This is a genomic window from Zunongwangia mangrovi (assembly GCF_900112105.1).
Classification (GTDB): domain Bacteria; phylum Bacteroidota; class Bacteroidia; order Flavobacteriales; family Flavobacteriaceae; genus Zunongwangia; species Zunongwangia mangrovi.
In genome coordinates this window covers 230687-286273 of record NZ_FOKV01000001.1, presented here as the reverse complement: position 1 = coordinate 286273, position 55587 = coordinate 230687, and the positions used below count along the sequence as shown (strand labels likewise).

65 protein-coding genes (2 of these 65 only partly in view) are annotated in these 55587 nt (G+C 36.0%); 35 read left to right on the top strand and 30 right to left on the bottom strand.

Going from position 1 to position 55587, the window contains the following annotated elements:
* Positions 1-346, top strand: the 3' portion of a protein-coding gene (locus BM201_RS01255; protein WP_175486954.1) for a DUF4760 domain-containing protein. 296 nt of this gene lie to the left of the window's left edge; the window shows 346 of its 642 coding nt (coding positions 297-642); its start codon lies off the left edge, out of view; its stop codon occupies positions 344-346.
* A gap of 456 nt (positions 347-802) precedes the next feature.
* Here BM201_RS01255 and BM201_RS01250 read toward each other — a convergent pair whose 3' ends face one another.
* The 12 genes from BM201_RS01250 to BM201_RS01200 form a co-directional block, all read right to left on the bottom strand.
* Positions 803-1093 carry a hypothetical protein gene (locus BM201_RS01250; protein ID WP_092539584.1) on the bottom strand — a complete coding sequence of 97 codons (291 nt, stop codon included), beginning with the start codon at positions 1091-1093 and terminating at the stop codon, positions 803-805.
* Positions 1094-1301: 208 nt separating this feature from the next.
* Positions 1302-2363: a M57 family metalloprotease gene (locus tag BM201_RS01245; protein ID WP_092539583.1), complete on the bottom strand. Its 1062-nt coding sequence runs from the start codon at positions 2361-2363 to the stop codon at positions 1302-1304.
* Positions 2364-2503: 140 nt separating this feature from the next.
* Complete coding sequence (locus BM201_RS01240; protein WP_092539582.1) at positions 2504-2752, bottom strand: hypothetical protein; 249 nt, start codon at positions 2750-2752, stop codon at positions 2504-2506.
* A gap of 97 nt (positions 2753-2849) precedes the next feature.
* Positions 2850-3233, bottom strand: coding sequence for a hypothetical protein (locus BM201_RS01235; RefSeq protein WP_092539581.1), 384 nt, complete (start codon positions 3231-3233; stop codon positions 2850-2852).
* An 11-nt stretch (positions 3234-3244) separates the two neighbouring features.
* Entirely contained in the window at positions 3245-3526 is a 282-nt protein-coding gene (locus BM201_RS01230) for a hypothetical protein (protein ID WP_139219101.1), read from the bottom strand.
* Complete coding sequence (locus BM201_RS01225; protein WP_092539579.1) at positions 3516-5315, bottom strand: hypothetical protein; 1800 nt, start codon at positions 5313-5315, stop codon at positions 3516-3518. The genes BM201_RS01230 and BM201_RS01225 overlap by 11 nt, the downstream gene beginning before the upstream one ends.
* A 291-nt stretch (positions 5316-5606) precedes the next feature.
* A complete protein-coding gene (locus tag BM201_RS18065) occupies positions 5607-5747 on the bottom strand; it encodes a hypothetical protein (protein WP_175486953.1) in 141 nt (46 codons plus the stop codon).
* 57 nt (positions 5748-5804) lie between these two features.
* A complete protein-coding gene (locus tag BM201_RS01220; protein WP_092539578.1) occupies positions 5805-6218 on the bottom strand; it encodes a hypothetical protein in 414 nt (137 codons plus the stop codon).
* Between the two features lie 79 nt (positions 6219-6297).
* Entirely contained in the window at positions 6298-6504 is a 207-nt protein-coding gene (locus tag BM201_RS01215) for a hypothetical protein (RefSeq protein WP_092539577.1), read from the bottom strand.
* Between the two features lie 3 nt (positions 6505-6507).
* On the bottom strand, positions 6508-6639 hold the full coding sequence (locus tag BM201_RS18285) for a hypothetical protein (RefSeq protein WP_262508064.1): 132 nt from the start codon (positions 6637-6639) through the stop codon (positions 6508-6510).
* A gap of 277 nt (positions 6640-6916) precedes the next feature.
* Entirely contained in the window at positions 6917-7156 is a 240-nt protein-coding gene (locus BM201_RS01210; protein ID WP_092539576.1) for a hypothetical protein, read from the bottom strand.
* 224 nt (positions 7157-7380) lie between these two features.
* Positions 7381-7680, bottom strand: a complete 300-nt coding sequence (locus tag BM201_RS01200; protein WP_092539574.1) for a hypothetical protein — start codon at positions 7678-7680, stop codon at positions 7381-7383.
* Positions 7681-7827: 147 nt separating this feature from the next.
* Here BM201_RS01200 and BM201_RS01195 point away from each other — a divergent pair, with 147 nt between their 5' ends.
* The 8 genes from BM201_RS01195 (at position 7828) to BM201_RS01160 (ending at position 12809) form a co-directional block, all read left to right on the top strand.
* Positions 7828-8214, top strand: a complete 387-nt coding sequence (locus BM201_RS01195) for a helix-turn-helix domain-containing protein (protein ID WP_092539573.1) — start codon at positions 7828-7830, stop codon at positions 8212-8214.
* A 122-nt stretch (positions 8215-8336) separates the two neighbouring features.
* Entirely contained in the window at positions 8337-9230 is an 894-nt protein-coding gene (locus BM201_RS01190) for a hypothetical protein (protein WP_092539572.1), read from the top strand.
* A 3-nt stretch (positions 9231-9233) separates the two neighbouring features.
* Entirely contained in the window at positions 9234-9770 is a 537-nt protein-coding gene (locus tag BM201_RS01185; RefSeq protein WP_092539571.1) for a hypothetical protein, read from the top strand.
* A 106-nt stretch (positions 9771-9876) separates the two neighbouring features.
* Positions 9877-10194, top strand: a complete 318-nt coding sequence (locus BM201_RS01180; RefSeq protein ID WP_092539570.1) for a DUF3892 domain-containing protein — start codon at positions 9877-9879, stop codon at positions 10192-10194.
* 136 nt (positions 10195-10330) lie between these two features.
* Complete coding sequence (locus tag BM201_RS01175; protein WP_139219099.1) at positions 10331-11209, top strand: hypothetical protein; 879 nt, start codon at positions 10331-10333, stop codon at positions 11207-11209.
* A 67-nt stretch (positions 11210-11276) separates the two neighbouring features.
* Positions 11277-11597, top strand: coding sequence for an STAS-like domain-containing protein (locus tag BM201_RS01170; RefSeq protein WP_175486952.1), 321 nt, complete (start codon positions 11277-11279; stop codon positions 11595-11597).
* A complete protein-coding gene (locus tag BM201_RS01165) occupies positions 11598-12191 on the top strand; it encodes a type II toxin-antitoxin system VapC family toxin (RefSeq protein ID WP_092539567.1) in 594 nt (197 codons plus the stop codon).
* Positions 12192-12209: 18 nt separating this feature from the next.
* Positions 12210-12809 (top strand): sce7726 family protein, encoded by a 600-nt coding sequence (locus BM201_RS01160; RefSeq protein WP_092539566.1) that lies wholly within the window; start codon positions 12210-12212, stop codon positions 12807-12809.
* Here BM201_RS01160 and BM201_RS01155 read toward each other — a convergent pair.
* On the bottom strand, positions 12751-13827 hold the full coding sequence (locus tag BM201_RS01155) for a beta family protein (protein ID WP_092539565.1): 1077 nt from the start codon (positions 13825-13827) through the stop codon (positions 12751-12753). The two genes, BM201_RS01160 and BM201_RS01155, sit on opposite strands and share 59 nt — an antisense overlap.
* A 478-nt stretch (positions 13828-14305) precedes the next feature.
* Between BM201_RS01155 and BM201_RS01150 the strand changes: the two genes are divergently transcribed.
* The 15 genes from BM201_RS01150 to BM201_RS01075 all read left to right on the top strand — a co-directional run bounded on the left by BM201_RS01150 (position 14306) and on the right by BM201_RS01075 (position 28442).
* Positions 14306-14977, top strand: coding sequence for an outer membrane beta-barrel protein (locus BM201_RS01150; protein WP_092539564.1), 672 nt, complete (start codon positions 14306-14308; stop codon positions 14975-14977).
* A 126-nt stretch (positions 14978-15103) separates the two neighbouring features.
* Positions 15104-16045, top strand: coding sequence for a ribose-phosphate pyrophosphokinase (locus tag BM201_RS01145; protein WP_092539563.1), 942 nt, complete (start codon positions 15104-15106; stop codon positions 16043-16045).
* 85 nt (positions 16046-16130) lie between these two features.
* Positions 16131-16772: a 50S ribosomal protein L25/general stress protein Ctc gene (locus BM201_RS01140; protein WP_092539562.1), complete on the top strand. Its 642-nt coding sequence runs from the start codon at positions 16131-16133 to the stop codon at positions 16770-16772.
* A 132-nt stretch (positions 16773-16904) separates the two neighbouring features.
* Positions 16905-17534 carry an aminoacyl-tRNA hydrolase gene (pth, locus tag BM201_RS01135; RefSeq protein ID WP_092539561.1) on the top strand — a complete coding sequence of 210 codons (630 nt, stop codon included), beginning with the start codon at positions 16905-16907 and terminating at the stop codon, positions 17532-17534.
* Positions 17535-17540: 6 nt separating this feature from the next.
* Complete coding sequence (locus tag BM201_RS01130) at positions 17541-18479, top strand: bifunctional riboflavin kinase/FAD synthetase (protein ID WP_092539560.1); 939 nt, start codon at positions 17541-17543, stop codon at positions 18477-18479.
* Entirely contained in the window at positions 18469-19791 is a 1323-nt protein-coding gene (locus tag BM201_RS01125; protein ID WP_092539559.1) for an HTTM domain-containing protein, read from the top strand. The genes BM201_RS01130 and BM201_RS01125 overlap by 11 nt, the downstream gene beginning before the upstream one ends.
* A gap of 68 nt (positions 19792-19859) precedes the next feature.
* Positions 19860-21131, top strand: coding sequence for a serine--tRNA ligase (gene serS / locus BM201_RS01120; protein ID WP_092539558.1), 1272 nt, complete (start codon positions 19860-19862; stop codon positions 21129-21131).
* A gap of 47 nt (positions 21132-21178) precedes the next feature.
* Positions 21179-22963 carry a tetratricopeptide repeat protein gene (locus BM201_RS01115; RefSeq protein ID WP_092539557.1) on the top strand — a complete coding sequence of 595 codons (1785 nt, stop codon included), beginning with the start codon at positions 21179-21181 and terminating at the stop codon, positions 22961-22963.
* Entirely contained in the window at positions 22960-23391 is a 432-nt protein-coding gene (locus BM201_RS01110; protein ID WP_139219097.1) for a hypothetical protein, read from the top strand. Before BM201_RS01115 ends, BM201_RS01110 begins: the two co-directional genes overlap by 4 nt.
* 112 nt (positions 23392-23503) lie before the next feature.
* The gene (locus tag BM201_RS01105) at positions 23504-23812 is read left to right on the top strand and encodes a DUF4286 family protein (protein ID WP_092539555.1); all 309 of its coding nucleotides are present in this window, start codon (positions 23504-23506) and stop codon (positions 23810-23812) included.
* Between the two features lie 21 nt (positions 23813-23833).
* Positions 23834-24673: a 16S rRNA (adenine(1518)-N(6)/adenine(1519)-N(6))-dimethyltransferase RsmA gene (rsmA, locus tag BM201_RS01100; protein WP_092539554.1), complete on the top strand. Its 840-nt coding sequence runs from the start codon at positions 23834-23836 to the stop codon at positions 24671-24673.
* Positions 24657-26012 carry a magnesium transporter gene (mgtE, locus tag BM201_RS01095; RefSeq protein WP_092539553.1) on the top strand — a complete coding sequence of 452 codons (1356 nt, stop codon included), beginning with the start codon at positions 24657-24659 and terminating at the stop codon, positions 26010-26012. The genes rsmA and mgtE overlap by 17 nt, the downstream gene beginning before the upstream one ends.
* A 275-nt stretch (positions 26013-26287) precedes the next feature.
* Positions 26288-27265 (top strand): 2-hydroxyacid dehydrogenase, encoded by a 978-nt coding sequence (locus BM201_RS01085; protein WP_092539551.1) that lies wholly within the window; start codon positions 26288-26290, stop codon positions 27263-27265.
* A 245-nt stretch (positions 27266-27510) separates the two neighbouring features.
* On the top strand, positions 27511-27900 hold the full coding sequence (locus BM201_RS01080) for a VOC family protein (protein WP_092539550.1): 390 nt from the start codon (positions 27511-27513) through the stop codon (positions 27898-27900).
* Positions 27901-28025: 125 nt separating this feature from the next.
* Positions 28026-28442 (top strand): arsenate reductase ArsC, encoded by a 417-nt coding sequence (locus BM201_RS01075; protein WP_092539549.1) that lies wholly within the window; start codon positions 28026-28028, stop codon positions 28440-28442.
* A gap of 53 nt (positions 28443-28495) precedes the next feature.
* On the opposite strand, the gene BM201_RS01070 is transcribed toward BM201_RS01075, so the two are convergent.
* From BM201_RS01070 to BM201_RS01050, 5 genes are all read right to left on the bottom strand, one after another.
* Entirely contained in the window at positions 28496-29146 is a 651-nt protein-coding gene (locus BM201_RS01070) for an SDR family oxidoreductase (RefSeq protein WP_092539548.1), read from the bottom strand.
* Between the two features lie 91 nt (positions 29147-29237).
* The gene (locus BM201_RS01065; protein ID WP_092539547.1) at positions 29238-31040 is read right to left on the bottom strand and encodes a GNAT family N-acyltransferase; all 1803 of its coding nucleotides are present in this window, start codon (positions 31038-31040) and stop codon (positions 29238-29240) included.
* Between the two features lie 48 nt (positions 31041-31088).
* Complete coding sequence (locus tag BM201_RS01060) at positions 31089-32345, bottom strand: aspartate kinase (protein ID WP_092539546.1); 1257 nt, start codon at positions 32343-32345, stop codon at positions 31089-31091.
* Positions 32346-32348: 3 nt separating this feature from the next.
* Positions 32349-32822, bottom strand: a complete 474-nt coding sequence (locus BM201_RS01055) for a GNAT family N-acetyltransferase (protein ID WP_092539545.1) — start codon at positions 32820-32822, stop codon at positions 32349-32351.
* 76 nt (positions 32823-32898) lie between these two features.
* Complete coding sequence (locus BM201_RS01050; RefSeq protein WP_092539544.1) at positions 32899-33381, bottom strand: GNAT family N-acetyltransferase; 483 nt, start codon at positions 33379-33381, stop codon at positions 32899-32901.
* A gap of 107 nt (positions 33382-33488) precedes the next feature.
* Between BM201_RS01050 and fbp the strand changes: the two genes are divergently transcribed.
* Positions 33489-34499 (top strand): class 1 fructose-bisphosphatase, encoded by a 1011-nt coding sequence (fbp, locus tag BM201_RS01045; protein WP_092539543.1) that lies wholly within the window; start codon positions 33489-33491, stop codon positions 34497-34499.
* Here fbp and BM201_RS01040 read toward each other — a convergent pair.
* On the bottom strand, positions 34496-34924 hold the full coding sequence (locus BM201_RS01040; RefSeq protein ID WP_092539542.1) for a tellurite resistance TerB family protein: 429 nt from the start codon (positions 34922-34924) through the stop codon (positions 34496-34498). The genes fbp and BM201_RS01040 overlap by 4 nt on opposite strands.
* A gap of 164 nt (positions 34925-35088) precedes the next feature.
* Here BM201_RS01040 and BM201_RS01035 point away from each other — a divergent pair, with 164 nt between their 5' ends.
* From BM201_RS01035 to BM201_RS01025, 3 genes are read left to right on the top strand one after another with little or no spacing between them, the layout of a single operon-like run.
* Positions 35089-36108, top strand: coding sequence for a ligase-associated DNA damage response exonuclease (locus tag BM201_RS01035; protein WP_092539541.1), 1020 nt, complete (start codon positions 35089-35091; stop codon positions 36106-36108).
* Positions 36105-37697 carry an ATP-dependent DNA ligase gene (locus BM201_RS01030; RefSeq protein ID WP_092539540.1) on the top strand — a complete coding sequence of 531 codons (1593 nt, stop codon included), beginning with the start codon at positions 36105-36107 and terminating at the stop codon, positions 37695-37697. Before BM201_RS01035 ends, BM201_RS01030 begins: the two co-directional genes overlap by 4 nt.
* Positions 37698-37743: 46 nt before the next feature.
* Entirely contained in the window at positions 37744-40212 is a 2469-nt protein-coding gene (locus BM201_RS01025) for a ligase-associated DNA damage response DEXH box helicase (RefSeq protein WP_092539539.1), read from the top strand.
* Positions 40213-40358: 146 nt separating this feature from the next.
* Here the strand turns inward: BM201_RS01025 and BM201_RS01020 are convergent, their stop codons facing one another.
* The 3 genes from BM201_RS01020 to BM201_RS01010 form a co-directional block, all read right to left on the bottom strand.
* A complete protein-coding gene (locus BM201_RS01020; protein WP_092539538.1) occupies positions 40359-40649 on the bottom strand; it encodes a type II toxin-antitoxin system RelE/ParE family toxin in 291 nt (96 codons plus the stop codon).
* Positions 40642-40881: a ribbon-helix-helix domain-containing protein gene (locus BM201_RS01015; RefSeq protein ID WP_092539537.1), complete on the bottom strand. Its 240-nt coding sequence runs from the start codon at positions 40879-40881 to the stop codon at positions 40642-40644. The genes BM201_RS01020 and BM201_RS01015 overlap by 8 nt, the downstream gene beginning before the upstream one ends.
* Before the next feature lie 132 nt (positions 40882-41013).
* The gene (locus BM201_RS01010) at positions 41014-41517 is read right to left on the bottom strand and encodes a DUF1440 domain-containing protein (protein WP_092539536.1); all 504 of its coding nucleotides are present in this window, start codon (positions 41515-41517) and stop codon (positions 41014-41016) included.
* Positions 41518-41617: 100 nt separating this feature from the next.
* Here BM201_RS01010 and BM201_RS01005 point away from each other — a divergent pair, with 100 nt between their 5' ends.
* Positions 41618-42403: an amidohydrolase gene (locus BM201_RS01005; RefSeq protein WP_092539535.1), complete on the top strand. Its 786-nt coding sequence runs from the start codon at positions 41618-41620 to the stop codon at positions 42401-42403.
* Here the strand turns inward: BM201_RS01005 and BM201_RS01000 are convergent.
* The gene (locus tag BM201_RS01000) at positions 42395-44008 is read right to left on the bottom strand and encodes an Ig-like domain-containing domain (RefSeq protein WP_092539534.1); all 1614 of its coding nucleotides are present in this window, start codon (positions 44006-44008) and stop codon (positions 42395-42397) included. The genes BM201_RS01005 and BM201_RS01000 overlap by 9 nt on opposite strands.
* 85 nt (positions 44009-44093) lie before the next feature.
* Complete coding sequence (locus tag BM201_RS00995) at positions 44094-44774, bottom strand: ComF family protein (RefSeq protein WP_092539533.1); 681 nt, start codon at positions 44772-44774, stop codon at positions 44094-44096.
* 61 nt (positions 44775-44835) lie between these two features.
* Between BM201_RS00995 and BM201_RS00990 the strand changes: the two genes are divergently transcribed.
* The 3 genes from BM201_RS00990 to BM201_RS00980 all read left to right on the top strand — a co-directional run bounded on the left by BM201_RS00990 (position 44836) and on the right by BM201_RS00980 (position 48665).
* On the top strand, positions 44836-45720 hold the full coding sequence (locus BM201_RS00990; RefSeq protein WP_092539532.1) for a hypothetical protein: 885 nt from the start codon (positions 44836-44838) through the stop codon (positions 45718-45720).
* A gap of 62 nt (positions 45721-45782) precedes the next feature.
* Complete coding sequence (locus BM201_RS00985) at positions 45783-47324, top strand: glycine--tRNA ligase (RefSeq protein WP_092539531.1); 1542 nt, start codon at positions 45783-45785, stop codon at positions 47322-47324.
* Positions 47325-47427: 103 nt separating this feature from the next.
* A protein-coding gene (locus BM201_RS00980) for an IS3 family transposase (protein ID WP_092539530.1) occupies positions 47428-48665 on the top strand; the annotation gives its coding sequence in 2 pieces (ribosomal slippage) (positions 47428-47785 and positions 47785-48665; 1239 coding nt in all).
* A 52-nt stretch (positions 48666-48717) separates the two neighbouring features.
* Here the strand turns inward: BM201_RS00980 and BM201_RS00975 are convergent.
* From BM201_RS00975 to BM201_RS00960, 4 genes are all read right to left on the bottom strand, one after another.
* Positions 48718-49251 (bottom strand): ferritin, encoded by a 534-nt coding sequence (locus BM201_RS00975; RefSeq protein ID WP_092539529.1) that lies wholly within the window; start codon positions 49249-49251, stop codon positions 48718-48720.
* Between the two features lie 78 nt (positions 49252-49329).
* Complete coding sequence (locus BM201_RS00970) at positions 49330-49635, bottom strand: hypothetical protein (RefSeq protein ID WP_092539528.1); 306 nt, start codon at positions 49633-49635, stop codon at positions 49330-49332.
* A 41-nt stretch (positions 49636-49676) separates the two neighbouring features.
* Positions 49677-50147 carry an Lrp/AsnC ligand binding domain-containing protein gene (locus tag BM201_RS00965; protein WP_092539527.1) on the bottom strand — a complete coding sequence of 157 codons (471 nt, stop codon included), beginning with the start codon at positions 50145-50147 and terminating at the stop codon, positions 49677-49679.
* Positions 50148-50192: 45 nt separating this feature from the next.
* On the bottom strand, positions 50193-51566 hold the full coding sequence (locus BM201_RS00960) for a saccharopine dehydrogenase family protein (protein WP_092539526.1): 1374 nt from the start codon (positions 51564-51566) through the stop codon (positions 50193-50195).
* 49 nt (positions 51567-51615) lie between these two features.
* On the opposite strand from BM201_RS00960, the gene BM201_RS00955 reads away from it, so the two are divergent.
* Together BM201_RS00955 and pckA are read left to right on the top strand one after the other, a co-directional pair.
* Complete coding sequence (locus BM201_RS00955) at positions 51616-51996, top strand: DUF423 domain-containing protein (RefSeq protein WP_092539525.1); 381 nt, start codon at positions 51616-51618, stop codon at positions 51994-51996.
* A 77-nt stretch (positions 51997-52073) separates the two neighbouring features.
* Positions 52074-53684, top strand: a complete 1611-nt coding sequence (pckA, locus tag BM201_RS00950) for a phosphoenolpyruvate carboxykinase (ATP) (RefSeq protein WP_092539524.1) — start codon at positions 52074-52076, stop codon at positions 53682-53684.
* Between the two features lie 84 nt (positions 53685-53768).
* Here the strand turns inward: pckA and BM201_RS00945 are convergent, their stop codons facing one another.
* Complete coding sequence (locus tag BM201_RS00945) at positions 53769-54515, bottom strand: uroporphyrinogen-III synthase (RefSeq protein ID WP_013069999.1); 747 nt, start codon at positions 54513-54515, stop codon at positions 53769-53771.
* 23 nt (positions 54516-54538) lie between these two features.
* Complete coding sequence (locus BM201_RS00940) at positions 54539-55198, bottom strand: DUF4271 domain-containing protein (protein ID WP_092539523.1); 660 nt, start codon at positions 55196-55198, stop codon at positions 54539-54541.
* Between the two features lie 102 nt (positions 55199-55300).
* Between BM201_RS00940 and BM201_RS00935 the strand changes: the two genes are divergently transcribed.
* A protein-coding gene (locus BM201_RS00935; RefSeq protein WP_092539522.1) for a polyprenol monophosphomannose synthase crosses the window boundary here: on the top strand, positions 55301-55587 show its 5' end (the start). It continues 442 nt past the right edge of the window; only the first 287 of its 729 coding nucleotides appear in the window; its start codon is at positions 55301-55303; its stop codon lies off the right edge, out of view.

The window sequence follows — 55587 nt, the reverse complement described above, 5'->3', positions numbered from 1 at the left end:
TAAACCTGAGATGGTAGAATCACTAAGGGCTTATCGCGAATTAAAACGAGAAGTTCCGAATTTAATAAAGAATTCAAATGTAGAACCTTTTAAGGAGCATCTTTCAAAAAACCCAAAGGATCATTCAAGGTTGCATTTACTTTTAAACTCATTCGAAAATATTGCTATTCAAATAAAGAAGGAATTTATTGATGAGGATATTATAAAAGACGCTATGCATTCGATGTTCTACAATATTTATATTACATTACACAGTTACATAAAAGATGCTCAAAGTGAGAAAGGGCACGAAAAATGCTGGGAAGATTTTGTTAAGTTATGTAGGGATTGGGGCGAGCCTAATTAATAATTATTTTTATATTAGCGCAATATTAAAATGACAAGTACGTTGTTAAATAACATGAATTTATAAGATAAAGATAAAAATGTTCTTATCTTTAAATACGAGAATAGATTAAAACTAGACCTATTATGAGCAAAATTGAGAAGAATTTAAGTAGTAAAAAAGATTTAGGAGGTTTTTAAGCCTTTATTAGAATTAAATAAAAGCCCGTATTGTCACGCAATACGGGCTTTTTTTATGAAATCCGTTAGAGATATTGCGTTAGATTTTAAAAAGGTAATTGTAGTGCGATCGAAATGCATTCGTAGGTTCATAGCTGTTTTCTATAAACCATTCAGTTTGATTAATTAGTCGTAATTTAAAGTCCTTATTACCCCCAGAACCATTCACGCCCAAATGAATCGTAGTTAGATTTAGCGAAATAATCTATAATAGTATCCTCTAAGGGTAATGGGTTTTTTACATTCCACTTTTTAATAATTGGAAATCATGTATTTCTTTTTGGTAAAATGAAAGCCATTTGTTTAGATTCGATGTAGGTCCGATTTTTAAAATTTGAACTTCAGATCTGTTTGCAATGTTTGTAATAAGTGTAGCGATGCCATATTTAGTATTAAAAACGTCTTTTTTATTTACTGAAATTAATCTAGAAGTGCCTAAATAGAAAGTATTTTTGTTATCTTTTGATATTTGTGTAGCTATATATTGGCCGTTAGGTGAGTTGATTATATTTTCTTCTGAAAATTTCATAAGCTTAGATTTAATCACCGTTGCAACGGCTAATAAACGATTATGATTATGCTTTTATTCGAATAAATCATTAAGAATTTATCGCGATATTTAAGTTTAAATAATTGAGGAGTTTTAGATAAAAGTCACTTGAGTCCTTTCTCCCAGAGAATTAAGTATATTTAAAATCAGAAAAGCCGTCTTATGACGGCTTTTCTATATCTATTCTTTACATCCCTGGTTTTGGGCCTCCACCGCCAAAATCCATATTAATTGTTTGAAATCTTTTTTTAGCGATATTACCTTCAGAGTCTGTTACCACCAAATATAATCGTAAAACTTCCATTCCTTCAGGAATATAACTGTATACCGATTGGGTAGATCCCCATGTCATTGTGTATGTTTCTCCTTCATCAATGCTTCTATACCAGTGATATGTGTAAGGTGGTTCGCCAAGGTCTCCATAAGCTAAACCAGTCCAAGTATAGTTTTGGTCTGGATAACCATGGCTAGGCCCATTAACAGTTGCCCAGAATATTGGAGGGAAAAGTATTTGTATAGCATCAATATCTCCTGTAGAAAAATCAGATAAAGAACATGCATAACCACCTTGCATGATTGAATTGCTATCACTATATGGAGTATTAGGAATATAGCTTTCAGAGGAATCATTAGTGTGGGCTAATCCGATTGTATGACCTAGTTCATGCTGAACGTTTGCTATTCTTAAGGTTTCTGTGATTCCACCAGAGCATGCATTAAAATCAGGATTTATAAGTATTAAATTACCAGGCATTAAATTAGACGTTGGGGGTAGTGCAGCTCCAAATTCATTAGCATTTAAAGTTTGCCCAGCCGATGAATCATACATAATTTGGATATCAGCCGATGAGTTAGTTATTTCAACAAAATGAAAATTAGTTTCTAAGTTATTCCATCTCGTAATAGCTTGTCTGGATGCGTTGCGCCACGTGGAGGACATGCTAGGGTGCAAATAGACTGAAATAAACGTTCGGTCTGTGATATACGGTGTATGCCTTTGTCTATTTGAGTTTAGAGCATATGATTTTTCTTTTGAAAATAATATGTCTCCTTGCACAAGGTAATAATCTCCGAAATCTTCGATTTCTGACTTTTCATAACCTCTTGCGAGAATTACTTCTAAAGTTGTTACTTGTTGTTCTTCAATGGAGAGATTTTCTTCAGAAGGAACCTCGTCGATACTATCGGTTGTGCAGGAAAAACCTAAGAGTAATAGAGGTAATACAAAAAACTTGTTAAAAATTTTCATGGTTTAATTTATTTTAGGTTAAGTATGTGTTAATGTATGTAAAATTTTCATAAAAATGTATTTAATCGATAAAATAGGGTGTTTTTCCCCTTTACTGTTCTTTTTTCGTGTAGGAAAAATAGTCGTCATTAATATAATTATTACAGGGGTTCCCTGTAACCTTCCGGTGCTCCTAGTTCTTCAAATAATTTTTCTACTTGTTTTGCATTCAGCGAATGCATTCTTTTTGCTTCTTCTTCAGTGATGCCCGGGCAATTGTAGGGAACTTCCTTTTGGATCCAGTGGATGATTTTTCGAAGCTTGGCGGTACTCATCCAACCGTATAATCTGTAAATTTCCTGTTTCTTTAGCTTTTTAGGGATAGCTTGTAAGGTGCTTTGGTGTTGCATATCTTTTGAATTTAGGTTACAAGTTGGCTGATCGTAAAATAAATTCGAAAGGACACACTGTATTACGGTGGTAAACGCCGTTCCTGGTTAAAGTTTTTCATGATACTGCTGCTGCTTTAATTTGTAATGCTGTAGGTAAGGCCTGATCGATCACCGTAACATAGCCGTTGCAACGGCTGCGTTCCCATATTTCAGTGGTTTTTTGACTTACCTGATCTTGCAAGGCTTCTTTTAAAACAATTGCCTTATGCAATGGAAGGTCTATTAAACTATGGTTTGCCGGTTTTTGTTTCTCTGTCCTGCTATGGAAATCATAGTAAAGTTCTACTGCTACGCCTATTCGCATTTTATAATTATCTGCGTTATTGGGCAGCATGTCTATAAGTGCGTGTTGAAAACTTACATAGTTGTTCAACGCCATTTTAAAAAGTATTAGATCTTTTTGAAGCACTTTACTTATTTTTATTTGATATCTACACATGCTCTCTTATTTTAGGTTTCAACAAGCATTCGACCTCTTTCTTTATTCTCGAAAAACATGATCTTTTTTACGTTGATTTCTCCTACTTTTTTTGCAAAACGGTTGGCCATAGCGTGAAAGATCTTGTCCTGATTACTTTTATATTTTTGATCTTCTTTGAAATACGAATACCACACCGTTTTTTGATCATTGTGATCATAAGCGACCATTTTTATACTACTGCATTGTGAGCAATTACCGCCGTTGCCATGTACGCAACGGGTCGATTTGTGGTTAGCTGTTTTAAGCATCATAAGTTCTAAGTTTTAAAGTTTCGTTATTAATAATGTTCTTAAGACCTTCCCGAATGCTTTGATTCAGGTTGTTTTCTACGTAGTAATACAGTTCCTGGCTGGTAATTTTTCCGTGAAGGTATTTTCTAACCGCTTTGGCCGCTTTCTCGTAATCTGTACTGCGATTGGTTCCCGGTTTGATGGATCGATAGCCAAATTTCTCTACGCGATCGGCTTTTATGGCCGATTTTCGCCGTTGCGCCTGTTGTGCTTTCTTGGCACGTTGCGCTTTGCGAGCTGCTTTTTTCTTCTCGTTTTGTTTAAATTGTTTCTCCAGATACCAGAAGCCAACTTCTTTTGCATCGCGGCGCGTGGTGTCCAGGTAATCATTGATGTACAGGAATTGCCAGTTACGCTTTTTCGCCCAACGTTCGGCATGGTCTACCATCCACAACCATTTTTTATATTCAGTCAGCATTTTAGATTTGGTGAAGTAACGGCCTGCAAAATTGATCATCTTTTTATCTTCCAGTTCTTCAAATGCACGGTAAAATGCACCGGCAGCACTTTGATTTTCCGCCTTAAGGCGCGAAATGTACTTCATGAATTGTTGGAAAAGCAAGGTTCTAAATACCGGTTGTGAAAGTGTTCCGTTAGCAGCTTCAAACTCTAGTTGTTTGATGGCGATAGGCATTGCATGCACAAAATTATTGGCTGCAAGCTGTTGGCATAGTTCCCAAGGATCTTGTATAGCTTCGGTTAACTGGCCAGATACGGGATTCGCGCCGCCGCCCGGTGAATTTTGTTCCTGTTTTCTCGCAAGATCTTTAGCCTTTTGGCCCAAAATTTCACCTTTTTTGCTTAGTTTTTTTTCAGGCATTCCTTCGCTTGACGGTGACCCAGTAGTGTTTCCAGTAGCTGCCGTAGGTGCATTAGCACCGTTCCTTTCATCAGGGAGGCCATAGGCATCCCCTTTAATTCTATTCTTATTCTGTAATGATCCTGTACTATGATCACTATAGGTGGTTTTAACCGTTTTAAAAAGGCTAATCGATTGGTTTGGTGTGATTTGTGATTTTTTGGTTTTGGCTTCGTCTACCACCAAAATTTCAGGGTTAAATTGCAGGGAAAAGCCAGCGTTGCGGCCGTGAGATTTGTAATTGATAAGCATGCCGGCAGCAACTAATGTATGTACATGATCTAAGATAGCATCATTCTTAAATCGGCACTGCTTTACCCCGTCGATTTTGTACCTTTTTAAGCTCTCTGAGTTGGTATGAAGCCTTGGAAGTGTTCCGGTAGTATGAATTTTTGTACGTTCTTTCCAGGCGTTTAGATCGCGAATTTGGGCAACGTAAAATTTTAATAAGATTTCGAAGGTTTCAAGTTCGTTTTTAAGGGGCTGGTATAGGCGCATAAGAAATTTAGTGCCGTTGCAACGGTTAAAATCGATCACGTGTTTATTGTACTCCATAGGTTCTACCTTGGCCAGCTTGTTATCAATCTTAAACTCTTGCCACAAAATCTTTTGTTCTGTAGTGTGGGGGTGTTCCCGTTGCGCACGCCTGTATTCGGCATTAATTTCTTTTAGCCCTTTGCTTTTTTCGGCCTGTGCCTGGTTAAAGAGCTGCGCTGCTTTCTTCGCATTTTGGATGCTAAGATTAATGCAGCGTTTAGTGAATGTTGGCTTTCTATAGGATTTTTGCTTTTTAGTGGCGGTTGCTTGGGTTGCAGCATCGGGGAATTGATTAAGCAACAATCCTTTTAAAGAAATGTCTTGGTTTGGGTTGGATCTACCTTGGTTTATCATAATTATTGGTTTTAAGCAAATACAGGCCGGGGTAAGTCTCACTATCCCGGCGGTATTTGCAAGCTAAGGCTATGCCTCGCCGTCAGGTTTTGTTATTATTTTTTCGCCGTTGCAACGGCTCGCCACTGTACCGTTGCAAAGCCGTTGCGATATGTGTTTTTGTGATCTTTTTATCATGTTTTTGGGTTGCATTGTCTTGGTTTATTGTATATTTGTATTGGACTACTTGATTTATCAAAATCATGTTATCGGGGAACTGGGGAGTTCCCCTTTATTTTTTAGTAGTAAAACTCAACATACCCCGTTCTTTATCTTTTCCTGTATTTCTTCGAAAAAAGCAACTTCCTTTAGTGTTTCAGCTTTAAAACAGAAGTAACCAAGTTCTTCCAACTGGTCTTTAAGGTTTTCGGCTTCTATTGAATAAGCACTCATAACTATTTTAATTTAGGTTCAACTTGCTTTTAAATACCGTTGCAACGGTGATGTTTGTTAGCTTTGGGTGTTTTGGGAGGCTTTTATTTCTTCGTGGGACATAGGGAGTACGAAGAAGGTGTTATAGTCGTTTTCATCAAACCACAGCACTTCCATAAGTGGTGTGTTACTTAATACCAGTTCCCAAAACTTGGGACGTTTTTCATAGTACAGCTCTACAGAATATTGCTGTATGTGGTAGTTGTTAATGAGGTTTTGATGCTTAATATTTTGTCTAAAGCGATTGTCTATTCTTTGCTGAAAGTGCATGGCTTGATTAAAGCGTTGTACTAAGTGGGCAAAAAACATACAGACCAAAAAGACACAAAATGCAATAAGGATAATTAAGAATTCTATTCTTAATTGTGAGCCATATTGCAGGTTTTGAGCTACATTTTTTTGAGCAATAAATGCTATTAAAAACTTCATCATTTTAATTTTAAACAGGCGCACCTTTTTAACCAATTAAACCGCTTTATAACTCTACCTATGCCGGTGGTACGCCTGTATGTTATTTTTCTCCCCGTGCCAGTTCTTCAGCAATTAGCATGTGTTCGTTGCCGGGTTTATACTTTTCTTCTATTTCGAATTTTGGCTTTTTGCGCCTCTTTTTAGGTTTGCGCTCTTTTTGTCCAACTAACTGCATAAACACTTCTTTTTGATCTTCAGGTAGGGCCTGAAAAACAGCAAAAGCGTTATATGCGGTTAGTGAACTCATTTGTTAAGCCTGGTTGTTGTGATTTCGGTTATAAAATCTTTTGATCTCTTTAGCGGCCTGTATGCTAAAGTTTAAGGGTAGGTTTTTAAAATGTTGTGGGTTTTGGGTTTGCGGGGGAACTACTTGATTTTTCATGTTTATTTATTTAGAATTATTAGATTTCGTTTTTTGATTGCGTTGCACACGCCAGGCAGTTTCTACAGCATCGCGAAGAAGGAAGCCAGCCATAAAGAGTAAAAATCGTTTCATTTTCTTTTAAATTTTTGTTCGATATAGTGAGATAAGTAAATTAGCCCTAAGCAAAGAAATCCCCATATCCACACGGCTATGATGTATTTTAAAATGGGATCCAGTTTGTTATATATTTCGATCATAGGCTTTACTATTTAGCCGTTGCAACGGCGGTTTTACTTTATTTTATGCGATCTTCAGCACACCACTTATTCGCTCGATTCTTTGAGTAATCTTCCTGATACGTTGAATGTGTCAACTTATAAGCAGCCTGCACCATAAATGATCCTGTGGGAATAAATAAGAAAGCCCACATTTCTAAATAAAAGATGATACGTTGTGCTTTAAGGTTTATCTTGAATTCAGCTGTGCTTTTTTGATGATTTTTAATCCATAAAAGCCATTCTTTAGGTAATTGCATAGCTTAATTTTTAGACATGATTGCTCGATAGGTTAAAATGCTTAAAAGGAAAAAAGAAATAACTACGGCCCACGTAAGGTTTTTAAAATAGCAGCTTTGAATTACGCAGATAAAAACACATCCAAAAAGCTCAAAAATCGATTTTCGCATAGCTTTCCAATACGTTTTTATTTTGAACTTCCAATCTGCTTTAAATAGTTCTTCTTCCTCAATCATCCCCTCTATCAATTAGCCGTTGCAACGGCGGTTTTATCTTTAGAAAGTTTCTCGATTTTGCCCATTACCTGGTTAAGACCTTCTTGTTTCTGAAGACATTCCAGTTTATACTGAAATAGCGCCAATACGATATTGAAGTCTTTAGAGTTACGGTTAAGTACATCGCGTACCATTTTATCGGTATATTTTTTCGCTCTTAACGGCTTTTTACCGGCAGTATTTAAACTATTGGCGACAATAGTTGCGTAGCCTCTGGGGAATATGCCCTTTAATTCTGCGCTTTCCGCTTTCGTAAGGTCATTTTTCATATATTGCGTATGTTTGTGTGCACTAACATATATTAGTGTACGATTAGTCGCTTTTTATATACTTTAATAGTCGTTTACAGATACAAATATATATAAAAGCGACTATAAAGCAAGCGTATTTTATGCACTTTTGTATAATTATTATTTATGTATTTGGATATCAAGGAGTTAAGAAATAAATCTTCGCTTACTTTAGAGGAATTTGCTCAACGTTTGGGCATGAAAAGGTATCAGACGATATCCAAGTATGAAAAGGAACCAGAAAAAATACCAGATTCAATTAAAAAATTGATACGGTATGAATTCGCAGAATTTCTTCCAGAGGAAGAACGATTAGCCGTTGCAACGGCATCTCACCCTACACAATCCCAAGATTCCCCCCTACAGGAGCTAAAAGCTGAGAACGCACAGCTAAAAAAACGTGTTGCAGATCTGGAGCAAGACAAAGAAGATCTAAGGAAAGATAAAGAAATGCTTCAACTGCATATTAAAACGCTAACGGGAACAACCGGAAATAGCGAACAAAGCGCTTAAGAGCGATTTGGGTACATCCTGATTATAGTCGGTAATTTCCTTTGGTAGCAACAGGGGAAAATTACCCTAAGTTTGGTGTGTTAAATTTAGAAAAGTAATAATTCTAATTTTAAATATAAATAATGTTATCACGTAAAATTACTTATCATCTTTATAAGTTTTATGAAGAACGATTACCTGACACTGCGCTTTATCAAAACTTCGATTTTGAAGATTTTATTACATTTCTTCACAATTTAAATCCAAAAGAGAGAAAAAAGGGTTTATCCGATTCCAAATTTTGCTCTTTAGATTTTATTGAAGACATTACCTCAGATTCTTTAAAAAGAAGAGGAAAAACAAGAGTTTATTTTGGAGCAATGAAGTCAGCTATTTATGGGAGTAAGAAAGATTTACTGGATAGTGAAACAAATGAAGAAAGAGAAAATGATAAAAAAGTTAGTGAAGGCGAAAAAGAATTAAATTACTTTATCTTAGCTTTTGATAATAATGCAGAATTTGATATAATTTATCAAACAATTCATAATGGTGTTACTGCATATCAATTTTATAAATATTTAGAAACGTATATTGATAGATACATTATTGCTCAAAATATTCAAAAAAATTTCGTTACTTCCTTTGGTGATGTTATAGTAAATAATCCTAAAGAGTTAATTCATGATTTACATAGGGTGGTTGAATGCAAAATCTATATGGATAAGAAAATTTTGGGTTCAGACTTTCTTAATATCTCCGAGCGTACTTATACAGTCAAGGATTATTTAAAAGTTGATGTTACTGCTGATATTAAAAAAAGTATTGACGGGTTTGCAATAGATTGCATTAATGGACTGAAAAACGACCGAAGAATTGATAAAATTTGGATACGAGGAAAAGATAGCGAAAGTAATGAGAGTAAGTTTTTTATTGAAAAAATCCAGAAATCTAAATTCTTAAAGGTGGAGATTGATCCAATTAAAAGGACACTTAAGAAAAGTGATGTAAAAACTAAAATGATAAGTCTTATAAATTAGTAGATGTTTGGGGAGTTTATTTTTTTTATAGCAGACTATATCGCTATCTCCAAGAGATACCGATGGTTCGATATATTACTTCCTTTAATCATTACAATCATTATTGCTGTATTTGTTCCCAGTTCTATTTTTAAATTAGATAACAGTTTTTTAGGAAATGTTTTAACTTTAGTTGGTGTTTTAGCAGGTTTTAATATAACGGCGTTAACTGTTTTAATTACTGCGGATAATAAAAATTTAGATGAACTTAAAAGTAAAAAAACTTCTTCAGTTTTAAATCGTGAAACTATTTCCCTATATAAAGCACTATATGTATTTATATCCTATTCAGTATTTTTAGCTTTTGCTATTTTATTTATAGAGATCATTGGTTATATAATACCAGTCAAACAAACGTTTGGTATTTTTATATATGGAATATTGTCCTGTTTAAATGTTACTGCAATTATGCATTTAATTTTGCTCAATATTAGAAACATAACTTTTATTTATTTTAGTTTTTTTAATCAAAAAGATAGTGAACGTAAAAAGACTTCTTGAAGATAAAGGACTTTCAACCCGCGTTTGGGATTAACTTCTAAAACAATCAGAGGTTTGCTAGAAGATAAAAATATGTAAAAGACCGTTAACAAAAATTTTTACGATTATGGCACAATATAGAATTTCGGGAGTTTGGAAAAATTCTGAGGGTGTTATTACTCATTATGCTTTTCATGAGAAAAAAAGTAATTCAGTAAGCTTTGCTAATAAAGTTGATAAAAGTTATGCAATTCAATTATTAGAGAATCCTAATAATTCTGCATATACCTGGATTTGGAATTATAATTTGTGTAAATGGAAAATTGGTGAAGAGGTAAAAGTGGTTAATGGTAATTCTGGTAAATATTTGAGATCGAATCCAGATAAGACAGAAACCAATAATTTAGAACACTTAATTGATTATGATTGGCTCAGGTATTTATAGATAGTTTGATAACAGGAAAATAAATGAAATAGGAGTATTATTATGTGGATGCTGACCTTGCTTTTAAGTTTTGTGATTACTGTTTTTTTATAGTCATTGGCGTTAGAAGTTTTTTAAGTTTGAAAATATAATATCTTTGCTTTCAATCTTAAGTTATAACCTTTTGCAAAACAATAGAACAATAACTAAAATCGGTATAGAAGGGAATCTCATTACAGATTCGAATGGGATTAAAAAGTTATTTCAATTTTACAATAAAGCCGTTAGATATAAAAACCAGATCATAGAGATCGATATGTACAAAATGGGGTTCTTCGATGCGAATCTTTCCTGTGTTTTATATGCAATTTTATATAAGTTGAATAAGGATAATGGTTTGAAATTTGAGCTTGATTTCGATTATTTGCAAAAGGAGTACAGTGTGCTTTTTAGAAATGGATTGTTTATTGAAGGGGAGGCCGTAGACGAGAGAGAATCCACAATTCAACTTAAATCGTTTCAGCCAAATGCAGATAATGATGAAGAGTTTGTACATTATATTACTAATGATGTTTTAGGTCATAGAGGGATGCCAGATTTTTCAAGAAAAGTAAAATTAGGCATTGCACAAGAACTTACAGAAATATCAAGTAACATTATGCAACACTCACAAACAGATGAACCATTTTTTGTTTGTGGTCAATATTTTCCAAAGAAAAACTTACTTAATTTTTCTATAGTAGATATAGGGGTAGGATTTTTGCCTGCAATTAGAAAAAAGGAAGCGAAAATAACAGACCACGGTGCAGCGATATTATGGGCTTTGAAAAGTGGAAATACCACGAAAAAAGATGTGCCTGGTGGTCTTGGTTTACATAATTTGCTAAAATACTGTGACGATAACAATAGCTATATGCAAATTGTGAGTGGTGATAAGTTCTGGAACTCCGAGTCTATGCCTGGTTTTACCATGTCTCTGGGATGTGAATTTTCCGGCTCTGTGATTAATTTGCTTTTCTCAGATAAAATACGCTAAATTTGCACGCCTTTTTGCACAGAGTTTGCTTTTAAAAGGTTTTATATTTATATTTAATACTATGAAAATGGAATTAAAAAAAATTTTAGGATCATCTTTGGCTACGAACCCTAAACAGGGCAAAAGCTTTTTTAGTAGCCTAAATAAGGCTGCTAAGGGTTCTAATGAAATAGAAATTTCATTTGAAGGTATAGAGTTGCTTTCTTCTGCCTTTTTAAACGAATCTATAGGTAAATTCGTTATGATGTTCCCTGACAAAGAGTCTAATGTAAAATTTATTTATCCTAGCGATCAGCCAATATTTGAGACAAAGGTAAACGATGTTTTAGATAACGTAAAGATGGGAGATAAATATGACGAATGGTTGGAAAACGCTCAAACTCATTAAATGAGTGATTATAGTATATCCAAGCTTACAGACTATGATCTTACGGATCCTCCGAAAAAAAAATTTCTACTCGATGCAAATATTTGGATTAACGTAATTAGATCCAGTAATAAGCATAGAAAGAAAGCTAATTTATATAGAGAATTCTTTTTTGATATTGTGGACTGCAAGGGGGCTAATATTGTTTTACCTGCCTTGGTGGTTTCTGAAGTAATGAATAGATTATTAAGAGAAGTTTATTTAAAGAAATTTATTGAGAGAATTTGTGCAAAAGAACCATTAGATAGTAGATTCTATAAAGAGCAATTTCGACCTTCTAAAGAGTATCGTTCTGGTTGTATGATAATCGCTGATGAATTTAAGATGTACTTACAGAGTATAGAGCTTAAAAATGATGAGTTTGGTAAGAACGTAAAGTATAAGCATGTTCTTTCTAAATTTGATTTTGGCTTAGATTTTAACGACAGTTTTCTTTTTTACTTAGCAAAAAAGAATAATTACATAATTGTAACAGATGATGGTGATTTTTGCGTTAAAGGAGTTGATGTACTTACTTTAAATCAAGAGCTTTTGGAAAAAAGTTCTAAAATGTAATCTTGATAATATTTAAAAATGAAGGATATAGATATTAGATTAGAGTTACATTCTAACTACCTTTCCAGCTTCTATAAGCATGATCCTGATTCAGTTATAATTGATGAACTAGGTATTTGTCAAGGATCTTCTAAAATAGATATTGCTGTTGTGAATGGTCACTTGTGGGGATGGGAGATTAAAAGTGAAAAAGATAATTTAAAGCGGTTGCCTTCACAAATCCAATATTATAATAAGGTTTTCGATTATGTTACTATAGTAGTTGGGAGAAATCACTTGGAGGAAGTGAAAGAAATGGTTCCTGAGTTTTGGGGTATTATGGAGGCTAAAAATCAGAAGGGAAATAGCTTGTCCATAAAGAGTGTTAGGAACTGTAAGTTAAATCCAAAGATTGAAGCAATATCATTGGCTCAACTATTATGGAAAAATGAGACCTTGGAAATCCTAGAAAGATTAGGGAAAGATAGGGGATACAAAAGTAAACCGAGACGCGCACTATGGCAAAGGTTAACTGAGGTTCTTTCCCTTGAAGAATTAAATTCTGAGGTTAGATCTTATCTTAAGAATCGAAAGGGATGGAGGACAACTGATCAACAACTAGTTCTAAGTGGTGGTTAGTACCAATTTGTCTCCAGGTCGTAGCATTACCAGTACCTCCTATTTGCTGAGATTTCTCTAATATTTCATTATCTCCCCAGCTGAAGTCTTCGCCATAAAATTCTCCGGAATGATTAACTAGTTGATCGCATAGGCCGTAGAATTGATCATATCCAAACCTCTTAGCATCCCTTCCTTTTAAAATTAACCAATCATTAGCTATGGTGTATCTAAGGTTTACACTCATTCTTATCGTTCTAGGATCCATTTCGAACAATTCTGGATTAGCAATGGCATAGTCTCCAAATTCAGGTTTACGTTTTACCTTTGATGAAATTATATTTTTCCAGATTTTAAATTCAGATCTTGGTATTTTTTCAATAGAATCTCCACTTATCCCGGAAAGATTTTCGGGAAATGCTGTTAGAGAAAGTATAATTTTATTATAATCATTCAGAAACGGAAGCGAATTAACCATTAACTTTGAAAATTGACTTAGCATAGATTCTTGTTCGTTACGGAGGAATCCAAAATCTAATACGATATCAATTTGATTTAGATTTATTTCTAAAACTTCGATTATTCTTTCTATTTCTACTTGTAAATCAAAATCTTCAAAGTCATCTTGTGTAAGTCTTACACAAATTCTTTTAGAATTATTTTGAATTTCATTTTTCAATTCAATTAAGTAACCATTATCGAAATGTAGTCTGATAACTGGTATTGGAAATTCTCTTTTTTCTCTCAGACTTTCTAAAAGAGCGAATAGGATGTATTTATCTCCTATTTTTATCTCATCAAGTAATTCAACATCAATATAGCATGGGTATTGCCTTCTTCCGGTGCCAGATATGCCGTTAATAATAGTTTGTAAATGTTTTTCAATTGTTTTTGAAGGTTTGCCATTAACATAATCATAGGTTATGGGTGGAATTTCGAAGAGCGGAGTGAGATTTTCTCTCGTTTCAATCTTAAGCTTTTTTAAAGCTTTAAATTCTCCAGATTTCGCTTTCAAAATTGGAGTGTAGTGACTTTTCATAAATATATATTTTAAAATATTAACACTTCAATTTAGATTATTTTAACAAATAATGTTAGGGGAAAATTCCCCGTTATAGAAAATTTTTATGGATTTATATTGCGGTGCTTAAGCGAATTAGAGGACTAGGTTGTATGTATTTTTGCTTAGCCTTTAGCGGAGCCTATAAAATCAGTTTTGCTGTAAAAACGAAAAAAATAATTTATTTGAAAATCAAAGGGTTAAATCTCTAGATTAGGGTAGGAATAAAATTCAAAATCCAGTTTCTTCGGAAGTGTGGGTTCGATTCCCACCCAAGGTACTTTAGGACCTCTACAGGCTAGCTGTAGAGGTTTTTTTATGTAATAAAGTTTTCTAAAATGTTGAAATTTTAATTGAATTGATACGTTAATACAATTACAATTAGTAAATATTTATTATTTAAAAAATTCCAGAAATTAATAAAATTTATAATTTTCCCACCCCAAATCATATATTTATGAAACGTATCTTATTTATATTAATCTTTCTTAGTGCTCATGGCATAAGTGCACAAGAATCTAAGTTCGGATTGACTTTAGGTGTCAATTATCCATGGCAATCTAAGAATGGGGAGTTGGTTGCTCCTCCGAATCTTAGCTATTTTCCAAATCCGATGCTTGGTGGGCAGGCAGGAGTTTTTTACGAAAGAAACTTCAAAAAGTTTTTGATTCGTCCTCAGTTTTTATTTTATCGGTCAAGAGGAGATTATGATTTTCCGAATTCAAATCCAATATATACACTTGATAAAGTAAATTTAGAGCTTTTATTTGGTTATGAGGTTTTTGAAAAATTTTCAGTTCTTGCAGGACCAGGTTATCAAATTATTGTTAGAAATAATTTTGATGTTAGAGGTGAAGACTTAAGGGATAATATGAGTGCAATAAATATACCTTTTGGAGTCAAATATGTAATCAGTAAAAGATTAGATGTAAGTTTAATGTATAATTATACTTTAGGATCAGATGGTAATCAAAGGCCTCTATTACCTTACGATAGAGGGCTCCAGTCTTTTAATCTAGATGATGCAAAGATTGATGTTATCTCTTTAAATTTTAGCTTTGCCGTATTTATGTCGAAGAATAGAAGAAGTAAAAGAGCAAAAAGCGGTAGTCGCGGTTGTTATTTCTAAAATAGCTTTCAATGCTAATCGTGTTGTTTAAATGCTTCAAATAGAAATGCTGTTTGAAGTTTTTAACAAAGAATTAATTTCTAAATTTGCATCGCAACTATTAATTAATAATTAAACAACACAACAATGAGTACTCCTTTAACCGAAGCTAAGATTTTTAGCTGTACCCAAAGCCGGGATCTTGCAGAGAAAATTGCAGCTTCGTACGGTAGCAAGCTTGGGAATGTAATTACTTCTACGTATAGTGATGGTGAGTATCAGCCTTCTTTCGAAGAATCTGTTCGCGGTGCCAGGTTATTTATCATTGGTTCTACAAATCCAGGAGCCGATAACCTTATGGAAATGCTTCTAATGCTCGACGCTGCCAAACGTGCTTCAGCAAGACATATTACTGCAGTGATGCCTTACTTTGGATGGGCTAGGCAGGATAGAAAGGATAAGCCTCGTGTGCCTATTGCTGCAAAAATGATAGCGAGTATTCTGGAAACTGCTGGTGCCACACGAATCATAACGATGGATCTACACGCAGATCAGATCCAGGGATTTTTTGAAAAACCAGTAGATCACCTTTTTGCTTCAACTGTATTCCTTCCTTATTTAAGAAAGCTAAACTTAGATAACTTAACGATTGCTTCTCCAGATATGGGAGGGTCAAAAAGAGCTTATGCTTATTCTAAAGAATTACAGAGTGATGTGGTTATTTGTTATAAGCAACGAGAAAAGGCCAATGTAATTTCTCATATGGAATTAATTGGAGATGTTACAGGAAAAAATGTTGTGTTGGTCGATGATATGGTGGATACCGCAGGAACACTTACTAAAGCTGCAGATCTTATGATCGAGCGCGGCGCAAAAAGTGTGAGAGCGATTTGTACACATCCTGTTCTTTCAGGTGGAGCATACGATCGTGTAGAGAAATCTAAGTTATCTGAGCTTATTGTAACAGACTCTATTCCGCTTAGAAAAAAATGTGATAAAATAAAGGTGGTTAGTTGTGCCGAACTTTTTGCAGATGTAATGCAACGTGTGCATGGCAACCGTTCTATTAGCTCTAAATTTTTAATGTAAAATTTATCTTCTAAAAAATTTAGAATCAGGCTTTAATATTTCAGCAAAATGTTGCAATTTTGCACTCCTTAAAAATAAATAAGAAATGAAGTCAATTACGATCAAAGGATCTAAAAGAGAAAGCGTAGGTAAAAAAGCTACTAAAGCGCTACGTAATGCTGGCCAGGTTCCTTGTGTATTGTATGGTGGTGATGCAGAGCCATTACACTTTACAACCGAGGAAATTTCATTCCAGCACTTAGTGTACACGCCAGATGTTCACACTGTAGTAATCGAGTTGAAGAGTGGAGAAAAGTACAATGCAATTCTTCAGGATATCCAGTTTCACCCAGTGACTGATGCTATTCTTCATGTTGATTTCTATGAAATATTCGACGACAAAGCGATCTCTATGGAAATTCCAATCCATACTGTTGGTGTTGCTCGTGGTGTTAAGAATGGTGGTGTATTAAGATATAACCTACGTCGTTTAAAAGTACGTGGTTTACCAGGAGCACTTCCAGATTACATCGAAGCAGATGTAACTAAACTTAAAATTGGTCAGAAATTATATGTAACTGCTGTAGAAAGCGAAGATTACAAAATTCAGCACCCAGATAACACGGTAATTTGCCAGGTTAGAACTTCTCGTAACATTGTTGCTCTTGATGATGACGATGAGGATGATGATGATCCACAAGATGTACCATCTACAGAGACAGATGATGTTGCAGCTGTAAAAGAATAAATTCTATTACAAATTGTGATAATATTTATATCCCGTATCAACACGATACGGGATATTTTTTTGTAAGAACTTTAGCATTGCTGTTATTAAAAGCACAGTGAAAATTTTATCTTTACCAAAAGAAACAAGATAATGCTGTCGTTCTTCGGAAGAATTTTAAAAAATAAGAAAGCTAAAGAAGAAGAAATTGATCCCATGAAAAAGTTTTTAATCGCTGGCCTTGGTAATATTGGTCCAAAATATGAAAATACACGCCATAATATTGGTTTTAAGATTCTGGATGAATTAGCGGCGAAGCAAGAAGCAGTGTTCACTACTCAAAAGCTTGGTGATATTGCCCAATTTCGATATAAAGGCAGAACATTTATTTTGCTGAAGCCTAGCACTTATATGAACCTAAGTGGTAAAGCTGTGAATTATTGGCTTCAGAAGGAAAAAATTGCAGTAGAAAACTTATTGGTGGTGACAGATGATCTAAATCTGCCCTTCGGAACATTGCGACTAAAAACCAAAGGAAGCGATGGCGGTCATAATGGTTTAAAGGATATTCAAAGTCAGCTTAATACTACAAAATATAACCGATTCAGATTCGGTATTAGCGATCAGTTTTCTAAAGGTCAGCAAATCGATTATGTATTGGGAGAATGGAGTGATGAGGAAAATAATGAACTTCCGGAGCGCTTAAAAAAGTCGGCCGAGTTGATCGAATCTTTTGGGACAGCAGGTGTTTCTAATACAATGAATTCTTTTAACGGAAAATAATTAGCCTTGAAAATACACAAAGGAGCAAACGCATTTAAAAGTGATAAGCCAACAGTAGTAACTATTGGTACTTTCGACGGAGTGCATGCGGGGCATAAAAAAATAATAAATCGTCTGGTAGATAGTGCGCAGGCAAATAACCTGGAATCGGTTATTCTTACCTTTTTTCCGCATCCAAGAATGGTTTTACAAAAAGAAAGTGGCATTAAATTAATTAATACCATAGAAGAGCGCACCGAGATTTTGGAGCAAACGGGAATAGATCATTTAGTGATTCACCCATTTACCATGCAATTTTCAAGACTTACTGCGAACGAGTTTGTTAAGGAAGTTTTGGTTGAAAAACTTAAAGCTAAAAAGGTAATTATTGGCTACGATCATCGATTTGGTAGAAATCGAACGGCAGATATTGATGATCTTAAAAAGTTTGGAGAGGAACTAGATTTCGAAGTTGAAGAAATCACTCGCCAGGATGTAGAAGAAGTAGCAGTAAGTTCAACAAAAATAAGAGCCGCATTAGAAGAAGGTCGGGTAGAAAAGGCGAATACTTTTTTGCAACATCCATTTTCTTTAGAGGGAGAAGTGGTGAGAGGTAGAGGCCTTGGTAAAGAATTTAGTTACCCAACCGCTAATATTAATATTGCTGAAGATTATAAACTTATTCCTAAAAACGGTGTTTACGTGGTACGTTCTAAAATTGAAGGCAAAACCTATTTTGGGATGATGAGTATCGGCACAAACCCAACTGTTGGAGGCACTTCAAGAACCATCGAGACATTCTTCTTTAAGTTAGACAAAGATCTTTATGGAAAACGTTTAAAGATAGATCTTTTAATACGCATTAGAGACGAGAAAAAATTTAATTCAGTCAATGAGCTTAAGATTGCGATGAGACAGGATGAAGCATTTTCTGTTCAATATATAAAAGATAATTATGTGGAATAAGTGGCTTTTTACGCGAGTAGATAATTCAGGATTAATTTTCTTTAGAATTGCATTTGGATTGTTAATCGCGCTAGAAGCTATTGGCGGAATTTTTACAGGTTGGATTCGGCGAACTTTAGTCGAACCAGATTTTACTTTCAACTTTATAGGTTTCGAATTTTTACAACCCCTTCCTGGTGATCTTATGTATTACTATTATGGATTGATGGGTGTTTTTGGAATTTTAGTAATGATAGGTTTTAAATATCGATTTTCGATGTTTTGCTACACAATTATGTGGGCATCGGTCTATTTAATGCAAAAGTCTTCTTACAATAATCATTATTATCTTTTAATGCTGCTGTGCCTTATTATGATCTTTCTGCCGGCGCATAAGGCCTTATCTTTTGATGCCTGGAAGAATAAAGCAATACGATCTATCTCAATGCCACGCTGGGTGTGGCTTTTTATTGTGCTTCAGTTGTGGATCGTTTATAGTTATGCTTCCGTAGCTAAATTATATCCAGATTGGTTAGATGGAACGGTGCCAGAATTGCTAATGCGCAGTAAAAGTGATTATTGGCTGGTAGGCGATTTTCTTCAGAAACCATGGATAAAATGGGTGATTGCTTATTTTGGATTAATTTTCGATCTATTGATTGTACCAATGTTGCTTTGGAAGCGAACCAGGTTACCATTTTTCATACTGGCGATTTTCTTTCATTTATTCAATAGTTTTATCTTCCATATTGGTATTTTTCCATACTTATCTTTGGCGTTTTGTGTGTTCTTTTTTCCAACCCAAAAAGTCAATAAATATTTACTTCGGAATAAAAAAGAGCACTATGACGGTAAAGAGGTGATCGTTCCTGAAAATAATACGGTTCTGAAACTTGCAATTGCTTTGTGGTTCGTTATTCAAATTTCGCTACCCTTGAGGCACTGGTTAATAAAAGACAATGTACTTTGGACAGAAGAAGGACATCGTCTAAGCTGGCGAATGATGCTAAGAACTAAAAGTGGACGATCTACTTTTAAAGTGGTGGAGAAAGGTACGACAGATACGATTATTGTTAAAAAACAACACTATTTATCCCGAAAGCAACGAAGGATCATTAGTACAAAACCCGATGTGATCTGGCAATTTGCACAACGTTTAAAAGAAGACTATGCAAAGAAAGGCAAAGATATTCAGGTTTTTGTAGACGCAAAGGTTTCGGTAAATGCCAGGCCTTACGAAAGGCTAATCAATCCAGAAGTTGATATTGCAAATGAAGAATGGAATTATTTTGCTCATCATGATTGGATTTTGCCTTCTAATTTAGATAAATAATTAGCCCTGCTTTTATTACATTTGTTGCTTCAAATTATTATTAACGGCAATAAAAATTAATTGGCCTTATGTTACAAGTTAACAACATCAAAGAGCACAAAGACGCTTATATCGAAGCGCTGAAGAAGAGAAATTTTGATGCTGAATCTATTTTTGATGAGGTATTGAGTTTAGACGAAACCCGTCGCTCCACTCAGTCCAAACTTGATGATACTTTGGCCGAATCCAATAAACTTTCTAAGCAAATTGGATTGATGTTTAAAAATGGAGAACATCAAAAAGCCAATCTTTTAAAAGAGAAAACAGGAAAGCTAAAGGAAGATTCTAAGAATTATTCTGAAGTTTTATCGAATACGATCGCAGAGCTAGAAAAGCTACTTTATACAATTCCTAATGTTCCTAACGAAGTTGTTCCGGCAGGAACTTCTGAAGATGATAACGAAGAAATTTTCAAAGAAGGAGATGTTCCGGTGCTAGCTGAAGGTTCTTTACCACACTGGGAACTTGCAAAGAAATACGATATTATCGATTTTGAACTGGGAAATAAAGTTACCGGGGCTGGTTTTCCTATTTACAAAGGTAAAGGAGCAAGGTTACAACGTGCTTTAGTTTCTTACTTTTTAGATAAAGCGGTAGAAGCAGGATATTCAGAATATCAACTGCCATTAATGGTAAATGAAGCTTCTGGATATGGTACCGGGCAATTGCCAGATAAAGAGGGGCAAATGTATCACATCACTGCAGACGATCTTTATATGATCCCAACTGCAGAGGTGCCAATTACCAATATGTATCGTGATAATCTTTTAATAGATAAAGATTTTCCTATCGCCTGTACCGGTTATACACCCTGCTTTAGAAGAGAGGCGGGTTCTTACGGAGCGCACGTACGTGGTTTAAATCGTTTACATCAATTTGATAAAGTTGAATTGGTAAGAATTGAAAAACCAGAGAACTCTTATAAAGCTTTAGACGGAATGGTAGATCATGTAAAAGGGCTGCTTAAAGATCTAAAATTACCTTACCGTATTTTAAGATTGTGTGGTGGTGATTTAGGGTTTACTTCTGCCTTAACTTACGATTTCGAGGTTTTTTCTACTGCTCAGGATCGTTGGTTAGAAATTAGTTCAGTTTCAAACTTTGAAACTTTCCAGGCAAATCGTTTAAAGTTACGTTATAAAAATAAAGAAGGTAAAAAAGAATTGGTGCATACGCTTAACGGAAGTGCTCTAGCGCTACCTAGAGTTTTAGCCGGAATTCTTGAAAATTACCAAACCGAAAACGGAATTAAAATTCCAGATGTACTTGTGCCTTACACAGGTTTTGATATTATCGATTAACAACTTAATTATCATAAATAAGAAGCGCATTTTGTTATATTTACATTATGCGCTTTTTTATTTTATTCATATCATTTTTCCTCTTTTCGCCGGGAGTAGATGCACAGTCATTACAACTAGCTAAAAACTTTTTCGATAAAGGAGAATACGAAAAAGCCTTATCGTATTATCAAAAAACGCTAGAGCAACAAAGCAATAATCCGCAAGCCTTTAATGGCATCATTAGTTCTTTGCAGCAGTTAGAGCGATTTGATCAGGCGGAAGAAATGCTTATGCGTCAATTAGAAAATTCGCCTCAAAACTCGACGATTTTTATCGATATTGGGCATAATTTTGCGCTGCAAAAAAACGATATTAAAGCTGAAGAATATTACCAGAAATCATTAGCTCTCATCGGAAATGAACCAAGACAGGCTTTTGGTGTTGGCTTAAGATTCGAGAATTATAATTTGCTGGATTATGCCGCGACCGCTTATAAAAAAGCGAACGAAATAATGCCTAATGCCGGCTTAGAGCTTAAACTGGCAAGACTTTATGGCGAGCAGGGAGAACTTCAACAAATGTTCGAAAGTTATTTGAATTTAGTCATCAAGGACGAAAAATATTTCCCGTATGCCAATCGAGAATTTGGAAAGTTTATTACTGAAGATGCTTCAGCCGAAGCTAATATTATACTAAGAACCTCGCTTTTAAAACGACTTCAAACAAATCCCGATCCGTTTTATAATGAGATGCTGAGTTGGTTGTATATTCAGCAAAAAGATTACAACAAAGCACTAATCCAGGAAAAGGCAATTTACAGACGCTCTGAAATGCCAAATCTTAACCGCATGATGAATCTGGCTTATGCTGCAAAAAGAGCAGAAGATCTTGAAGCCGCAATTGCAGTAACTAATTTTATAATTGAAGAGGCACCGGCAGCTATAAAATTACGCGCAAAACAACTAAAATTGAGTTTAGAAGTCGCTACTGCAAAAGCTTCAGAATATCCTGAAATTGAAGAAAACTTCCGTAGTGTTATTTCAGAATTCGAAAATTCAGGAGAAACCATTCCGTTGCAAATCGATTTTGGTCAGTTTTTAGCCTTTAAATCCGGTAAAGTTGATAAAGCAGAAAGTCTATTGAAAAATTTACTGAACAAAGCTGTAAACGAATACGAGGAAGCCCGAATCAAAATGGCTATAGCCGATGTTCTGGTACTTCAGGAAAAATTTAATGAAGCACTTATCACCTACACCCAGGTGCAAAAAATGGTAAAGAACGACCAGATCGCGCAGGATGCTCAATTTAAAGTGGCCAAAACCAGCTATTATAAAGGCGATTTTGAATGGGCGCAAACCCAGCTGGACGTCTTGAAAAAATCAACATCCCAGTTAATTGCTAATGATGCGATGGAACTTAGTTTAATGATAAAAGATAATACTCGGGAAGACTCTACCCAGGTGGCGCTTAAAAAATATGCGCACGCAGATCTTTTGGCTTATCAGGGAAAAAATGAGCAGTCGATTACCGAATTGCAGCAATTGCTAAACGAACATAAAGGCGAAAAGATCGAAGATGAAGCTTTATTTAAGCAGGCGCAGTTGTACGAACTAGAGGATCAATATCTTTTAGCTGAAGAAAATTATCTGGCAATATTGGATAATTTTGGGCAGGATTTATTAGCTGATAATGCAGCCTGGAATCTTGCCGAACTGTATGCTGGAGAACTCAATTTACCTGAAAAAGCCAAACAATATTACGAACAGATATTGTTCAATTTTGAGGATAGTATTTATTTTATCGAATCTCGTAAAAAATACAGGGCGCTAAGAGGCGACGAAATAGAATGAAGTTTTTTCTAACCAAATCATATAAACTATTTTGGGTACTTATTCCATTGGTATTTATGTACGGTTTGTTCAATAAAGAACATTCTTTGATGGTAAATATTCATGCTACTTATTTCGTAATTAATCACTTGGATTTTGCAGGACTCATTGTCATATTTTTTGGCTTATTTGGATTAGCATATTGGTTAATGGATATATTCAACAAGAAATTGATCAGCTGGATGACGGCTTACCATGTGTTTATAAGCATTTTTGGTTTATTGATATTACTGGTTTTTTACGATGAAGTTGAAAATTTAGAGATCGATTATGCTTTTAAACAAACTTTAATATTGCTTATGCTTATTACCGCAGGTGTTACCGTCGCAGTGCAATTATTATTTCCTATAAATCTTATCGTCTCATTTCTTCGGAAGAAAAAGCACTAATTTCAGCTAATATTGAAATTAACTCGCTACCATTCGTACGATTCGTAATGTATTGACTTGTAACAAGGCTTTTGATTCGTACTTTTGCAAATTCAGGATAAAATTTTAGAAAATGGTTATTTATAATGTAACAACGAATGTTCAGGAAGAAGTTCATCAAGATTGGCTAAACTGGATGAAAACTGAATATATTCCTGCAATGCTGGATACTGGTAAATTTACCAAAGCTTTAATGACCAAAGTGCTTACCAAAGAGCCTATGGGCGGGATTACGTACTCTGTGCAATATACTGCTGAAAGTATGGCCTATCTAAAAACATTTTATGTAGAAGACCACGCAAATATGGTGGCTAAAACCGCTATTTTTAAAGGGAAGATCGTAGAATTTTCTACAGAGCTTCAGGTGATGGATGAGCAATAATTTGTTTTAAAAACAAACAATATGAGCAAGAAGAAATTCAGGAAAAACTATAAGCCTTCACGGGAAGAGAGCCAAAACGGGCAGGTTAGAGCTAAAAAGCATCTTGGGCAGCATTTTTTAAAAGATGAAAATGTCGCCAGGAAGATTGGTGATACCCTGTCGTTATCTGGTTACGATCTTGTATTAGAGATTGGACCGGGAATGGGTGTTCTTACTAAATTCTTGCTCGAAAAAGATACAGAAGTTCACGTGGTAGAAATCGATACTGAAAGTGTCGAATATCTAAATGCGAATTACCTTCAATTACATGGTAGGATCCATGAGCAGGATTTTCTAAAATACGATCTTAAACAGATCTTTGGCGACAGACCTTTCGCGATCACCGGTAATTTCCCGTACAATATTTCATCGCAAATTGTTTTTAAGGCACTTGCAATGCGTGATCAGATCCCAGAATTTTCAGGGATGTTTCAAAAGGAGGTTGCGCAACGAATTTGTGAAAAGGAAGGAAGTAAAACTTATGGTATTCTTTCGGTCTTAACGCAGGCGTTTTATGATGCTGAATATTTATTTACGGTGCCGCCTTCAGTATTTAATCCGCCACCAAAAGTAGATAGCGGTGTATTACGACTAACGCGGAAAAAGGACTACCATCTAGCCTGTGATGAAGCCTTATTTTTTAGAATCGTTAAAACCGCGTTTCAGCAGCGTCGAAAAACCTTAAGAAATAGTTTAAAAAGTCTTAATTTACCTGATACTTTAAGGGAAGATGCTATCTTTGGCAAGCGGCCAGAGCAGCTAAGCACTCAGGATTTTATTTCACTGACCTTAAAAATTGAGCCTTATGCAATTTCAAATTAGCACAGAACTAATTGAAAAAATTCAATTCCTCATTGAACAAAAGAACGATGAAGAATTATTACTGCATTTAGATGAGGTTCACCATGCCGATATCGCCGAGATCATTAGCGAACTTAGCTTAGATGATGCGACGTATCTTGTAAAACTTCTTGATAGCGAAAAAACTTCTGAAGCTTTAATGGAGCTGGAAGAAGGAGTTCGTGAACGTATTTTAGAGACCCTCTCGGCTAAAGAGATCGCAGACGAATTGGTAGAAATGGATACCGATGATGCTGCAGATATCATGAACGAGCTTTCTCCTGAACTGCAAAAGCAGGTAATTTCTGAAATTCAGGATGAGCAGCACGCAGAGGATATCGTAGAACTTTTACGTTATCCGGAAGATTCTGCCGGTGGTCTAATGGCAAAAGAGCTGGTAAAAGTTAATGAAAACTGGAGCGTTACCGGTTGCATGACAGAGATGCGTGCGCAGGCCGAAAATGTTACCCGGGTACATTCTATCTACGTTGTAGATGATAAGAACCGCTTAAAAGGACGACTTTCTTTAAAAGATTTACTTACTGCGGCAAGCAACGAAAACATTAGAGATGTCTATATTCCGAATGTAGATTATGTAACTGTTCATACCGAAGGTGAAGATGTGGCCAGGATCATGCAAAAATATGATCTGGAAGCAATTCCTGTGATCGACGAGATGGGACGATTGGTTGGTAGAATTACGATAGATGATATCGTAGATTTTATCAAAGAAGAAGCCGAGCGTGATTACCAAATGGCGGCTGGTATCTCTGAAGGGGTCGAAGCAGATGATAATATTTTTAAGCAAACCAGAGCAAGATTGCCCTGGCTTTTAATAGGAATGTTTGGTGGTTTGGGGGCCGCAGGAATTATAAGCGGATTCCAGGAAACTATGGCTGTTTTTCCAAAATTGCTACTTTTTGTTCCACTAATTCAGGCGACTGCCGGGAATGTTGGTGTACAATCCAGCGCAATAGTGGTGCAGGGGTTAGCTAACGGAAGTTTAAAAGGAAATATCATCGCAAAACGCTTGCTTAAGGAAACCTCATTGGCCTTAGTAAATGGTATCTCGATCGCGATTATCGTTTTTATAATTAGCAGTGTTTGGTTTGAAACCAGTTACACCGAATCTATTAGTGTTGGTGTTGCTTTAATTTCTGTGATCTTACTGGCAGCAATGATCGGAACGGTAATTCCAATAGTTTTAGACAAGAACAAGATCGATCCTGCGGTAGCTACCGGGCCATTTATTACTACCAGCAATGATGTTTTTGGGATTCTTACTTACTTTTTGATCGCTAAAGCGATATTAGGCTTTTAAGAAAAGCCGATATTTCTTCTTCATATTCTCAGCATTGCTTAAATTTGTGAGTTATTGCAGCGGTTGAATATGACACTTTTCACTTTTCAACAATTAAATTTAGAAAGCGGTTTTATCCCTTTTTCTTCGGGGAAATCAGCTATAAATTTAGATTATACCTTTTTCAGAAAATATTATAAGCAGATAAGTAACTGGTTTTCTATGCTTAACTGTCTAAGTGATAGCTGTGTTTCAACTAAAAATCATAAATCAAATATTAATAAAAATAGATTAAAATGATCATTTTACACGCCGATACGAATCACTCTAAATTGATTGAGTTATTGGCAGATGCAGGGCATCACAATATTGAAGGATTTACACAAAGCAGAGAAGAAACTTTACAAAACCAGCATTTATATGACGGTATTGTGATAAGAAGTAGATATACTATCGATAGAGCTTTTCTAGATGCAGCACCTAATCTTAAGTTTATAGCCCGGGTTGGTGCCGGTCTAGAAAATATTGATGTAGACTATGCAGAAGAGCGCGGTGTTAAATTATTCTCTGCTCCAGAAGGTAATAGAAATGCTGTAGGAGAACATACTTTAGGGATGTTATTATCTCTTTTTAATAAATTAAATAAAGCCGATAGAGAAGTTAGAGAAGGACTTTGGAATCGTGAGGAGAATCGCGGTATCGAGCTTGATGGAAAAACAGTAGGAATTATTGGCTACGGTAATATGGGGAAAGCTTTTGCAAGAAAGCTAAGAGGTTTTGATGTAGAAGTGCTATGTTACGATATCAAAGATGATGTAGACGATAGCAATGCCATACAGGTAGAATGGGAAGAATTTACCAAGAAATGTGATGTGGTAAGCTTACATACACCATGGACAGAGAAAACCAATAAAATGGTAAATGAAGAATTTATAAAATCTTTTGCGAAACCATTTTGGTTTATTAATACCGCTCGCGGTAAAAATGTAGTGACTGAAGATCTTGTGCATGCGTTAAAAACAGGACAGGTACTTGGAGCCGGATTAGACGTTTTAGAATACGAAAAATCTTCTTTTGAGAGTTTGTTCGCTAATAAAAAGAACGTAGCGGTAAGCGCAGCAGAGCCTTTACCTGAAGCAATGCGTGAGCTTATGTTTATGCCAAATACGATTTTGAGTCCGCATGTTGCAGGTTGGACAACCGAATCTCATGAGAAATTAGCGACGGTGATCGCTAATAAGATCATCAAAGAATTTGGTGAAGGCGATGAGTAAATTACCTCAGAGCATTTAATCTCGATTATAGAGTCAATTTTAAAATTATAGTCAAAAGCTGCTTGGGATATTCGTTATTTCAGGCAGCTTTTTTTATTGGTATTATTTCTGAATTTTCTCCCAACTCTTCAGCTTAAAGAACTATTTGATATCTTAGAGAGCATTAGTAGTTAGCAAAACATCACGATAGCTTTCAGGACTAGAACAATTAATCTTGAATATCGAGTAAAATTAATTCAGAAATTATGAAAAACAGGGTAACAGGAATTGGCGGTATCTTTTTTAAGTCTGAAGATCCAGATGCGGCAAAAGCATGGTATAAAAAACATCTTGGTTTAGATACCGATAATTATGGTTGTACTTTCTGGTGGAAAGATAAGAAGGGGAACGATTGCTCTACACAATGGAGCCCAATGGATAAGGAAACCAGCTATTTTGAACCTTCTAAAAATCAATTTATGATGAATTTTAGGGTTGAAAATCTAGACGAGTTATTAAAAACTCTAAAAGCCGAAGGTGTTACTTTGGTAGGAGAACCAGAAAGTTATGATTACGGGAAGTTTGGTTGGATTTTAGATGCTGAAGGAAATAAAATTGAACTTTGGGAACCTGTAGATAAAGTTTTTCTGAAATAGCTTAAATGCTTAACACTATAGAAACAGGGAATCCTTCGTAGCTTCTTATTTTAGCGATATTCACGATTTTTCACATCGTTTTTTCAGCTGAATAATTGCTGAAGTTTTATCGTAAAAATGTGCTTATGAAGAACATTCTCGTGGTTTGCGCAGGAAACTCATGCCGCAGCCAGATCGCTCATGGTTATTTGAATTATTTTGGCTTTAAAAAAGCGAATATTTATAGTGCAGGATTAGAAAAACATGGAATAGAACCCCGCGCAATTGCGACCATGCAAGAGGATGGTATTAATATTAAAGAATATACCAGTAATCTAATCGAAGAATACAGGCATATCGATTTCGATTTCATAATAAGTGTTTGTGATCACACTAGCGAGAACTTCCCCAATGATTTCATAACTAAAAACGTTATAATTCATCAACATTTTAAAGATCCAGCTGCTGTAAAAGGTAATAATCGACAAATTCACGATGCTTTTGAAAATACTAGAATTGAAATTAAGGATTTTTGCAGACGATTTGTAAGGCAATATTTATAAAAAAAGGATGGTAAAAATACCATCCTTAATATCTTATAAAATCAAGGGTGATTCTATCCAATTCCGCTTAATTCGATCAAGGCTTGTTTTACAGGAGTTTCTCCTTCTAAAGCTTCAAAACTCATGTTTTTAGTAAGTGGATCTGCAAGTGACATTACCATTAAAAAAGCTACATCGTCACGAGCAATCTCTCCATATTCGCCTAGTTTTTCAGCAACTTTTACCTTCGCACGGCCAAGTTCATCACTTAAACTTCCTGGTTGCACGATCGTAAATGGCACTCCGCTTTCACGAAGATGATCGTCTGCTTTTTTCTTTGCTCTTAAATAATGTTCTAGATCACCGCCATCTTCGGGGCTGTCTGTTCCCATGGCGCTTAGCATTACAAACTTTTTTACACCATGTTCTTTCGCAGCATCGATCATTTTTATGGCTCCTTCTTCATCTACCGCGGTTGTTTTTTCTGGCCCTGTACTTCCACCAGATCCTGCTGCAAAAATAACCTTATCTACTTCGTTAAAAGCAGGTTTTACATCTCCTTCTAGATCGGCAAGTACACTTTCTACACCCATATCGTCAAAGATCTGTTTTTGATCTTCTTTTCTAATCATGGCTACAGGATTAAAATTCTGCGAGCTGTTTAATATTTCAATAATTCGTTTTCCTGTTTGGCCGGTTGCTCCGGCAATCAATATCTTTTCCATTTTTTATTTTCTGTTTTTACGGAATATAATAATTGGAGTATTATCTACCTAAGCTCTCGCAAGGTATAACACTAAATTAACAGCCGTGTAATTACTGGTTGTTTAAGTGCTTTTCTTCCAGTTCTTTTTGAAATTCTTCCATTACTGGTTTTACGGTGCTTTCAGGAAGATCTGCGATTCTAATGTACATTAAGCCATCTACCGCATTATTAAATAATGGATCGACATTAAAGGCAACTACTTTTGCATTCTGTTTAATATACTTTTTGATCAATACAGGTAATCGAAGGTTTTCTGGTTCGATCTCGTCAATAATCTTATCAAACTTATTAAGATCGGCTTCACTTTTATCAAAAACGATGTCCTTATCGGCATCTTCAAGTTTTACCTTAAATTCTTTCTTCGGTCTTACATATTGCGCTACGTAAGGATCGTAATAATTAGAGCGCATAAACTCGATCATAAGCGATTTAGAGAAATTAGAAAACTTGTTGCTAATGCTTACGCCACCAATAAGATATTTATGCTCTGGGAATCGAAGAGTACAATGCACAATTCCTTTCCATAGCAAAAATAAAGGCATTGGTTTTTGCTGATATTCTTTAATGATAAATGCTCTACCCATTTCGATAGATTCACTCATCATTTTATACAATTCTGGCTCAAATCTAAAAAGATCCTGAAGGTAAAAACCATTAATACCATGGTCTTTAAAAATTTCGGCACCCATTCCCATTCGGTACGCCCCGGCAACTTTTTTGGCATCGCTATCCCACAGAAAAAGATGATAATAATGATCGTCAAAAGGATCCAGGTCTACCGGATTATTTGTGCCTTCACCAATTTCCCTAAAAGTGATTTCACGTAATCGCCCAAGCTCCTGCACGATATTGGGAATGATTTCTCTTTTAGCTAAAAACACCTCGTAATTCTTAGAAACCAGTAAGCGTTTGTCAAGCTCTTTACACTTTTCAACCTCAGCTTCCATAAGCTCAGATTTGGTTTCTGTAGCGATCTTTTTTGGCGATTTGGGAAGTTTTAAAGTGTGCGGTATTTTCTCGAAAAGCTTCTTTTTTTCGAAAACATTGGCCAGCATATAAGTTTTACGGCGCAGGTACCCGGTAAACGATTCCAGGTCTTTAAATTCTGCCTGGTCTTCTACAGATATTGGATTACCAATTCGCACTTTTATTTTTCGGCGTTTTTGCGAAAGCATTTCACTAGGCAGTTTAGCTGTTCTAAGGACATCGCTCATCGAGGCTAAACGATAGAAAAATGTGCTGTTCTTTGCGTGAAAATAGATAGGAACAACAGGAACTTTTGCCTTTTGGATCAAGCGCATTGCTACCGGTTCCCAGGGTTTATCTACAATTAGTTTTTCATCTTTATAAGTAGAAACTTCACCTGCAGGAAACATCCCCAATCCGTGGCCTTCGCGCAAATGAGCGATCGCTTCTTTAATGCCGCCAACGCTCGATTTTGCATCCTTATGAGTTTCAAAAGGATTTACCGGCATAATGTATGGTCGTAAAGGATCTAGACGATGCAATAAAAAGTTTGCGATAATTTTATAATCCTCCCTTTGTTCCAGCAGTAGCTTCATTAAGATCATCCCATCGATACCGCCAAGTGGATGGTTAGAAATAGTAATAAAAGGGCCGGTTTTAGGAATACGCTTCAGATCCTTTTCTGGAATATCGAACTGAATTTCGAAACCTTCAAGAATTGAGTCGATAAACTCAACCCCTTTAAGGCTCTTTCGTTTTTGATATTCTTTATTTAATCGGGAAAGCTTTGTAGTTCTTAAAAGCACCCATCCAGCCGTGGTTCCTAGAAAACCCATTTTTTCGAGATTCATTACTCGAGCAACTTCTTTGGCGGTTACAAATCCCATTGGTTAGTTGGTTTTAAACAAATATAACAAACAAATAGCATTAAGGTTTTAGCAATCTGTTACCATCTGTACAGTATTATGCGTAAGCTGCTTTAACAGCACCTTTTTTCCTTTTTCTACGGAAGTAATTGCTGCTTCGTTAAAATGGCGAATAGTATATAATGAAACGCCGGTTTGATAGGTAACGCGAAATTTTGCTTTTAAGTGTTGAATTAATTTTTCGAGCTGATTGAATTTGTTATCCACACAAACCGAAAAACTAATGGCCGAATTTTGTATAAGATCGACTTTCATCTGGTATTGATGAAAAAGCTGAAAAACTTCACTAATATTTTCTTCTACCATAAACGAAAAATCCAGCGAAGATAAAGATATTAAAGCCTGATTTTTCTTTACGATAAAGCAAGGTAATTGCGGAACTACCGCGCATCCATCTCCTCGGCAAACTTTTGTGCCTTCGTTTTCTGGATGAAAAAAGGACTTTACAAAAAGCGGGATTTCCTTTTGCTGTAATGGCTGAAGCGTTTTTGGATGAATTACAGATGCGCCGTAAAAGGCAAGCTCAATCGCTTCTTCATAAGAGATTTCGTTAAGCAAAGTCGTCTCGGTAAATTCTCGAGGATCTGCATTTAGAACTCCGGGTACATCTTTCCAGATTGTAACACTTTCAGCATTTAAGCAATACGCAAAAATTCCGGCTGTATAATCACTTCCTTCTCGTCCTAAACTCGTCGTAAAATTGTTAGCGTCTGAAGCTATAAAACCTTGCGTAATGCTTATACTTTCAGGCTTAATTTCAGTAATAATATTTTTCTGTGTCGTTTCCCAATCTACTTTAGCATCACGATAAGTACTATTGGTTTTTATAAGATCACGAGCGTCAACCCAAGTGTTTTTAATACCGTTTCTTGATAAATATTCACTTACAATGCTGGTAGAAATTAACTCGCCAAAACCTATAATCTGATCATAAACAAAGTCGTATTGTTTCGATTTATTATGCTGAAGAAAATTTTTAAGATTGGTGAAAAACTGATTGATTTTTTCGAAAACCGCAGCCTGCTTATTTTCGAAAAGTCCGTTCATGATCTCTATATGAAACAGCCTTAAGCTTTCAATTTCGGGTTCAGGAAATTGTTCGCTCAAATATTTCTGGATAATAACTTCCAGCGCATTGGTAGTTTTCCCCATCGCTGAAATTACGATCAGTTTATCTGGATTTTGGTGCTTTTGCAGCACTTTTAGAACATTTTTTACTCCTGTTGCATCTTTCACAGATGCTCCCCCAAATTTGAAGACTTTCATTCGTTATTTTTGGATATTCTTTTTAATAACGCTTTCATTCATGTGAACCGTATACCAGTTCTTTTTAATATCGGCACCTGTATTTTCGTAAAATTCGATCGCATTTTTATTTCCTTCAGAAACCACCCATTCTACACGTTTTACGCCATGCTCATAACCATATTTTACCACCTGATTATATAGAGCGCCACCTAAACCGGTGCCTCGCATAGTTTCAGTAACAATTAGATCTTCTAAATGAACAGTACGACCTTTCCAGGTAGAAAATCTAAAATAAACTAAAGCCATCCCGGCAAGTTTGCCATCAACATCGGCAACAAAACATTTAAAATTTCCGTGATCAAAACCTTCAGTTTCCAGGTCTTTTACAGAAATTTCTACTTCATTTTCAGCATTTTCATGTTTTGCCAGTTCCATGATCAATTCAAGAACTTTTGGCATGTCCTCCCGTTTAGCTTCGCGTATCTGATATTCCATAATTTTTGCTTTGATTTTAACAAAAATAGGAATATGCTTTTAGAACTTTCAGGATTTAAAAGGACTTAGCTTAATCTTAACGGGTTTTTGCACAAAAAGCTTCCATAGCGGCTTCATCCATCTGTACTGTGCGCCATTCTTTAAATACAGTAGCGCCACTATTTTTGTAAAACTCAACTGCATTGGTGTTCCAATCCAACACAACCCATTCGGTTCGTTTGCAACCCTGTTCTTTAGCATAATTGATCACTGCAGCATACAATGCGCCACCAAGACCTTTTCCACGAAAAGCTTCGCTTACCACCAAATCTTCAAGGTGTACGGTTTTTCCTTTCCAGGTAGAATAGCGATAATAGAATAATGCCATACCTTCGATCTTGCCATCGGCTTCAGCAACAAAACATTCAAATAACGGGCGATCTCCAAAACCATCGTTTTCCAAATCTTTTACAGTAAGCTCTACAGCATCGGGTTCATTTTCGAATTTTGCTAATTCATTTATTAGCCTTAAAACAGCGGGCATATCTTCTTTTACAGCTTTTCTAACTTCTATTTTCATATTGAAAACCTTTCAGGTGAAATTTTAATTTGTGTTAAAACGTTTACGAAAACGATGTAAAACGGCAATTTTTCAATAAATTTGATAACAAACTACTGTGAATCAAAATGACTAAAACCAGACCAACGCTCGGTGAGTTTATCATCGATAACCAACAGGATTTCCCATATTCGACGGGAGAATTATCAAGATTAATACGTTCTATTCGCTTAGCAGCAAAAGTAGTAAATCACGAGGTAAATAAAGCAGGACTCGTAGATATTACAGGGGCTGCTGGAGAACAAAATGTTCAGGGAGAAGATCAACAAAAATTAGATGTATTTGCGAATAATACGTTTATCCAAACCCTAACTAATCGTGAAATCGTATGCGGAATAGGTTCCGAAGAAAACGACGAATTTATCACTATTGCCGGAAGCCGTAAAGACCATAAAAATAAATATGTGGTGCTTATGGATCCATTAGATGGAAGTTCTAATATCGATGTAAATGTTTCGGTTGGGACGATCTTTTCGATCTATAGAAGAGTGACTCCGATAGGAACTCCGGTAACTTCAGAAGATTTCTTACAGCCCGGTAATTTGCAGGTGGCTGCAGGATATATTATTTACGGAACTTCAACAATGCTGGTTTACACAACCGGGCACGGAGTGAATGGTTTCACTTTAAATCCGGCTTTAGGATCCTGGTATCTTTCACATCCAGATATGAAATTCCCTGAAAATGGAAATATTTATTCCATCAACGAAGGGAATTATGCTCACTTTCCAACCGGTGTAAAAAAATACATCAAATATTGCCAGGAAGAAGAAGGCGATCGTCCTTATACTTCAAGATACATTGGTTCGATGGTTTCAGATATTCATCGAAATATGATAAAAGGTGGTATTTATATTTATCCAAAAAGCACTAAATACAACAAGGGGAAACTTCGTTTACTTTACGAATGTAATCCTATGGCATTTATTGTAGAGCAGGCTGGTGGTAAAGCCAGCGATGGCTACCAACGTGTTATGGATATTATGCCAACAGAACTGCATGAGCGATCTGCCATTTTCTGCGGAAGCAAAACAATGGTCGAAAAAGCTGAAGAGTTCATGAAAGAATACGGAGATTAATCCTCTTTCTCTAATAAATACTGGTAATCTTCAAAAGAGATTTGTCCACCAAAGATTTGGATAGATCTTTTAATAATTGCATTCGAAGCCTGACTGGAAAAACCAAGCCCAATAGCGTAACGTTTTATCAGTTCGGCTTCTTCATCATCAATAACATTATCTGCAAAGATGATTCTAAAAAGATCGTGAAGTCGCTCTAAACGTCTTTCAGTGTCATGAGATGGAGATAAAGGATAGGCTTTTGGATTCTCAAGCACCTTTTTATACTCACTTTCTGTAATATCCAGTTTTCTGGCAAAGCGTCTTAATAAGTTCTCTTCTGCTTCATTAATTGCACCGTCTACCGCAGCAAGATTAACGATGGCTGCAAAATGACTTAAGTTTCTTAAATGCTCTCCCGAGCCGAACAAATCTGAAAATGACATATTGAGGGATTTTGGCTGCAAATATAAATAATGATGAGATATTTTTATTTTATTTTTAAGAAATTTCAATTATATAACATTCCCTAATCTTTTCTTAATCCTTTTTCCAGGCTTTCTATTTTACCTAATTTCATCAGGATTGTAGCAAAAAATATATAAGCTTGATGAAGAATACTCCGTTATTGGCGTTTAATGATATAGGAATTTACTGTGCCCAGGCAGACGTGTACCTAGATCCCTGGCGCCCGGTAGATAAAGCGATCATCTCGCATGGACACGCCGATCATTCTCGTTGGGGGCATAAAAAATATATAACTCATCATAGCAATATTCCAATTATAAAACATCGATTAGGAGAAATTAATGTAAGTGGCAAAGATTGGAACGAGACTTTTAGCATTAATAACGTAAAATTTTCATTTCATCCCGCCGGGCATATTATTGGATCAGCACAAATTAGAGTTGAGTATAAAGGAGAAGTTTGGGTGTTTACCGGCGATTATAAGACTGAAGATGATGGTGTGGCAAAGCCTTACGAACCGGTAAAATGCCACACTTTTATTACCGAATGTACTTTTGGTTTACCCGCTTTTAAATGGCAGCCACAGGAAGAGGTTTTTGCTGAAATAAATAACTGGTGGCAACAAAACCAATCTGAAGGAAGAACCTCGGTGATCTTTGGATATTCTTTAGGGAAAGCACAACGATTGCTGAAGTATTTAGATACTTCTATTGGGAAAATTTATACGCATGGCGCGATAGAAAATATGACCGAAGTTTTGCGACCACAACTAGAAATGCCAGAAACTACTAGGATTACCCGCGATGTAAAAAAGGAAGAAATTAAAGGCAATATTGTGGTGGCACCGCCAAGCGCTCATGGAACACCATGGATTAAAAAAATGGTGCCTTATGTTACGGCTTCGGCGAGTGGATGGATGACCTTTCGTGGTGCCAGAAGACGAAGAGCTATCGACCGCGGATTCGTACTTTCAGATCATTGTGACTGGCAGGGACTGCTCTCTTCAATAAAAGAAACCGGAGCAGAGAAAGTGATCTGTACCCATGGATATACCGATATTTTTTCTAAATATCTTCGGGAAATTGGTTACGATGCCAGAACCGAGCAAACCCAATATGAAGAAGAAAATGCCGAGCAAACTTCTAAAACCGAAGACGAATGAGACAGTTTGCAGAACTTATAAAAACGCTGGATAGCACCAATAAAACCACGCTAAAAGTTGAAGCTTTAACCAAATATTTCAATAATGCGCCAGATCGTGATAAGGTTTGGACGATCGCCATACTTTCGCATAGGCGACCGCCAAGACCGGTGAATACGACTTTAATGCGATTATGGGCTTCAGAAATTGCAAACATTCCGTTGTGGTTATTCGAAGAATCCTATCATATCGTTGGTGATCTTGCTGAAACTATTGCTTTGGTTATTCCGCCTTCTTCAGCATCTTCAGAAAAAAGCCTGAATCAGTTTTTACAGGAAATCATCGACCTAAAACCAAAATCTGATGAAGAGAAAAAAGAATATTTAAAAGACAATTGGCTCAGTTTAAATTATTATGAGCGTTTTGTGTTTACCAAACTCATCACCGGGAGTTTTCGAATTGGTGTGAGCCAGAAGTTAATGACGCGTGCGCTTTCTAAAGCAACATATATCGACGAGGATATTTTAGCTTACAAAATGATGGGCGATTGGAATCCTGCAAAAACCACTTATACAAAGCTGATTTTAGAAGAAAATGAAGAGGATTTTTTATCGAAACCTTATCCGTTTTATTTGGCCTATGCGATTGAAGAAGAACCAAAAGATCTGGGTGATGTAAGTGAATGGAGTGCCGAGCATAAATGGGATGGCATACGATCGCAGGTAATTGTAAGAAATGACGAATTATTTGTGTGGAGCCGAGGGGAAGAACTAGTAACCGATAAATATCCCGAGTTTGAAAAGTTTGTGGGCGTTGTTCCAAATGGTACGGTGATCGACGGAGAAATTTTGCCGTTTCCAGAAGGAGAAATAGGAACTTTTAAAGATCTGCAAACCCGTATTGGTAGGAAGACGGTTTCAAAAAATTTACTGAAGAAAACACCGGTAATCCTTAAAGCTTATGATGTTTTAGAATGGGAAGGAGAAGATATTCGACAACAAGCTTTTAAAGATCGTAGGACGATATTGGAGAAATTATATACTGAAGTAAAATCAGATGAACTGCCATTGCATTTATCGCACACAATTCAGTTTAAAAACTGGGAAGAAGCTGCTGAAGAAAGAGAGCGATCTCGAGAAGTGAAATCTGAAGGTTTAATGCTGAAGCGTTTAGATTCGCCATATTTGGTTGGGCGCAAAAAGGGCGATTGGTGGAAATGGAAAGTCGATCCTCTAACTATCGACGCGGTGCTTACCTATGCGATGCGCGGCCACGGTAGGCGAAGTAATTTGTTTACCGATTATACTTTTGGCCTTTGGGACGAGAAAAAAGAAGAACTGGTAACTTTCGCTAAAGCGTATAGCGGTTTAACCGATGCTGAATTTAGAAAATTGGATGCCTGGATCAAGAAAAATACTTTAGAGCGTTTTGGCCCGGTGCGAAGTGTTACGCCCCATCATGTTTTTGAAGTCGCTTTTGAAGGAATAGCCGAATCGAAACGTCATAAAAGTGGCGTCGCCACCAGATTCCCAAGAATTCTACGTTGGCGAACCGATAAAAAAATTGAAGAAGCCAATACGCTGGAAGATCTCAAAGCTTTGATTCCGTAGAAAATTAGATTCGAAATTCGATAATTTCAGGATATATTTATTTAAAATGACAAGACAGGAACTTTTGAAAATTGCTGAAGATTGGTTTACCAGCCAGGGTTGGAAGCCATTTAAATTTCAGAAGGATACCTGGAAAGCTTACCTGCAAAAGAAAAACGGACTCCTAAACGCGCCTACCGGAAGTGGTAAAACCTACGCGCTTTGGGTGCCCATTGTGCTGAATTACATTAAAAATAATCCCGATTATAAAACTAAACCCAAAAAAGGACTAAAAGCGATTTGGATCACACCACTTCGCGCACTTTCTGTTGAAATTGAACAAGCCGCTGAACGTTTTGCCTCTGGATTGGGAACTAATTTAACGGTTGGAATAAGAACTGGCGATACTTCGCAAAAAGAGCGCGCGGCTCAGAAAAAATCGATGCCGGATCTGTTAATTACGACCCCAGAGAGTTTGCAGCTTTTACTTTCTTCAAAAAATTACAATAAAACCTTTAAAAATCTCGAAGCTATTGTTGTAGACGAGTGGCACGAGCTTTTAGGGAGCAAGCGTGGCGTACAGGTAGAACTTGGTTTGTCGCGACTAAAAACTGTTTCAAAAAAGCTTCGAATTTGGGGAATTTCAGCAACGATTGGGAATCTTCAGCAGGCCAGGGAAGTTTTATTGGGACCAGAATCTGAAGCACTTCAGAATTCAGAATTGATCAGGGCGAATCTTCAGAAAAAGATAAAAGTAAAATCTATTATTCCTGAAACCATGGAAAAGTTTCCGTGGCGAGGACATATGGGATTGCATTTATTAGATGAGGTGGTGCCGATCATTAAAAACTCAAGAACTACGCTACTTTTTACCAATACCAGGTCGCAGTGTGAATTGTGGTTTCAAAAGATCATTTCAAAATATCCTGAATTTGCGGGCGAACTTGCCATGCATCATGGGAGTATAAATAAGGAAACGCGATTGTGGGTAGAGCAGGCGATTCGAAATGAAAGTCTTAAAGCGGTGGTTTGTACCTCGAGTTTAGATTTGGGAGTCGATTTTGCGCCGGTAGAAACCATTATCCAGATTGGCGGTCCTAAAGGTGTTGCCCGGTTTTTACAGCGAGCCGGGCGTAGTGGTCACCAGCCGGGAAAAGAAAGTGTGATCTACTTTTTACCTACGCATGCAATCGAATTGATCGAGGCTTCAGCTTTGCAAAAAGCTGTGGAGAAAAAAGCGGTGGAAGATCGAATTCCGTATTTGCTGAGTTTCGATGTTTTGGTGCAGTATTTAACCACTTTGGCGGTTTCAAACGGATTTTTCCCGAAGGATATTTATCCTGAAATAAAGTCGACTTTTTGCTTCCAGGCGATGACTGAAGATGACTGGCGCTGGGTGCTGAATTTTGTCACGAAAGGCAGCCAGAGTTTACAGGCTTACGACGAATATAAAAAGGTCGAAATCGAGGAAGATGGGAGATTTAAAGTGAATCATCGAGGGGTTGCCATGCGACATCGATTACAAATTGGGACAATCGTGAGTGATGCGATGCTGAGCGTAAAATACATGAAAGGCGGTTATATTGGAACCATGGAAGAATGGTTTATTTCTAAATTAACGCCGGGTGATGTGTTTACTTTTGCCGGCCGAAATCTGGAACTGGTCAGGATAAAGAATATGCAGGTTTTGGTTAAAAAATCGAAGAAAAAAACCGCCAAAGTTCCCAGTTGGATGGGCGGAAGAATGACGTTCTCTGCGCAGATGAGTGAATTGTTACGGGAAGAAATGTATTTAGCTTCAGAATATGATTCGGCTACCGGAAAGTCTGAAGAACTTTCTGCTCTAACCGGTATTTTTGAACGTCAAAAAAAGGAATCTGTAATCCCCAAAAGCGATGAATTTCTAATTGAAACCTTTAAAACTCGAGAAGGTTATCACGCCATCTTTTATCCTTTTGAGGGGCGATTTGTACACGAAGCTTTAGGAAGTTTGCTGGCTTATCGTATTAGTTTGTTGTCGCCAATTTCATTTTCTATCGCATTTAACGATTATGGGTTTGAACTGCTTAGTGATCAGGAAATCGATATGCAGCAGGTGCTGGATAATAATTTGTTTTCTGCGGAATTTTTGATGGACGATCTCTACAAAAGTCTGAATGCAACAGAAATGGCTCGCCGAAAATTTAGAGATATTGCCGTAATCGCCGGACTCGTTTTTACTGGCTATCCTAACAAGCTGGTAAAAAGTAAGCATTTACAATCCAGTTCGCAGTTGTTATTTAGTGTGTTTAGAGATTACGAAGAAGATAATTTGCTATATCTGCAATCTTTCAGAGAAACCTTTGAGCATCAACTAGAAGAGGGAAGATTACGACAGGCATTAGAGCGAATAGAGCATCAAAAAGTTGTGTGGCGAAATTGTGAAAAACCAACACCTTTTTCTTTCCCGATCATTACCGATCGACTACGTGAAAAATTATCTTCTGAAAAACTGGAAGATCGTATTCGAAAAATGATGAAAAGTCTGGAAGGATAGTTAGATATTAGACCGCTGTGCTTTTAGAATCTAGAAATTTGTTGATCTGTAAATGCGGTAATTCGATGATACGTTAATGTGATGAAACGATAATCTTAAAATTATCAAATAAGTTTATCTAGCTGAAGGCTAAAAACTGATAGGTTCTAGCTAAAAATACTGTCCAAATCTTGTTTTCCTATGATTGCCATTATTTCGACCGTTTTATTATTCACACGGTAAAAAATACTATCTGAGCCACATACGCATCTGCGGTAATCTTTTCTTATATAATCTACAGCTTCAAATGAGTATGGATTTTTGGCGATGATCTCGAAATATTCAAAAAGTTGATGAAAATATAAATCGGCTTGTTTAATGCCGAATTTTGAAACGCCGTAATGATGAATTCGAATTATATCTTCTTTTGCGGTGTTGGTAAGTTTATAATTAGCCATCTAATAATGACTTGGATTGTGCTAAAATATCATGTTTACTATCTGATGTAAATCCGCTTTGTTCTGCTTTTTCAAGTTTAGCAGTTATCCAATCAATTTTAGCCTGTTGTTTTCTGGCCTGTCTGATCAGGTCATTAATGATCTCACTTTTGCTGGAATATTCTTTACTATCTACCTGATCTTTGAGCCATTCATCGTTAGGTTCTGTTAAGGAAATGCTCTGTCTAGACATGGTGCGTTTTTGATGTGAATTTACACCAAAAATTTTATATTGTCAATATTAAGTTAGTAGTTGAAGGATAGAATCTTTCAGCTTCTCGCTAAAAATACTGTCCGCCGTAAACCATCAACTGTAAACTGAACGCTATTTCTTCAAGCTTTGATTTACCTTATTTCTAACCAATTCTGTAGTGATTCCGAATAAAAGATGCGCTATAAACTCGTTTGCCTGCATTTTTATAGGAACGTCGGTTGGTTTTTCTTTAAGGCCAAGTATAGGCAAGGAAGTTTGATGTGTAGAAACCCAGGTTGAGGTTCCCATAATAATTCCTTCAGCAAGATTTAATTGATCTTTATCTTTTTTCCCGTAGCCATAAGCAGCTCCAACACTAGCGCCAACGGGAAAATTCACCAATTGTTCTGCTAATTCTTCGTTTTGAACACTTATAGGAGTTCCGGTGATTTTGGTAGAAAGATCGTCCAAAATTTTAAGTTGAGCACTTCGATTTTCAGCTTTACGAACAGGTAAAAAATGTTCAATCAAACCTTTTACAGCTCCACCTGCCAAACCACCAATGGCACCTGCGATAATACTTCGGGTAGTTTTATTGTTAATTGTTGGATTGCTTTTTAAGTGTTCTAAAAACATGAGAATCGATTTTAACCTAAAACTATCTAATCTAGAACGCTTCTGCAATCATTTAACAATCATTTGACAGGAACTTGAAAAATTATCCTATTTTTAGAATATGAGCACAAAGGAAAATTTGAACGTAGCGATTATTCAGGCAGATCTAAAATGGGAAGATTCGGTTGCGAACCGAAGCCTTTTCAGTAAAGAAATAGCTGCTTTAAGTGATTCCGTAGAACTTATCGTTCTACCCGAAATGTTCACCACAGGTTTTAGTATGAATGCTGAAAATTTAGCCGAAGAAACCGAAGGTGAAACTTTGCTATGGATGAAAGAACAGGCAAAACTAAAAGATGCGGCCATTACCGGAAGTGTGATTATTACCGAAAATGGTGAATTTTACAATAGATTATTTTTTGTTTTTCCTGACGAAACAGTTCAAAAATATGATAAGCGACATACCTTTACTTTGGCAAAAGAAGACAAAACCTATACTGCCGGCACAGAGCGTTTAATCGTAAATTATAAAGGCTGGAAAATTTGTCCGCTTATATGTTATGATCTTAGATTTCCTGTTTGGGCAAGAAATACAGAGGATTACGATTTGCTAATCTATGTTGCAAACTGGCCACAAAAACGAGTTGCAGCCTGGGATGCTTTATTAAAAGCTAGAGCAATAGAAAACATGAGTTTTTGTATTGGCGTAAATCGTGTGGGCGAAGATGGCGATGGTTTCGTTTATAATGGGCATAGCGCAATTTACGATTGCCTGGGTGAAATTTTAATTCAGCAAAATGCTGAAACTGAATTCGCAAAAGAAATTACGCTTGATAAAACTCATCTCGAAAATACACGAAATCAGCTTAAGTTTTTACAGGATCGCGACGAGTTTAGATTAATCTAGGTAAAATTGATATACTTCGTCAAAATTGGCGCGAGTTTCTAAAGTATCTGGATAATAGCTTATTTTCTCTGGTCTTCTGCGTTCTAGCCAACTACCGGTATCCCAATATCCATTTTGATTTTCGTCATAAATGATCCTTAGGAAATAATTGCCTGGATTTATATGCTCAAAAGTAAATTGTGTGCCTTCAGTTAAGGTTTGTTCTTTAACAACTTCGCCTTTTAAAGTGGTTAATTGAACGATCATTGGGTAGCTTCGCACATTTCGAAGTGACATGATGATGCTACCATAATCAGAAAGTGGTTTGGTGGTTAATTTCTGACTTATCGTGTCGTTTTGATCTCCAAATAAGTCGGTTAAAGTTCCCGGTAAGGCTTTAAAATAGTATGTCCCTTCAGGTTCTTTATCAAAATAGACCTCTAATTGATTGTCCAGATCTCTAATTTCAGAAGTAAAAGAAACTTCAAGCGAGTCTTTATCCAAAATCGTAATTAGCGCATCATTTTTTTCAACCAAAGGCGTATTTGCTTTCAGTAAAAATGGCTGGTCGTATTCTATATTTCCAGACGGTTCAGCTTTTACATTTAAAGAATCACGCTCTAATTGCGCCATTCTTATATAAACGGTGTCGCGTTGGCGTGGCGTTATGTATTCTAAAGAAACACTATCGGTTTCTATAGGATCTCTAAACCAGTAATAAAGCGTATCGGTTTCAGCATCTCGGGTAATTCTGGAAACCGGCGGCTTCATTGGCGGATACAAAAAATTAAGCTCTAAATCATCTAAATTCGGCACTCCCTGGTAACCAATTAAAAGTTGTCTCCCTTTAAAAAGTTTAGGTTGTTTTACTTCAAAAGCTAATTCTTCCTGAAAAATGGAGATCGTATAAACACTATCTGTTGGAATGGTGATTGGCTGTTCTAAAAAGCCAATTTTATCTTTACCAGGATTAAATTTATAATTGTCGTTATCGTCTAAAATAGCGACCATTTGATATTTTCCTGCCTTTAAGTTTTCCAAGTCAAAATTCACACTGCTATCGCGAGTGTAAGCCACATAACGCGGAATTTCACTATACACAACAGAATCTGTATACGTGCTATCCATCTCGTAAAGGAAGATCGAAACAAACTCTGGCGTTTCTTTTAAATAGGCATCTTCAATAAATCCTGAAACTTCTAAAGAATCGATATAATCCCCGGTGCTAAATACGTATTTAAAATAAGGATAAGGATTCCCTTCGTTATTATCTACGATACTTTTCCCAAAGTTAATCGCGTAGGTAGTATTTTCTCTAAGGGTATCGTTAATTTCGATTTTCACATCTTTTCTAGCCTGTCCTAACGGAAGAATATTTGGCTTTGGATCCATTGGTGGCGAAATGATGATCTGCTGCTGCGGATTTTCAAGTTTAATAAATTCGTTAAACAGAATGCTAATCTCTTCAGCATCAAAATTTGTAGTGTAATTCTCTGGATTTGCTCTTATAAAACGAGGTGGTTCTTCGTCAATGGGACCGCCTTCAGGCATTCCTTTCTTAGCACATCGCACTACAGATGTGATTACTACAATAAAAAGAATAAAGTTGAAAAGCTTCCTGTTCATCTTCAAAAGAGCTATAAATTTTTCAGAATTCAGACTTAAAAATCCTTTCGCAAAGAAACGATTATTTTAAATTTAAACGTAACAATCAAATGGTAATTGCCATGGTTGCGATACTGATCTTTATTTTTTCTGAATTTCGTAAACAATTAATGCAGGCTTCTAAAGTGGCACCCGTGGTTAGAATATCATCGACCAGTAAAATATGTTTTCCTGAAATTGCCGAAGCATCGGTGAGCTGAAAGGATTGCTCCATAAGATTCCATCTTGAAATTCGATTTTTTAGCGCCTGTTTTTTGGAAGAGCTTGTTTTAGTAAGTAGATCATCGCGATATTCTGCATTCAGACTTTTGGCGATTTCTTTGGCAAAACCTTCTGTTTGATTATAACCACGTTCTTTTAAGCGTTTTTTATGCAGTGGAACAGGGATCACCATATCGATATTAGTAAATCTGCTGCTATTTTTCAGAATTTCGCCAGTCCATTCCCCTAAAAAATAGCTTATTTCAAATTGTCTCTTATATTTGAGCTGGTGAAGAAGCAGCTGTACCATATTTTTTTTACGAAAAAGTAGTAATGCGTAAGCGGCATTAATTTCGGCTCTGCCATAAAATACTTTATCGGCCTGGTTTTCGTTATTAGGTTGAAAGTTAGTAAGCGGGAGTTGATGTAAACAAGAGGTGCAAATCACTTTTTCATGATCTAACAAGGGCCGTTCGCAGCAATTGCAGGTCTTTGGATAGAACAGATTAATGAAATCGTGAAACATTTGTTAAGTGGTTGTTGCGGAAAGCCTTAAACCTCTAAATTTATAAAATATAAAATACTTTATGATGACTGAAAAGAAGAATAATACTGCATTAAAGATTCTTATTGGTGTTTTAGCGGTCGCTCTTATTGCGCTTACTATTTATACAGTAAGATTCTACAATGAAGAAAAAGAGAATAAAGAGATTCTTCAAAAAGAAAAAGCTGCCATAGAGAACGAGCTTAACGAGCTTATCGTAAAATATGATGAAGCTATTGATGAGAACGAAATTATGGATCAAAACCTGGTAGATGCTAGGGAGCGAATCAATAGATTATTAGACTCAGTTCAGGATTACGAAGCGAACCTTGTTTTGATAACAAGATACCGAAGAGAAATTAGTAATCTTAAAGCTGAAAAAGATAGATTGTTTAGAGTAGTAGATAGTTTAAGCCTGCAAAACCAAAGAATGGCAATGACCATTGATAGTACTCAAACAGAACTTTCTGAAAAGACCAGATTATCAGATTCGTTACAAACTTCTAATCAAAGTTTAGCTAATAAAGTGAATAAAGCTTCTCAGTTAAAAATAACCAGCTTGCGGGGGGAAGGCGTAATTGTTAGAAATAGTGGTAAAGTTGTAGAAAACGATCGTACCAGAAGAATCGACCAGGTGAGAACCTGTTTTACGATCACGGCCAATGATCTTACTGAAGCTGGCGAGAAAAATCTTTATGTACAGGTTTACAATCCAGAGAACGAATTGGTAGGTGATAAGATTGCGGTAGAGCATGATGGCGGTGTAATGGTGTACAGTGCGCAAAGTACAGTTTACTATGAGAATGATGAATTAGACGTATGTATTCTAGCCAATGCTGCTGAAGAAAAATTACTGGAAGGTAATTATAAAGTATATGTTTATAATAATGCAACACTTATTGGAACAGCATCTTTTAGCTTAAGATAAGAAACTCAAAAATTTAGAGACCGCCATGAGTTAAATCATGGCGGTTTTTTTATTTTTGCTACATGGCAAAACAAGAAGATTCATTTAAAAACGTGATATCCCATGCTAAGGAGTATGGGTATATTTTTGCGTCTAGTGAAATATATGACGGATTAAGCGCAGTTTATGACTATGGTCAAAATGGTGCTGAATTAAAAAAGAATATAAAAGAATACTGGTGGAAAAGTATGGTGCAATTGCACCAGAATATTGTTGGTATCGATGCCGCAATATTAATGCATCCAACAACCTGGAAAGCTTCTGGGCATGTAGATGCATTTAATGATCCACTAATCGATAATAAAGACTCTAAAAAGCGTTACCGTGCAGATGTTTTGGTTGAAGATTATGCTGAAAAGATCAATCAAAAAGCACAAAAAGAGATCGCGAAGGCTAAAAAGCGTTTTGGAGATGCTTTTGATGAAGAGCAGTTTGTAGCAACTAATCCACGAGTACAACGATATAAAGCTGAAGAAAAAGAGATTTTAGAGCGTTTGGCCAAATCTTTAACAGAAGAAAATCTGGCAGATGTAAAGGCTTTAATTGAAGAGTTAGGCATTGCCTGTCCAGAAAGTGGTTCTAAGAACTGGACAGACGTTAAGCAGTTCAACTTAATGTTTGGAACCAAGCTTGGAGCTTCTGCCGATAGTGCAACCGATCTTTATTTAAGACCAGAAACCGCGCAGGGTATTTTCGTGAACTTTGCAAATGTTCAAAAAACCGGAAGAATGAAAATTCCTTTTGGGATTGCACAAATTGGTAAAGCTTTTAGAAATGAAATTGTTGCAAGACAATTTATCTTTCGCCAACGTGAGTTCGAACAAATGGAAATGCAATTTTTTGTACGTCCGGGGGAAGAACTTAGCTGGTTTGAAAAATGGAAAGAAACACGTCAAAAATGGCATGCAAGCTTAGGGCTTGGTGACGAGAAATATCGTTTCCACGATCATGAAAAATTGGCTCATTATGCGAATGCGGCTACAGATATTGAATTCGATTTTCCTTTTGGGTTTAAAGAATTAGAAGGAATTCATTCTCGTACAGATTTCGATTTAAAAGCGCATGAAGAGCATTCTGGTAAAAAACTTCGTTTTTATGACCCAGAAATGGGAGAAAATTATGTGCCTTACGTAATTGAAACTTCTATTGGTTTAGATCGTATGTTTTTAGCGGTATTTTCTGCATCATTACAGGAAGAAGATTTAGGAGATGGAAAATCCAGAACAGTCCTTAAGTTACCGGCAGTTTTAGCGCCAACAAAAGCAGCTGTTTTACCACTACTGAAAAAAGATGGTTTGCCAGAGCTAGCTCAGGAAATTGTAGAAGAGCTTAAATGGGATTTTAGAGTACAATATGATGAGAAGGATGCGGTTGGGAGACGTTACCGTCGCCAGGATGCTGCCGGAACACCCTTATGTATTACGGTAGATCACGATTCTTTAGAAGATAAAACGGTTACAGTTCGTTATCGTGATACGATGGAACAAAAACGAGTACCAATTTCAGAATTAGCTTCTATTATCGATAAAGAAGTGAATTTTAAATACTGGCTTAAAAAAGCCTAAGATCTTTGAGATCTAGATACAAAAAAAGGCGGTTTTAAAACCGCCTTTTTTAATTTGAAATTTGTCTCGTCCTGAAATAAGTTGACACAAATTCGACTTATTTATGAAACATACAGAAAGATCTGGGAAGAAACGTACTCAGCGTGATTACAATTTAGGCTTTAAATTGGCCGTTGTATCTCAGGTAGAAAAGGGCGAAATGACTTATAAACAAGCCCAAAAAGCTTATGGTATCCAAGGCAGGAGTACGGTTTTGGTTTGGTTACGCAGACACGGTACCTTAGACTGGAATAAACCAAAGTCAAGACTTACCTGTAACACAATGAAAGAAACACCTGCTCAAAAGATCAAGAGGCTAGAAAAAGAGCTGTCAGATGAGAAGCTTAAGAATAAGATTCTCAACACGATGATCGATATCTCAGATCAACAATATGGAACTTCTATTCGAAAAAAGCATTTGCCCAATCAATCCAACGAATCCGGCAAGAACACCGACTAAGCCTGTCACGTTGTTGCAGATTGTTTGGGATAAGCAGACAGGCTGTCTATCAAGCAGAAAAGCGAAAAAATATAAGAGCTGATGAACTTGACTTGATAAAACCACTGATTTTAAGGGTGCGCCGGCAAATGCCAAGGCTGGGTACTCGTAAACTGTATTATTTGCTCAAGGTTGAATTTGAAAGGATCGGAGTCAAAATAGGCAGGGATGCGCTATTTGATTATCTCAAGTCAGAATCAATGCTTATAAAACCAAAAAAGAATTACACAAAGACAACAGATTCTAGGCATTGGCTAAAAAAACACCCTAACCTGATGAAAGATGTTACGGCCGTAAGACCGGAGCAATACTTTGTAAGCGATATTACTTACATCAAGAGTAGAGAAAGAACTCACTATCTTTCCTTGGTGACAGATGCCTTTAGCAGAAAAATAATGGGCTACCACCTAAGTGATGATATGAGTGCAGAGAATGTAGTTAAAGCAATGAAAATGGCTAATAAAAGAAGAACTACATTAAGCGAGGTAATACACCATTCTGACAGAGGCTTGCAGTATTGCTCCTCGTTGTATCAAACTCAATTGAAGCGATCAAATGCTATACCTTCAATGACAGATGGGTATGACTGCTATCAAAATGCGTTAGCAGAACGAATTAACGGGATATTAAAGGGAGAGTTCTTGATAAACAAATGCAATACAGGTAAAGAACTCAGCCTGCTGGTTCAACAGTCAATAAAAACATATAACAATCATAGACCACATGTAAGCCTTAGCTACAAAACACCTAATTTTATACACAACAAAAAATCCCGTGAAGCTAGCTTCACGGGATTGATTTAAACTTTTAAAAACTGTCAACCTATTTTAGGACGACTCAATTTTTTTATCTGAATTATTCAGGATTTGACTCTTCGCGAATTTCTTTAATTCTTTCATCTAAAAAGCGTAGTCCTACATTTTCAGTATTGATAAGATCAAACAACTCTAATGCTCTGCGCATGGTTTGCTCTTCTTCCATTTGTTCGTTTACGTACCACTGTAAAAAGTTTTCAGTAGTAATGTCACGTTTATTTCTGCATTCATAAATAATATTATGTATGCTTTTCGTAATAGCGATTTCCTGGTCTAATGCGGTTTCAAATATTTCTTCTAAAGAAGTAAAATCGTGATTAATGTTAGTTACTTCAGGAGAATATGCGGTCCCACCATTATCATTTATAAAGTGGAATATTTTCATCATATGTTCGCGCTCTTCTGCAGATTGCTCATAGAAGAACTCAGCGCTGTAAACAAGTCCGTTATGGTCACACCAGGACGCCATTGCAAGATAAGCTGAAGAAGACTCTGCTTCCTGCTTAATTTGTTTATTCAGTAAATCTAAAACATCTACGTGGATTAGTAGATTTTGTCTTACAAGGTCTTTCATAGGATTTGATTTTAGGCAAAATTACCTAAAAAAGGAGTAAGTCGCTAAGAATGAGGTCAATTTAGAAGTAGTCTAAACCTAAGCAAGAACCGAGTTAAGTTCCATCATGGCAAAAGTACCATTAATTAGATCCTGAAGATCAAGAATTTCTAGCGTATTAAAGACAAATAAGTGCTCACGGTTACAAAGACTAAATACTTCTAAACCATGTACATTTTCACCATTTAGATGCCTATCTATATTTACCGATCTAAGTTTATGTCTAAACGCCAATAACTGGCAAAAAGAAAACTTTACCGTTTTATGGCCAAAATCGATATAAAACTTTCGGCTACTGTCACACTGGCTGGCAACGAAATATTTTGATGTATAAATCGAATTCATTTGCCGCCAAAATTAATTTTAATTTAGAATAAATCCAAATATCAAATCTTAATTTGTCGACTTATTTGTTGATTTAACGAAATAAAGGTTTCTGTTCTCGAGACACCTTCGATTCCCTGGATGTTTTTATTCAAAACTTTCATTAGATGTTCATTGTCCCTGCAAAGTACCTTTACAAAAATCGACCAGTTTCCGGTGGTGTAGTGGCATTCGATAACTTCAGGGATTTCTTTAAGTTTATTTACAGCAAGAGGGTTGCTTACTGCTTTATCTAGGTACACGCCGACAAAAGCCATGGTTTTATAACCTAAAAGTCTAGGGTCAATAATAAGACGGGAGCCTTCGATCAAGCCAGATTTTTCTAATTTTCTTAATCTTTGGTGTACTGCTGCGCCGGTAATTCCTATGTTTTTTGCGATTTCTAAAATTGGTCTTTTGGCATCTTCCATTAGGAAGTTAAGGATAGTTTTGTCGATACCATCGATAACGACATTTTGGTCTATAATCTTCATTTGGTTGTAGTTATAAAGCTAAAATAGGAAAAAAGATTTCATTTCCTAATTACTTACCCCGCCTATGGCATTATATCCTAAATAGATTGTTTGTTTTTCTTTAAAAATGATACCATTTTCTTGAAGTTCCTGTAATATAGGTTGATAAACCTCCCTGGAAATTGGTAAATGTACACCTGGAGTGTTTATTTTATTTTTTAAAATTTTTAATGTGGCAATACCAACGGGCAGGCCTACTGTTTTGGCCATGGCGGTTTCTGTTTGATTTTTGCCAAGGCAAACCATGGTAGCATCTATTTGTTTTTTCTCGCCATTTAATTCGTAACCAAACTTATGATACATTACGATCATATCTTTGTCTTCTGAAGAAAGGCTCCATTTTTCTTCTAATATCTTCTGAAGAGCTTGCGCCGGAGTAGCCTTTTTGATCCCAATCTTTTTAATATTATTGAAAAGATCTAACTCCAAGAGCTTTTCCCACATAATATCATCTTGATCAATCCTAAGATTATGACGCAATTTCAGCTCTACAGAATCTGTAGGAGAGTAGGGAAGAAATGAATTCACGAATTCACGATAGGTCATATTTTCAGAATCTTCCATCGTAAAGCTATCATCTGTCATCCCAAGCTGCACAAACATATTCCAGGCACGACTATAACCTACACGGCGCATAGTGCCGCGGTACAAGGTAAGGATGTCCTGAAGGCCATATGCTTCACGGTAATCTAGAGAGTTACGGTTAGCGTAAGCCTCAAATCTTCCGTAGTCTTCGATATCCAAAAACTCGGTTCTTCTAAATAATCGGTGATACGGAATGTATTTATAGTTTCCTTCCTGAATAAATTTGGCAACACCACCTTGCCCGGCAACTACGACATTCCGCGGATTCCAGGTGAATTTATAATTCCATAGGTTGTTGTCGCTTTCAGGAGACAAGAGTCCGCCACAAAAAGATTCAAACATTAGTATTTTCCCGCCTTCATCCCTAATGCGATCGATCACCTGCATGGCGCTCATATGATCGATCCCTGGATCTACGCCAATTTCATTCATAAAAACGAGTCCGGCCTTTTTTACTTCTGCGTCCAGCGCTTTCATTTCATTACTAATGTATGATGCCGTAACAAGATTCTTCTTCAGTTTTAGACAGCTTTTTGCAATTTCTATATGTAATCTTGCCGGCAGCATCGATATTACAATAGCAGCGGGAGTGATATGAGTTTCGCAACTTTCAGCATCAAAAATATCAAAGCTAACAGCTTGGCAATTTTGGTGATTTTTAACTGCTTTTTTTGCAAGTGATAGGTCTTTGTCTGCAACAATAATTTGAAAGTTTTCTTCGGAAGACTTTTCTGAGAGATATTTTATAAGAACAGCGGTAGATTTTCCCGCGCCAATTAACAGGATTTGTTGCATAATTCAACTAATTTTGTGTAATGCTAACTAAGGTATTAAAACTTGTAGTATGACGCGCAGATTTTTAGTAACAGGAGGAATATTTGGACTTTTAGCGGTAATTCTTGGTGCTTTTGGGGCTCACGGATTAAAAAGTGTGTTAGAAGCAGAAACTTTAACTTCCTTTGAAACCGGAGTGCGCTACCAGATGTATCATGCGCTTTTACTTATTGGATTAGCTAATTTCTCGAAATTACAAAGCAATATTATTTATTGGTTTTTTCTAGTAGGAGTCATATTTTTTAGCGGTTCGATCTATTTGTTAAGTTTAGACGAATTAGCAGGATTGGATCTTAGTAGCATAGCATTAGTGACTCCGCTTGGAGGAGCTTTGTTAATTGTTGGTTGGACACTTTTCATATTTAAGCCCTTAAAGTTAAAATATCAATAATTTTATCTTTGAAATTAGTTCTTTTATTGAAGATTTTTAATTTTGTTGTTATTACAAACCACACAAAATATTTAATTATGGATTTAAAAGACATAATTACGAAAACGATTTCGTTAGAGCAATACGGAATCAAAAATGTGACTACAAATTATCAAATCTCGCCCGAAGAATTACAAAAAGAAACTTTAAAACGCGATCTGGGCAAAGAAACCAAAGACGGAGTTTTGGCAATTTACACCGGTAAATTTACCGGTAGATCGCCCAAAGATCGTTTTATTGTAAAAGATGAAGTAACTAAAGATCGAGTTTGGTGGGGAGACATTAATCTTCCCTTTGATGAGAAGAAATTCGATAAACTATATGATAAAGTAACTAGGTATTTAACTGGGAAAGAACTTTTTGTTCGGGATGCTTTTGCTTGTGCTCATCATGATTATAAACTGAATATTAGAGTAATTAATGAATATCCTTGGTCTAACATGTTTGCGTACAATATGTTTCTAAGGCCTACGGAAGAAGAACTTAAAACTTTTAAAGAAGACTGGTTAATTCTTAATGCCCCCGGTTTCAAGGCAAATCCCGAAGAAGACGGTACGAGACAGGAGAATTTTGCGATTTTAAACTTCAGTAAAAAGATCGCACTAATTGGCGGTACCGGATATACCGGGGAGATCAAAAAGGGTATTTTTTCAGCACTAAATTTAATTCTGCCAGTTTTTAAAAATACCTTACCAATGCACTGTTCTGCTAATGTAGGGGCAGAAGGAGATACCGCAATATTTTTTGGCTTATCAGGAACGGGAAAGACCACATTATCTGCAGATCCTAATAGAAAATTAATTGGTGATGACGAACACGGTTGGACGCCAGATGATAAGATCTTTAATTTTGAAGGCGGTTGTTATGCGAAGGTTATCAATTTGTCTAAAGAAAACGAACCCGATATTTATAATGCGATAAAACCAGGCGCAATTTTAGAGAATGTGATCTTTAAAAATGGAGAAGTGGATTATACAGATACCAGTATTACTCAAAATACGCGCGTAAGTTATCCAATAGATCATATTCAAAACGTTCAGGAAGCTTCTGTTGGGGAAAACCCTAAGAATATCTTCTTCTTAACTGCAGATGCTTTTGGGGTTTTACCGCCTATAAGCAAGTTGTCTCCTGGGCAGGCTGCTTATCATTTTATTAGTGGTTATACCGCAAAAGTTGCAGGGACAGAGGAAGGGATCAAAGAACCACAGCCAAGTTTCTCTGCATGTTTTGGTGCTCCATTTATGCCGTTGCATCCAACGGTTTATGCTGAAATGTTAAGCGAGAAAATGAAAAAATCTAATGTAAATGTCTGGTTAATAAATACCGGTTGGACGGGAGGTCCTTACGGAATTGGTCAACGAATGAAGTTGAAATACACCAGAGCGATGATAAATGCTGCACTTTCTGGTAAGTTAGAGAACAAGACATTTGAAACCCATCAAGTATTTGGACTAAAGATGCCAAAAGAATGTCCAGATGTACCAAGCGAAATTTTAAACCCTAGAAATACCTGGGAGAGTAAAGAAACGTACGATAAAAAAGCAGAAGAACTTGCTACCACTTTTCATAATAATTTTTCAGAGTTTAAGGAATATGCTAGTCAGGAAATTTTAATGGGAGGGCCAGTCGCCTTAAAATATAATGCCTAGTATTATTTGTTAATGTTGTAAATGAAGAAATCCGGTGTTTGATAATCAAAGCACCGGATTTCGAATTTTAATAGAAGGTAATCTTTATTTCTTATTAGCCTCAGCAATATATTTATTCAGAGCCATAGTCATCGATGGCGTTTCTGAAGTTGGGGCTTTAATATTCACAGTTAAACCGTGTTCTTTAGCAGCTTTGATCGTTGTGTTACCAAAAACAGCAATTCTTGTATCGTTTTGTTTGAAATCTGGAAAGTTTTCAAATAAAGATTTAATACCGCTAGGGCTAAAGAATACTAATATATCGTAAGTTACATCGCTTAAATGAGAAAGGTCACTTACTACAGTTTTGTAAAAAACAGCCTGTTTCCATTGTACTCCCAGTTTATCCAAAGTTTTTGGAATCACAGGTTTTAGCATGTCTGAAGAAGGAAGTAAAAACTTCTCATTCTTGTATTTTTTAATAAGTGGAGAAAGCTCTGCAAAAGTACGTTTCCCAACATAGATTTTACGTTTTCTATAAACCACATATTTTTGAAGGTAATAGGCTACTGCTTCACTAAGGCAAAAATACTTCAAAGAATCTGGTACTTTAAACCTCATTTCTTCAGCAACTCTAAAAAAGTGATCTACTGCATTTCTACTGGTTAGGATAATTGCGGTATGTTTTGAAAGATCTACCTTTTGCTGTCTAACTTCTTTAGAAGAAACACCTTCTACGTGAATAAAAGGGATGAAATCAACTTTAACCTTTTGTTTTTCCTCCAGTTCAAAATATGGAGAATTTTCTACTTTAGGCTCTGGTTGAGAAACCAAAATTGTTTTCACTTTCATATATCAATTCTTTATCTGATCGTTTAATACACTGTAATAAGCTTATATAAAATAAAGTACGGTGCAATTTCAAGAGCGCAAAGGTACAAAATAAAATAAAACCAGTGACCGCTTATCAACTTTTGATACTGTTTAAAGATGTTAAATATGCCTGTTAAATTGGCGAAAAGTATAAAACCAACCATCCCATATACCCACATATCACTAATATTAAAGGTATAAATCAATAGAAGTGTTAGCGGAAAAACCAGCAGTGAAATGAAGTTGCGATAACTTAATTTTTGGAATAGATAGATGTCAATGACCTTATCGATATTGAAGATATTAGAAATGATTTTTTCAACGCCAAATTTTAAAAGTATAAAACACACGTATGCGGTTAATATTCTAATGTAGATCAAAATGTAATCTGCAGGAGCCGGATTTGTATAGTATTTATAAAGCCAGAATATTAAAACAGAAATAGAAAGAGCGTTAACGCTAAAAAGTAATATGTTAAATCCATGAAAAGCGTTGTTCTCTTTTCCTCTAAACAACATAAATTTGTTTGAGGTAAGTATAGATAGAAACTCGTTAAAGCGATTCGTATACAGGTTTCTAACTATTACAATTAGTATAAAGCATATTATAAATATGATCGTAATCCAGTCTAAAGGTTCGGTATAACGTTCTATGGCCTGCACACTTATTTTTTTCGCAAATTTAAAGTAATGTGATAAAAACTAAGCTTAAAAACAAAAGAAAGCATTGTTTAAAATCCCTACATTTGTGCAAAATTTGCTAAAATGGTTCATGGGCTAATTATTATACCCACTTTTAATGAAATAGAGAATATAGAGCGACTGATTAGGAATATTTTTTCACAGCAGCGCAAATTTCATATTTTAGTGGTAGATGATAATTCGCCAGATGGCACGGCAACACGGGTGAGAACGCTCCAGGCCGAGTTTCATGATCAGCTTTTTCTTGAAGAACGCAAGGAAAAAACAGGCTTAGGAACCGCATACATACATGGATTTAAGTGGGCTTTACAACGGGAATATGACTATGTTTTCGAAATGGATGCCGATTT

What these genes read in the sequence shown, in the direction of transcription:
- BM201_RS01065 (WP_092539547.1), bottom strand. Translation starts at nt 31,040, where the DNA reads ATGGGATTTGTAACCGCCAAAGAAGTTGCTCGAGTAATGAATCTCGAA.
- BM201_RS01025 (WP_092539539.1), top strand. Translation starts at nt 37,744, where the DNA reads ATGACAAGACAGGAACTTTTGAAAATTGCTGAAGATTGGTTTACCAGC.
- BM201_RS00945 (WP_013069999.1), bottom strand. Translation starts at nt 54,515, where the DNA reads ATGAAAGTGAAAACAATTTTGGTTTCTCAACCAGAGCCTAAAGTAGAA.
- BM201_RS01000 (WP_092539534.1), bottom strand. Translation starts at nt 44,008, where the DNA reads ATGAACAGGAAGCTTTTCAACTTTATTCTTTTTATTGTAGTAATCACA.
- BM201_RS01030 (WP_092539540.1), top strand. Translation starts at nt 36,105, where the DNA reads ATGAGACAGTTTGCAGAACTTATAAAAACGCTGGATAGCACCAATAAA.
- BM201_RS01060 (WP_092539546.1), bottom strand. Translation starts at nt 32,345, where the DNA reads ATGAAAGTCTTCAAATTTGGGGGAGCATCTGTGAAAGATGCAACAGGA.
- BM201_RS01210 (WP_092539576.1), bottom strand. Translation starts at nt 7,156, where the DNA reads ATGCAATTACCTAAAGAATGGCTTTTATGGATTAAAAATCATCAAAAA.
- BM201_RS18285 (WP_262508064.1), bottom strand. Translation starts at nt 6,639, where the DNA reads ATGAAAAATCAAGTAGTTCCCCCGCAAACCCAAAACCCACAACATTTT.
- BM201_RS01115 (WP_092539557.1), top strand. Translation starts at nt 21,179, where the DNA reads ATGCGCTTTTTTATTTTATTCATATCATTTTTCCTCTTTTCGCCGGGA.
- BM201_RS01250 (WP_092539584.1), bottom strand. Translation starts at nt 1,093, where the DNA reads ATGAAATTTTCAGAAGAAAATATAATCAACTCACCTAACGGCCAATAT.
- BM201_RS01050 (WP_092539544.1), bottom strand. Translation starts at nt 33,381, where the DNA reads ATGAAAATAGAAGTTAGAAAAGCTGTAAAAGAAGATATGCCCGCTGTT.
- BM201_RS01140 (WP_092539562.1), top strand. Translation starts at nt 16,131, where the DNA reads ATGAAGTCAATTACGATCAAAGGATCTAAAAGAGAAAGCGTAGGTAAA.
- BM201_RS01235 (WP_092539581.1), bottom strand. Translation starts at nt 3,233, where the DNA reads ATGTGTAGATATCAAATAAAAATAAGTAAAGTGCTTCAAAAAGATCTA.
- BM201_RS01165 (WP_092539567.1), top strand. Translation starts at nt 11,598, where the DNA reads ATGAGTGATTATAGTATATCCAAGCTTACAGACTATGATCTTACGGAT.
- BM201_RS00995 (WP_092539533.1), bottom strand. Translation starts at nt 44,774, where the DNA reads ATGTTTCACGATTTCATTAATCTGTTCTATCCAAAGACCTGCAATTGC.
- BM201_RS01085 (WP_092539551.1), top strand. Translation starts at nt 26,288, where the DNA reads ATGATCATTTTACACGCCGATACGAATCACTCTAAATTGATTGAGTTA.
- BM201_RS01010 (WP_092539536.1), bottom strand. Translation starts at nt 41,517, where the DNA reads ATGTTTTTAGAACACTTAAAAAGCAATCCAACAATTAACAATAAAACT.
- BM201_RS01230 (WP_139219101.1), bottom strand. Translation starts at nt 3,526, where the DNA reads ATGATGCTTAAAACAGCTAACCACAAATCGACCCGTTGCGTACATGGC.
- BM201_RS00965 (WP_092539527.1), bottom strand. Translation starts at nt 50,147, where the DNA reads ATGAAGATTATAGACCAAAATGTCGTTATCGATGGTATCGACAAAACT.
- BM201_RS01145 (WP_092539563.1), top strand. Translation starts at nt 15,104, where the DNA reads ATGAGTACTCCTTTAACCGAAGCTAAGATTTTTAGCTGTACCCAAAGC.
- BM201_RS01200 (WP_092539574.1), bottom strand. Translation starts at nt 7,680, where the DNA reads ATGAAAAATGACCTTACGAAAGCGGAAAGCGCAGAATTAAAGGGCATA.
- BM201_RS01170 (WP_175486952.1), top strand. Translation starts at nt 11,277, where the DNA reads ATGGAATTAAAAAAAATTTTAGGATCATCTTTGGCTACGAACCCTAAA.
- BM201_RS01035 (WP_092539541.1), top strand. Translation starts at nt 35,089, where the DNA reads ATGAAGAATACTCCGTTATTGGCGTTTAATGATATAGGAATTTACTGT.
- BM201_RS01070 (WP_092539548.1), bottom strand. Translation starts at nt 29,146, where the DNA reads ATGGAAAAGATATTGATTGCCGGAGCAACCGGCCAAACAGGAAAACGA.
- BM201_RS18065 (WP_175486953.1), bottom strand. Translation starts at nt 5,747, where the DNA reads ATGAGTGCTTATTCAATAGAAGCCGAAAACCTTAAAGACCAGTTGGAA.
- BM201_RS01015 (WP_092539537.1), bottom strand. Translation starts at nt 40,881, where the DNA reads ATGTCTAGACAGAGCATTTCCTTAACAGAACCTAACGATGAATGGCTC.
- BM201_RS00975 (WP_092539529.1), bottom strand. Translation starts at nt 49,251, where the DNA reads ATGAAAGACCTTGTAAGACAAAATCTACTAATCCACGTAGATGTTTTA.
- BM201_RS00990 (WP_092539532.1), top strand. Translation starts at nt 44,836, where the DNA reads ATGATGACTGAAAAGAAGAATAATACTGCATTAAAGATTCTTATTGGT.
- BM201_RS00970 (WP_092539528.1), bottom strand. Translation starts at nt 49,635, where the DNA reads ATGAATTCGATTTATACATCAAAATATTTCGTTGCCAGCCAGTGTGAC.
- BM201_RS01215 (WP_092539577.1), bottom strand. Translation starts at nt 6,504, where the DNA reads ATGAGTTCACTAACCGCATATAACGCTTTTGCTGTTTTTCAGGCCCTA.
- BM201_RS01190 (WP_092539572.1), top strand. Translation starts at nt 8,337, where the DNA reads ATGTTATCACGTAAAATTACTTATCATCTTTATAAGTTTTATGAAGAA.
- BM201_RS01105 (WP_092539555.1), top strand. Translation starts at nt 23,504, where the DNA reads ATGGTTATTTATAATGTAACAACGAATGTTCAGGAAGAAGTTCATCAA.
- BM201_RS01155 (WP_092539565.1), bottom strand. Translation starts at nt 13,827, where the DNA reads ATGAAAAGTCACTACACTCCAATTTTGAAAGCGAAATCTGGAGAATTT.
- serS (WP_092539558.1), top strand. Translation starts at nt 19,860, where the DNA reads ATGTTACAAGTTAACAACATCAAAGAGCACAAAGACGCTTATATCGAA.
- BM201_RS01040 (WP_092539542.1), bottom strand. Translation starts at nt 34,924, where the DNA reads ATGTCATTTTCAGATTTGTTCGGCTCGGGAGAGCATTTAAGAAACTTA.
- fbp (WP_092539543.1), top strand. Translation starts at nt 33,489, where the DNA reads ATGACTAAAACCAGACCAACGCTCGGTGAGTTTATCATCGATAACCAA.
- BM201_RS01225 (WP_092539579.1), bottom strand. Translation starts at nt 5,315, where the DNA reads ATGATAAACCAAGGTAGATCCAACCCAAACCAAGACATTTCTTTAAAA.
- pckA (WP_092539524.1), top strand. Translation starts at nt 52,074, where the DNA reads ATGGATTTAAAAGACATAATTACGAAAACGATTTCGTTAGAGCAATAC.
- BM201_RS01080 (WP_092539550.1), top strand. Translation starts at nt 27,511, where the DNA reads ATGAAAAACAGGGTAACAGGAATTGGCGGTATCTTTTTTAAGTCTGAA.
- BM201_RS01180 (WP_092539570.1), top strand. Translation starts at nt 9,877, where the DNA reads ATGGCACAATATAGAATTTCGGGAGTTTGGAAAAATTCTGAGGGTGTT.
- BM201_RS01110 (WP_139219097.1), top strand. Translation starts at nt 22,960, where the DNA reads ATGAAGTTTTTTCTAACCAAATCATATAAACTATTTTGGGTACTTATT.
- BM201_RS01160 (WP_092539566.1), top strand. Translation starts at nt 12,210, where the DNA reads ATGAAGGATATAGATATTAGATTAGAGTTACATTCTAACTACCTTTCC.
- mgtE (WP_092539553.1), top strand. Translation starts at nt 24,657, where the DNA reads ATGCAATTTCAAATTAGCACAGAACTAATTGAAAAAATTCAATTCCTC.
- BM201_RS01220 (WP_092539578.1), bottom strand. Translation starts at nt 6,218, where the DNA reads ATGATGAAGTTTTTAATAGCATTTATTGCTCAAAAAAATGTAGCTCAA.
- BM201_RS00960 (WP_092539526.1), bottom strand. Translation starts at nt 51,566, where the DNA reads ATGCAACAAATCCTGTTAATTGGCGCGGGAAAATCTACCGCTGTTCTT.
- pth (WP_092539561.1), top strand. Translation starts at nt 16,905, where the DNA reads ATGCTGTCGTTCTTCGGAAGAATTTTAAAAAATAAGAAAGCTAAAGAA.
- rsmA (WP_092539554.1), top strand. Translation starts at nt 23,834, where the DNA reads ATGAGCAAGAAGAAATTCAGGAAAAACTATAAGCCTTCACGGGAAGAG.
- BM201_RS01240 (WP_092539582.1), bottom strand. Translation starts at nt 2,752, where the DNA reads ATGCAACACCAAAGCACCTTACAAGCTATCCCTAAAAAGCTAAAGAAA.
- BM201_RS01020 (WP_092539538.1), bottom strand. Translation starts at nt 40,649, where the DNA reads ATGGCTAATTATAAACTTACCAACACCGCAAAAGAAGATATAATTCGA.
- BM201_RS00985 (WP_092539531.1), top strand. Translation starts at nt 45,783, where the DNA reads ATGGCAAAACAAGAAGATTCATTTAAAAACGTGATATCCCATGCTAAG.
- BM201_RS01125 (WP_092539559.1), top strand. Translation starts at nt 18,469, where the DNA reads ATGTGGAATAAGTGGCTTTTTACGCGAGTAGATAATTCAGGATTAATT.
- BM201_RS01195 (WP_092539573.1), top strand. Translation starts at nt 7,828, where the DNA reads ATGTATTTGGATATCAAGGAGTTAAGAAATAAATCTTCGCTTACTTTA.
- BM201_RS01075 (WP_092539549.1), top strand. Translation starts at nt 28,026, where the DNA reads ATGAAGAACATTCTCGTGGTTTGCGCAGGAAACTCATGCCGCAGCCAG.
- BM201_RS01185 (WP_092539571.1), top strand. Translation starts at nt 9,234, where the DNA reads ATGTTTGGGGAGTTTATTTTTTTTATAGCAGACTATATCGCTATCTCC.
- BM201_RS01005 (WP_092539535.1), top strand. Translation starts at nt 41,618, where the DNA reads ATGAGCACAAAGGAAAATTTGAACGTAGCGATTATTCAGGCAGATCTA.
- BM201_RS00955 (WP_092539525.1), top strand. Translation starts at nt 51,616, where the DNA reads ATGACGCGCAGATTTTTAGTAACAGGAGGAATATTTGGACTTTTAGCG.
- BM201_RS01245 (WP_092539583.1), bottom strand. Translation starts at nt 2,363, where the DNA reads ATGAAAATTTTTAACAAGTTTTTTGTATTACCTCTATTACTCTTAGGT.
- BM201_RS01055 (WP_092539545.1), bottom strand. Translation starts at nt 32,822, where the DNA reads ATGGAATATCAGATACGCGAAGCTAAACGGGAGGACATGCCAAAAGTT.
- BM201_RS01150 (WP_092539564.1), top strand. Translation starts at nt 14,306, where the DNA reads ATGAAACGTATCTTATTTATATTAATCTTTCTTAGTGCTCATGGCATA.